Annotated in this window: 57 protein-coding genes and 1 riboswitch (1 of these 58 running past the window's edge); of the genes, 2 read left to right on the forward strand and 55 right to left on the reverse strand. The window is 50.4% G+C overall.

Features of this window, described 5'->3' with window-relative positions:
- Positions 1–414 precede the first annotated feature (414 nt).
- The 37 genes from ACQKPA_RS31910 to pth form a co-directional block, all read right to left on the reverse strand.
- The gene (locus ACQKPA_RS31910) at positions 415–951 is read right to left on the reverse strand and encodes a hypothetical protein (protein ID WP_427496316.1); all 537 of its coding nucleotides are present in this window, start codon (positions 949–951) and stop codon (positions 415–417) included.
- 161 nt (positions 952–1,112) lie between these two features.
- The gene (lysS, locus tag ACQKPA_RS31915; RefSeq protein WP_427496317.1) at positions 1,113–2,624 is read right to left on the reverse strand and encodes a lysine--tRNA ligase; all 1,512 of its coding nucleotides are present in this window, start codon (positions 2,622–2,624) and stop codon (positions 1,113–1,115) included.
- Between the two features lie 222 nt (positions 2,625–2,846).
- The gene (gene greA / locus ACQKPA_RS31920; RefSeq protein ID WP_009591919.1) at positions 2,847–3,323 is read right to left on the reverse strand and encodes a transcription elongation factor GreA; all 477 of its coding nucleotides are present in this window, start codon (positions 3,321–3,323) and stop codon (positions 2,847–2,849) included.
- 209 nt (positions 3,324–3,532) lie between these two features.
- A complete protein-coding gene (dusB, locus tag ACQKPA_RS31925) occupies positions 3,533–4,564 on the reverse strand; it encodes a tRNA dihydrouridine synthase DusB (protein ID WP_427496318.1) in 1,032 nt (343 codons plus the stop codon).
- A gap of 225 nt (positions 4,565–4,789) precedes the next feature.
- Positions 4,790–4,996 (reverse strand): helix-turn-helix domain-containing protein, encoded by a 207-nt coding sequence (locus ACQKPA_RS31930; protein ID WP_071221056.1) that lies wholly within the window; start codon positions 4,994–4,996, stop codon positions 4,790–4,792.
- On the reverse strand, positions 4,948–5,496 hold the full coding sequence (gene folK / locus ACQKPA_RS31935) for a 2-amino-4-hydroxy-6-hydroxymethyldihydropteridine diphosphokinase (RefSeq protein ID WP_194540317.1): 549 nt from the start codon (positions 5,494–5,496) through the stop codon (positions 4,948–4,950). Before folK ends, ACQKPA_RS31930 begins: the two co-directional genes overlap by 49 nt.
- 7 nt (positions 5,497–5,503) lie before the next feature.
- Positions 5,504–5,866: a dihydroneopterin aldolase gene (gene folB / locus ACQKPA_RS31940; RefSeq protein WP_006207454.1), complete on the reverse strand. Its 363-nt coding sequence runs from the start codon at positions 5,864–5,866 to the stop codon at positions 5,504–5,506.
- 38 nt (positions 5,867–5,904) lie between these two features.
- Positions 5,905–6,765: a dihydropteroate synthase gene (folP, locus tag ACQKPA_RS31945; RefSeq protein ID WP_427496319.1), complete on the reverse strand. Its 861-nt coding sequence runs from the start codon at positions 6,763–6,765 to the stop codon at positions 5,905–5,907.
- Positions 6,762–7,649 (reverse strand): aminotransferase class IV, encoded by an 888-nt coding sequence (locus tag ACQKPA_RS31950; RefSeq protein ID WP_427496320.1) that lies wholly within the window; start codon positions 7,647–7,649, stop codon positions 6,762–6,764. The genes folP and ACQKPA_RS31950 overlap by 4 nt, the downstream gene beginning before the upstream one ends.
- Positions 7,646–8,227 (reverse strand): aminodeoxychorismate/anthranilate synthase component II, encoded by a 582-nt coding sequence (gene pabA / locus ACQKPA_RS31955; protein WP_427496321.1) that lies wholly within the window; start codon positions 8,225–8,227, stop codon positions 7,646–7,648. The genes ACQKPA_RS31950 and pabA overlap by 4 nt, the downstream gene beginning before the upstream one ends.
- A 1-nt stretch (position 8,228) precedes the next feature.
- A complete protein-coding gene (locus ACQKPA_RS31960; RefSeq protein WP_427496322.1) occupies positions 8,229–9,893 on the reverse strand; it encodes an anthranilate synthase component I family protein in 1,665 nt (554 codons plus the stop codon).
- A gap of 263 nt (positions 9,894–10,156) precedes the next feature.
- Positions 10,157–11,092, reverse strand: a complete 936-nt coding sequence (cysK, locus tag ACQKPA_RS31965) for a cysteine synthase A (protein ID WP_427496323.1) — start codon at positions 11,090–11,092, stop codon at positions 10,157–10,159.
- A 425-nt stretch (positions 11,093–11,517) separates the two neighbouring features.
- The gene (locus ACQKPA_RS31970; protein WP_427496350.1) at positions 11,518–12,453 is read right to left on the reverse strand and encodes a peptidyl-prolyl cis-trans isomerase; all 936 of its coding nucleotides are present in this window, start codon (positions 12,451–12,453) and stop codon (positions 11,518–11,520) included.
- Between the two features lie 20 nt (positions 12,454–12,473).
- Entirely contained in the window at positions 12,474–13,358 is an 885-nt protein-coding gene (gene hslO / locus ACQKPA_RS31975; RefSeq protein WP_427496324.1) for an Hsp33 family molecular chaperone HslO, read from the reverse strand.
- A 57-nt stretch (positions 13,359–13,415) separates the two neighbouring features.
- Complete coding sequence (locus ACQKPA_RS31980) at positions 13,416–14,180, reverse strand: type III pantothenate kinase (RefSeq protein ID WP_009591942.1); 765 nt, start codon at positions 14,178–14,180, stop codon at positions 13,416–13,418.
- Positions 14,177–15,052, reverse strand: coding sequence for a carboxylating nicotinate-nucleotide diphosphorylase (gene nadC / locus ACQKPA_RS31985; protein ID WP_427496325.1), 876 nt, complete (start codon positions 15,050–15,052; stop codon positions 14,177–14,179). Before nadC ends, ACQKPA_RS31980 begins: the two co-directional genes overlap by 4 nt.
- Positions 15,042–16,658, reverse strand: coding sequence for an L-aspartate oxidase (nadB, locus tag ACQKPA_RS31990; RefSeq protein WP_427496326.1), 1,617 nt, complete (start codon positions 16,656–16,658; stop codon positions 15,042–15,044). Before nadB ends, nadC begins: the two co-directional genes overlap by 11 nt.
- Before the next feature lie 38 nt (positions 16,659–16,696).
- Positions 16,697–17,635, reverse strand: coding sequence for a quinolinate synthase NadA (nadA, locus tag ACQKPA_RS31995; RefSeq protein ID WP_098741232.1), 939 nt, complete (start codon positions 17,633–17,635; stop codon positions 16,697–16,699).
- Positions 17,636–17,864: 229 nt separating this feature from the next.
- Positions 17,865–19,940: an ATP-dependent zinc metalloprotease FtsH gene (ftsH, locus tag ACQKPA_RS32000; protein WP_427496327.1), complete on the reverse strand. Its 2,076-nt coding sequence runs from the start codon at positions 19,938–19,940 to the stop codon at positions 17,865–17,867.
- Positions 19,941–20,039: 99 nt separating this feature from the next.
- The gene (gene hpt, locus ACQKPA_RS32005; RefSeq protein ID WP_071221070.1) at positions 20,040–20,579 is read right to left on the reverse strand and encodes a hypoxanthine phosphoribosyltransferase; all 540 of its coding nucleotides are present in this window, start codon (positions 20,577–20,579) and stop codon (positions 20,040–20,042) included.
- Between the two features lie 68 nt (positions 20,580–20,647).
- Positions 20,648–22,078: a tRNA lysidine(34) synthetase TilS gene (tilS, locus tag ACQKPA_RS32010; protein WP_427496328.1), complete on the reverse strand. Its 1,431-nt coding sequence runs from the start codon at positions 22,076–22,078 to the stop codon at positions 20,648–20,650.
- A gap of 227 nt (positions 22,079–22,305) precedes the next feature.
- Entirely contained in the window at positions 22,306–23,226 is a 921-nt protein-coding gene (locus tag ACQKPA_RS32015) for a serine/threonine protein kinase (RefSeq protein ID WP_427496329.1), read from the reverse strand.
- The gene (locus tag ACQKPA_RS32020; RefSeq protein WP_076326532.1) at positions 23,210–23,950 is read right to left on the reverse strand and encodes a vWA domain-containing protein; all 741 of its coding nucleotides are present in this window, start codon (positions 23,948–23,950) and stop codon (positions 23,210–23,212) included. The genes ACQKPA_RS32015 and ACQKPA_RS32020 overlap by 17 nt, the downstream gene beginning before the upstream one ends.
- Before the next feature lie 160 nt (positions 23,951–24,110).
- Complete coding sequence (gene spoIIE / locus ACQKPA_RS32025; RefSeq protein WP_427496330.1) at positions 24,111–26,621, reverse strand: stage II sporulation protein E; 2,511 nt, start codon at positions 26,619–26,621, stop codon at positions 24,111–24,113.
- 345 nt (positions 26,622–26,966) lie between these two features.
- The gene (locus ACQKPA_RS32030; protein ID WP_009591896.1) at positions 26,967–27,455 is read right to left on the reverse strand and encodes a S1 domain-containing RNA-binding protein; all 489 of its coding nucleotides are present in this window, start codon (positions 27,453–27,455) and stop codon (positions 26,967–26,969) included.
- 114 nt (positions 27,456–27,569) lie between these two features.
- Entirely contained in the window at positions 27,570–27,920 is a 351-nt protein-coding gene (locus ACQKPA_RS32035; RefSeq protein ID WP_260069298.1) for an FtsB family cell division protein, read from the reverse strand.
- A gap of 11 nt (positions 27,921–27,931) precedes the next feature.
- Positions 27,932–28,501: a spore cortex biosynthesis protein YabQ gene (gene yabQ / locus ACQKPA_RS32040; protein WP_427496331.1), complete on the reverse strand. Its 570-nt coding sequence runs from the start codon at positions 28,499–28,501 to the stop codon at positions 27,932–27,934.
- On the reverse strand, positions 28,498–28,779 hold the full coding sequence (yabP, locus tag ACQKPA_RS32045; protein WP_090914307.1) for a sporulation protein YabP: 282 nt from the start codon (positions 28,777–28,779) through the stop codon (positions 28,498–28,500). Before yabP ends, yabQ begins: the two co-directional genes overlap by 4 nt.
- Positions 28,780–28,997: 218 nt before the next feature.
- The gene (locus ACQKPA_RS32050) at positions 28,998–29,276 is read right to left on the reverse strand and encodes an RNA-binding S4 domain-containing protein (RefSeq protein ID WP_076326537.1); all 279 of its coding nucleotides are present in this window, start codon (positions 29,274–29,276) and stop codon (positions 28,998–29,000) included.
- Entirely contained in the window at positions 29,276–29,548 is a 273-nt protein-coding gene (locus ACQKPA_RS32055) for an HU family DNA-binding protein (protein ID WP_009591918.1), read from the reverse strand. The genes ACQKPA_RS32050 and ACQKPA_RS32055 overlap by 1 nt, the downstream gene beginning before the upstream one ends.
- Positions 29,549–29,714: 166 nt before the next feature.
- Entirely contained in the window at positions 29,715–31,229 is a 1,515-nt protein-coding gene (mazG, locus tag ACQKPA_RS32060) for a nucleoside triphosphate pyrophosphohydrolase (RefSeq protein ID WP_427496332.1), read from the reverse strand.
- A gap of 93 nt (positions 31,230–31,322) precedes the next feature.
- Positions 31,323–33,002 (reverse strand): putative polysaccharide biosynthesis protein, encoded by a 1,680-nt coding sequence (locus ACQKPA_RS32065; RefSeq protein ID WP_427496333.1) that lies wholly within the window; start codon positions 33,000–33,002, stop codon positions 31,323–31,325.
- 200 nt (positions 33,003–33,202) lie between these two features.
- A complete protein-coding gene (gene spoVT, locus ACQKPA_RS32070; RefSeq protein WP_071221080.1) occupies positions 33,203–33,745 on the reverse strand; it encodes a stage V sporulation protein T in 543 nt (180 codons plus the stop codon).
- Between the two features lie 326 nt (positions 33,746–34,071).
- Complete coding sequence (locus ACQKPA_RS32075) at positions 34,072–35,157, reverse strand: foldase protein PrsA (RefSeq protein WP_427496334.1); 1,086 nt, start codon at positions 35,155–35,157, stop codon at positions 34,072–34,074.
- Complete coding sequence (gene mfd / locus ACQKPA_RS32080; RefSeq protein ID WP_427496335.1) at positions 35,141–38,668, reverse strand: transcription-repair coupling factor; 3,528 nt, start codon at positions 38,666–38,668, stop codon at positions 35,141–35,143. The genes ACQKPA_RS32075 and mfd overlap by 17 nt, the downstream gene beginning before the upstream one ends.
- 185 nt (positions 38,669–38,853) lie before the next feature.
- Positions 38,854–39,084 carry an anti-sigma-F factor Fin gene (locus tag ACQKPA_RS32085; protein WP_427496336.1) on the reverse strand — a complete coding sequence of 77 codons (231 nt, stop codon included), beginning with the start codon at positions 39,082–39,084 and terminating at the stop codon, positions 38,854–38,856.
- Positions 39,085–39,212: 128 nt separating this feature from the next.
- Positions 39,213–39,776, reverse strand: a complete 564-nt coding sequence (pth, locus tag ACQKPA_RS32090; protein ID WP_076326543.1) for an aminoacyl-tRNA hydrolase — start codon at positions 39,774–39,776, stop codon at positions 39,213–39,215.
- A gap of 107 nt (positions 39,777–39,883) precedes the next feature.
- Here pth and ACQKPA_RS32095 point away from each other — a divergent pair, with 107 nt between their 5' ends.
- Positions 39,884–40,084, forward strand: a complete 201-nt coding sequence (locus tag ACQKPA_RS32095) for a hypothetical protein (RefSeq protein WP_071221084.1) — start codon at positions 39,884–39,886, stop codon at positions 40,082–40,084.
- Between the two features lie 157 nt (positions 40,085–40,241).
- On the opposite strand, the gene ACQKPA_RS32100 is transcribed toward ACQKPA_RS32095, so the two are convergent.
- The 13 genes from ACQKPA_RS32100 to ACQKPA_RS32160 all read right to left on the reverse strand — a co-directional run bounded on the left by ACQKPA_RS32100 (position 40,242) and on the right by ACQKPA_RS32160 (position 52,867).
- Positions 40,242–41,195, reverse strand: a complete 954-nt coding sequence (locus ACQKPA_RS32100) for a ribose-phosphate diphosphokinase (protein WP_006207421.1) — start codon at positions 41,193–41,195, stop codon at positions 40,242–40,244.
- Between the two features lie 81 nt (positions 41,196–41,276).
- Positions 41,277–42,671, reverse strand: coding sequence for a bifunctional UDP-N-acetylglucosamine diphosphorylase/glucosamine-1-phosphate N-acetyltransferase GlmU (glmU, locus tag ACQKPA_RS32105; protein ID WP_427496337.1), 1,395 nt, complete (start codon positions 42,669–42,671; stop codon positions 41,277–41,279).
- A 110-nt stretch (positions 42,672–42,781) separates the two neighbouring features.
- Positions 42,782–43,066, reverse strand: coding sequence for a septation regulator SpoVG (spoVG, locus tag ACQKPA_RS32110; RefSeq protein WP_006207419.1), 285 nt, complete (start codon positions 43,064–43,066; stop codon positions 42,782–42,784).
- A gap of 183 nt (positions 43,067–43,249) precedes the next feature.
- Complete coding sequence (purR, locus tag ACQKPA_RS32115) at positions 43,250–44,077, reverse strand: pur operon repressor (protein WP_071221086.1); 828 nt, start codon at positions 44,075–44,077, stop codon at positions 43,250–43,252.
- A 109-nt stretch (positions 44,078–44,186) separates the two neighbouring features.
- On the reverse strand, positions 44,187–45,041 hold the full coding sequence (ispE, locus tag ACQKPA_RS32120; protein ID WP_427496338.1) for a 4-(cytidine 5'-diphospho)-2-C-methyl-D-erythritol kinase: 855 nt from the start codon (positions 45,039–45,041) through the stop codon (positions 44,187–44,189).
- A gap of 178 nt (positions 45,042–45,219) precedes the next feature.
- Positions 45,220–45,402: a small, acid-soluble spore protein, alpha/beta type gene (locus ACQKPA_RS32125; protein WP_009591920.1), complete on the reverse strand. Its 183-nt coding sequence runs from the start codon at positions 45,400–45,402 to the stop codon at positions 45,220–45,222.
- A 235-nt stretch (positions 45,403–45,637) separates the two neighbouring features.
- Positions 45,638–45,913: a biofilm formation stimulator Veg gene (gene veg, locus ACQKPA_RS32130; protein ID WP_006207415.1), complete on the reverse strand. Its 276-nt coding sequence runs from the start codon at positions 45,911–45,913 to the stop codon at positions 45,638–45,640.
- A gap of 289 nt (positions 45,914–46,202) precedes the next feature.
- A complete protein-coding gene (gene yabG, locus ACQKPA_RS32135) occupies positions 46,203–47,105 on the reverse strand; it encodes a sporulation peptidase YabG (protein WP_071221088.1) in 903 nt (300 codons plus the stop codon).
- A gap of 112 nt (positions 47,106–47,217) precedes the next feature.
- Positions 47,218–48,102, reverse strand: coding sequence for a 16S rRNA (adenine(1518)-N(6)/adenine(1519)-N(6))-dimethyltransferase RsmA (gene rsmA, locus ACQKPA_RS32140; protein ID WP_427496339.1), 885 nt, complete (start codon positions 48,100–48,102; stop codon positions 47,218–47,220).
- A complete protein-coding gene (gene rnmV / locus ACQKPA_RS32145) occupies positions 48,099–48,650 on the reverse strand; it encodes a ribonuclease M5 (RefSeq protein ID WP_098741214.1) in 552 nt (183 codons plus the stop codon). The genes rsmA and rnmV overlap by 4 nt, the downstream gene beginning before the upstream one ends.
- Before the next feature lie 185 nt (positions 48,651–48,835).
- Positions 48,836–50,023 (reverse strand): G5 domain-containing protein, encoded by a 1,188-nt coding sequence (locus ACQKPA_RS32150; RefSeq protein ID WP_427496340.1) that lies wholly within the window; start codon positions 50,021–50,023, stop codon positions 48,836–48,838.
- A gap of 271 nt (positions 50,024–50,294) precedes the next feature.
- A riboswitch (cyclic di-AMP (ydaO/yuaA leader) is annotated at positions 50,295–50,509 on the reverse strand.
- Between the two features lie 205 nt (positions 50,510–50,714).
- The gene (locus ACQKPA_RS32155) at positions 50,715–51,479 is read right to left on the reverse strand and encodes a TatD family hydrolase (protein ID WP_427496351.1); all 765 of its coding nucleotides are present in this window, start codon (positions 51,477–51,479) and stop codon (positions 50,715–50,717) included.
- 98 nt (positions 51,480–51,577) lie between these two features.
- Positions 51,578–52,867, reverse strand: coding sequence for an HD domain-containing protein (locus ACQKPA_RS32160; protein WP_427496341.1), 1,290 nt, complete (start codon positions 52,865–52,867; stop codon positions 51,578–51,580).
- Positions 52,868–53,189: 322 nt separating this feature from the next.
- On the opposite strand from ACQKPA_RS32160, the gene ACQKPA_RS32165 reads away from it, so the two are divergent.
- Positions 53,190–53,444, forward strand: a complete 255-nt coding sequence (locus ACQKPA_RS32165) for an AbrB/MazE/SpoVT family DNA-binding domain-containing protein (RefSeq protein ID WP_006207408.1) — start codon at positions 53,190–53,192, stop codon at positions 53,442–53,444.
- 194 nt (positions 53,445–53,638) lie between these two features.
- Here the strand turns inward: ACQKPA_RS32165 and rsmI are convergent, their stop codons facing one another.
- The 5 genes from rsmI to holB all read right to left on the reverse strand — a co-directional run.
- A complete protein-coding gene (gene rsmI / locus ACQKPA_RS32170; protein WP_427496342.1) occupies positions 53,639–54,532 on the reverse strand; it encodes a 16S rRNA (cytidine(1402)-2'-O)-methyltransferase in 894 nt (297 codons plus the stop codon).
- On the reverse strand, positions 54,529–55,296 hold the full coding sequence (locus tag ACQKPA_RS32175; protein WP_194540289.1) for a tRNA1(Val) (adenine(37)-N6)-methyltransferase: 768 nt from the start codon (positions 55,294–55,296) through the stop codon (positions 54,529–54,531). The genes rsmI and ACQKPA_RS32175 overlap by 4 nt, the downstream gene beginning before the upstream one ends.
- A gap of 205 nt (positions 55,297–55,501) precedes the next feature.
- Positions 55,502–55,870 (reverse strand): DNA replication initiation control protein YabA, encoded by a 369-nt coding sequence (gene yabA / locus ACQKPA_RS32180; RefSeq protein ID WP_009591928.1) that lies wholly within the window; start codon positions 55,868–55,870, stop codon positions 55,502–55,504.
- 32 nt (positions 55,871–55,902) lie between these two features.
- Positions 55,903–56,703: a PSP1 domain-containing protein gene (locus ACQKPA_RS32185; protein WP_427496343.1), complete on the reverse strand. Its 801-nt coding sequence runs from the start codon at positions 56,701–56,703 to the stop codon at positions 55,903–55,905.
- 56 nt (positions 56,704–56,759) lie between these two features.
- Positions 56,760–57,671 carry the 3' portion of a DNA polymerase III subunit delta' gene (gene holB / locus ACQKPA_RS32190; protein WP_427496344.1) on the reverse strand. 75 nt of this gene lie beyond the right edge of the window, so the window shows 912 of its 987 coding nt (coding positions 76–987); the start codon falls outside the window, past its right edge; it ends in the stop codon at positions 56,760–56,762.

A 57,671-nucleotide genomic window follows, 5' to 3' on the forward strand; every position in this document is an offset into this window, starting at 1 on the left:
GCGTTCGTCCTGAGCCAGGATCAAACTCTCCAATAAAGTGTTTGACTTGCTCATTTCTTAACTGACGAGAATTTGTTCAATTCTCTATTTCAACGCCCCACCGAAGTGGTTCGTTTTACTCACTCGTTGTTCAGTTTTCAAAGATCAACTTCTTTGTTTGTCGCCAACAGTTTATCTCGTTAGCAACTCTTATATCTTATCACATTCGCTCGTTCATTGCAAGCTTTTTTTGAATTTAGTTTTTCAAATTCATTTTGGCTTGTTGACCCAAGCGTTTGTGTCGACCGTATTTCTTGGCCGGAAATATAATATACCATGGCATTCGCTGATATGCAACCCTTTTGAGTAAATTAATATTAAGGTAAAATAATACATTCATTTACTTACTATATACTAGAGATTCCTTATCTCAACTTACCCCGCCTGCTTCTTAGGCCAGAAGGTATAACTGAAGCTATATATGAAGTCAATTCCCAAGATCACCGCCCATTGCAAGGCCATAGCCTTTAACTGCTCTGTTCGCGCTGGCTCCCCAACCACAAGAATCATAATGCCAAGCAGTATAACTCCTATCACCCACGCCAACATATGGCGATACCAACCCTGACGCTCACGCTTCGCGCGAGCCGATCCATATTTCGGGGCAGGCTCCGGTTTCTTACCACCTGCAAATCGGTGAGCAAACCGGGCGTCCGCCCATTGGATCATCCGATGTCCAAAAGCAATCGTCACCCCGATATATACAGCCGCCAGCCCATGCATAAATCCGGCTTCCGCCCCGCCACGCAGATCTATAATGGTTACGGCTATCAATAATAAGTCGATGACCGGCGTACACAGCAGCAGTATTCCGCCCGTTCTTTTCATCCCAAGCAGATATCTTGCGCTTAATCCGGCTAGAACAAATACCCAGAATAAAATCTCACATCCAATTATAAAAGCCCCAATCATTCCGCCAACCCCCCTTTTTTTAATACAATTGTACTAAATAAATTTAATATAGCTTTCTTCTCCAAACAAGAGACAATCGAGAAGTCCACAACAAAAAAGGCAGCCGACTATAGAAATCTATAGTCAACTGCCTCTTCAACCATCGATGAATGGAGCAAATTCTATTCCTTATTACGCATATGCGGGAACAGCAAGACATCACGAATGGACGGGGAATTCGTAAGAAGCATGATCAAACGATCGATCCCGATACCTAGTCCGCCTGTTGGCGGCATACCGTACTCCAGTGCACGCAAGAAATCCTCATCCATCTCGTGCGCTTCGTCATTGCCCTGTTCTTTTTCCTTCATCTGCCCTTCAAAACGCTGACGCTGGTCGATCGGGTCATTGAGCTCCGAGAAGGCGTTCGCGTGCTCACGCGCCACGATAAACAGCTCAAAGCGATCCGTGAACCGCGGATCCACGTCGTTCTTCTTCGCAAGCGGCGAGATCTCAACCGGATGACCGGTTACGAACGTCGGCTGAATCAGCGTCTCTTCAACGAACTGCTCAAAGAACGCGTTCAAGATGTGGCCGAATGTCATATGCGGCTCTACCGGAACTTTATGTTCTTTTGCAAGGCGATGCGCTTCCTCGTTGGACATTTCCACACTGAAGTCTACACCTACAACTTCTTTTACAGCATCCACCATGGATACACGACGCCATTGTGGGGTCAGGTCAACCTCGTGCCCTTGATAGGAAATCACTTGTGTACCCAGCACTTCTTGGGCAATATGTGCAATCATATTCTCGGTCAATGCCATAATATCTTTATAGTCCGCATAAGCTTCATAGAGCTCAATCATCGTGAACTCCGGATTATGACGGGTAGAGATCCCTTCATTCCGGTACACGCGGCCAATCTCGTACACTTTTTCCAGGCCGCCCACGATCAGACGCTTCAGGTGAAGCTCAATCGCGATTCGCATATACAGCTCCATATCCAGCGCATTATGATGCGTAATGAACGGACGTGCCGCCGCACCACCAGCGATCGAATGCAAAGTCGGGGTCTCCACTTCAAGATAGCCTTGTGAATCCAGGTAACGGCGCATCGATTGGATAATACGGGAACGGGCAATGAAGGTCTTCTGCACATCTGGGTTGATAATCAGGTCGACATAACGCTGACGGTAACGGAGTTCCACATCCTTCAAACCATGGAATTTCTCAGGGAGCGGATACAACGACTTCGAAAGAACCTCCAACTCCTTTACCTTAATGGTGGTTTCACCGGTTTTGGTCTTGAACAAGACCCCTTTCACCCCGATGATGTCACCCAGATCAAGGATGCTGAATGCTTCATATTGCGCTTCTGCAATTGAATCCTGGCGAACATAGATCTGAATTCGGCCGCTCAAATCCTGAATATGAGCAAAAGAAGCCTTGCCCATGCCACGCTTAGCCATAATCCGGCCGGCCAGGTTCACTTCCACCTGCTTCTCTTCCAGTTCTTCCTTGGAGAGCTCGTCATACTGCTTCAGAATATCACCTGCGTGATGTTCTCTTTCATATTTTCCGCCAAACGGATCGATGCCCAGCTTCCGAAGCTCGTCCAATTTGTTGCGGCGGATTTGCAAAAGCTCACTTAACTCCTGTTCTTGTTCCTGGTTATTCATTTCTTCCGTCATCGTCATTCATCTCCTTCATTTCACTTCCATCGTATTCCCCAACAGCACAAACGCCGCCACCATTACAACATCCGGACAGCCCTTGAACAACTTGTACACATTCGGCTAGGACTTAACGGTAGGGCAGCCATTTCAAGACATGCCACTAACCCATTAAGCCCTCAACACAGCTTGCCTATTTAAAAAAGCCCCCCGAAGGAAGCTTTCTATACACATTCCGACTTACTTCTTAATGTCTACAATTTTATATTGAATAACGCCCGCAGGAACGTTAACATCTACAACCGAACCTTTTTGCTTGCCAATAATCGCTTTGCCGACAGGACTCTCGTTAGAGATCTTGTTGTTAAGCGGATCCGATTCAGCCGTACCGACAATGGTATATTCCATTGTGTCGCCGAATTCCAAATCCTCTACGATCACCGTGTTGCCCACGCCGACTACATCAGTATTGATATCATCGTTGTTGATGATGCGCGCATTGCGGAGCATTTTCTCCAGCGTTATAATCCGGCCTTCGATAAAGGCTTGCTCGTTCTTGGCGTCTTCATATTCGGAGTTTTCACTAATATCACCATAACCGATGGCAACTTTAATCCGCTCAGCCACTTCACGGCGTTTTACAGACTTCAGATTCTCAAGTTCGTCCTCCAGTTTCTTCAGACCGTCCTGGGTAAGAATGACTTCTTTATCGCTCATTAACCGATTCTCCTGTCATGTAAATAATTTAAACCACGGTATCAACATACTATATGCGAATTCTTGGGGATCAGAACTTCCCTCTGATGCTGCTCAATTTCTTGAATTTATACTGAAAGATTATATGGGAACCATTTCAAAAAGTCAATGCGCGCAAAGGCTGTCACGAATGTCGCATACACGCACCCATTAACAGCCTGCACCCCTAATTATCCCATCGCCGCAACGACTTGAGGATATACACTTTTTGTCGATTCTTCTTGGTCCTCCAGATTGTTCACAAAGTTGTTCAGAAGGTTCACCATTTCGTCCCGCTTCGTTTCTTCCATAATGATATCTTTAATCCGGGCGGAGTCCTTCAGACCTTTCAAATACCAGGAAAGATGCTTGCGCATTTCCCGTACCGCTACCGCTTCGCCGCGCAGAGCAATCAGGCGGTCCATATGCAGAATCGCAATCCGGATTTTCTCCTGCGGGGCTGGATCCGACAGCAGCTGGCCTGTCTTCAGATATTCCACGGTACGATACAGCATCCATGGGTTCCCTAGCGCTCCGCGGCCGATCATGACGCCATCGCAGCCTGTAATATCCAGCATACGGCGAGCATCCTCCGGCGTCACCACATCGCCGTTACCAATAACCGGAATGGAGACGGCTTCTTTCACTTGGCGGATGATGTCCCAATCCGCGTGGCCGGTGTAGAGCTGCTCGCGCGTACGTCCGTGAACGCTGACCGCCTGACCGCCAGCGCGTTCGACAGCTTGTGCATTTTCGACAGCATAGATGTGATCACTATCCCAGCCTGTACGCATCTTCACCGTGACCGGTTTGTTCACGGCATCGACAACCGCCGCCACCATCTCATAGATTTTGTTTGAATCCAGAAGCCAGCGTGCACCCGCATCCATCTTGGTTACCTTCGGTGCAGGGCAGCCCATGTTAATGTCGATGATGTCGGCATTGGTTTGCTGATCGACGACTTTGGCCGCTTCCACCAGGGATGTCCGGTCCCCACCAAAAATCTGCAGGCTCAGCGGTTTCTCCCGCTCGTCAACGAACAACATCTCCTGGGTGCGCTTGTTCCCGTGAACAATGGCCTTGCCGCTGACCATTTCGGCGCAAACCAATCCGGTACCGAATTCCTTAGCAATCAATCGGAACGCCGGGTTGCATACGCCAGCCATCGGCGCCAGAACCACTTGATTCTTCATCTCGATGTTTCCGATTTTCAACTTATCCATTTTATGTGTCACCCCTTTGTGTTCAGATATTTATAGTCGAAAGATCCCGGTTATCGTGCAAGGGATCCCTGAGTTTCAAACCAAACCATCATACTCGTTCATCGCGTTATCGTCCAGTCCGCAAAAATTACATGTTCTTGTGGATCGCATCCAGAAGCATCATCCTATATGAATGGCAGAGTTTGATGAAAAATAAACCTGCACCAGCTTCCCTATTTAGATGACCTAGCTCCGTTCCTTAAGCTCCTGCAATGAAATCTCCAGCACATCCGCAATCTGAGCCAGCATCTGCTCCTCGGCACGGCGGTTCCCCCGCTCAATCGCACCAAGGACGGCTAGTGAAATACCGGTTCGCTCAGCGAGCTCTTGCTGGGTCAAACCCTTCAATTTTCGGAAAGCGCGGATACGCTGCGCCAGCTGCTTGTTTTCCAAAGCTGTATTCCTTCCTTTCCTTCCAGGTTCTCAAGTGCTGTCTTCACCACAGGGTACAGACCCGAAGGTTCGAACTCATATACGATATCGGCCAGCGGTCTAAGCACAAAAGCCCGCTCCTGCATGCGGGGGTGAGGCAGTACAAGGTCCGGCGTATCCAGACGGCGCCCTTCCATCCACAGCAGGTCCAAGTCCACCGTCCGCGGCCCCCAATGAATATGACGGACCCGGCCGAGCTGCTTTTCAATTCGCTGCATTTCGGCAAGCAGCTCGTGAGGACTCAGCGATGTCGACACGGCTGCTGCCATATTGAGGAACATCGGTTGGTCCACGTATCCGACCGGTTCGGTCTCATACAAGTTGGATACGCGCTCTACCGTAATGCCCGGTACTTCATCCAACCGTTCCAAAGCCTCCATCAGGTTACCCTCGCGGTCACCCAAATTGGCCCCTAAAGCAATATAAGCCTCTGAACACTCAGAGGTGGCGTGTGAATTCATGATTGTCTCACTTCCTGGTCCGGTGCAGCTCAATGGTCACACCTTCAAAATGAATGTCAAAAGGCGGGTGCGGCTTCGTCAATCGGACCGTTAAAGCATCGATAATAGTATAAGTGTCCAATACCTTAGATGCAATATGCTCCGCTAAAGCTTCAATCAGGCGGAACGACTCCGTCCGCATAATATCCAGCAAGAGATCATGAATCTCGGCATAATTTACCGTGAGCGTCAGATCGTCCGTCTTGGCGGCTTTGCTCAGATCCATCTCCAGCTCCAGATCCACATAGAATCGTTGTCCCAGCTTCCGCTCTTCCTCAAACACACCATGGTAGCCGTAGTATTCCATGCGGCTCAGTATCATTTTATCCATCTCGTACTCCGCCCTTCCATCCTTTGTCTAAGGAAAAATTATATGCGTCTAAGCTCCGCCGAGGCATAGGTCATGGCATCACACATCTTCGCTGTCCGTTTCATATGCAGCACATCATGCACACGAACGATCTGGCAGCCCTGGGCAATCCCGTAAGCCACCGTGGCGGCCGTTCCTTCCAGCACATCATGTGCGGGAGCGCCAAGCGCGGTCTGGATAAACCTTTTGCGGGAGGTAGCCAGCAGCACCGGAAAACCAAGCTCCACGAGCTGATCGAGGGATGCCATCACTTTCATGTTTTCATCATAGTCCTTGGCAAACCCGATACCCGGATCGAGCAAAATATGACGATCCTGCACGCCTGCAGCCCGCGCAATCTCGACACTTTCCAGCAAATCACGCTTTACGTCCTCGATGAGATTGGTGTAGTTCCGATCGCGGCGATTGTGCATCAAAATTACGGGGCATCCGAGCTCTGCCGCTGTCTTGGGCATATCCGCGTCGTCTTTAAAGCCCCAAATATCATTAATGATATGGGCGCCCGCTCCAATAGCCTGACGCGCAACTTCCGCTTTATATGTGTCAATCGACAATGGAATATGCGGCGCATCCCGGTGAATGGCTTCTATAACCGGGATTACCCGGGCAAGCTCCTCTGCGGCTCCAACCGGCTCGTGGCCCGGACGCGTCGATTCTCCGCCGATATCGATGATGTCGGCTCCCTCTTCCACCAGCTGAAGCGCGTGCTCGACCGCCCGCTCCGTATCGTTGTATCTACCTCCGTCCGAGAACGAATCCGGGGTCACATTCAATATACCCATAATGAGCGTGGATTGACCGAGCTTTAACACAGCATCCTTGCTCAGACGATATTCACGTTCGTAAATCGTAGTTTTCATGCCTTTTGCCCTGCTTTCCTTCTATATGCGCTCAGTAACGTACGGGTTATCGGACCGGCCAATCCTTGTCCAATGACTAGAGTCTCGTCCTCAGCTCCAATCAATGTCGTGACCGGAACAATTTCCTGCACAGAGCCTGTCGTAAATATTTCATCCGCTCCGGTAAAGAACTCCCAGCTGTAACGGCCTTCTTCGGCTTCAATACCAAGATCGGCAGCCAATTCCAGCACCACGGCTCGGGTAATCCCCGGCAAAATGCCCGTTCCAACGCCAGGCGTATATAATCGACCCGCCTTGACAAAAAAGACATTGCTGACAATGCCCTCTGCCACTTCCCCGGCCGCCGTTAGCATCAGCCCCTCTATTGAACCATCCGAGTGGCCGGAGTATCCGGCCAATTCCCGCTTTGCGAGTATATTGTTCATATAATGCAGAGATTTCAGCCGAACCGATGATTCCGGTGTGTTACGCGGAAGGGACAGCCGCCGCAGGGCTCTGCCTTTCTCGTAGAGCATTTCGTTTGCAGCCGGCAGCTCTTTGGCGAATAATATCTCGGAAGGCTTCAAATAATCGCCAGCAGGCAAACCGAGCAATCCCTCTCCTGCCGTTACAGTATATCGGATATAAGCATCCTGGAGATCATTGGCCTCCTTCAGTTCCGATATCCAGCGGCTGATCCTCTCCGCATCCGCCTTGTGGGCGATCCCGAGCTCCCGGCAGCTGTCCATCAGCCGGTTCAAATGTCGCTCAAGCAAAAAGGGCTTCCCTTGATACGTGCGGAAGGTCTCGAATAGACCCATTCCGTACAAAAGCCCATGATCCATCACAGGTATGACCGCGTCGGCAGCTTCAACGATGCCGCCGTTCATGCCTATATATTTCATGCCTTGGCGCCAGCCGTGCGCTTCAGGAAATTGCGTAGCATCTGATGGCCATGATCCGTAATGATGGATTCCGGGTGGAACTGCACCCCTTCTACGGGGTATTGTTTATGCCGAAGCCCCATGATTTCGCCCTCTTCGGTCCAGGCGGTAATCTCCAGCTGATCCGGCAAGGTTTCCTTCTCAACGATCAGCGAGTGATAGCGCGTTGCGGTGAACGGAACCGGCAAGCCTTCGAAGACCGAGCCGCCCGTATGATGGATCGCGGATGTTTTCCCATGCATGAGGCGCTCCGCACGAATCACGTTGCCGCCAAAGGCTTGCCCGATCGCCTGATGGCCGAGGCAGACGCCGAATATCGGAATGGCACCCTTGAAATGCGAAATCACATCCAGACTGATGCCGGCTTCATTCGGCGTGCACGGTCCCGGCGATATCAGGATATGGTCCGGGGCCAACGCTTCGATGCCGGCGATGTCGATCTCATCATTCCGGTAAACCTTCACTTCCTCGCCGAGCTCACCCAAATATTGAACCAGGTTATACGTAAACGAATCATAATTGTCGATGACAAGTATCATGTTATTTCCCCCCTATATTCGCAGCCACCGCTGCCGCTTCTTCTTCACTGCACATCAGTGCCGCTATCAAAGCTTTTGCCTTGTTATGGCACTCCCTGTATTCCCGGTACGGATCGGAATCAATGACAATCCCCGCGCCTGTCTGAATATAGCCAATGCCATCCTTCACTGCGAGGGTCCGAATAATTATGTTAAGCTCCATATCACCATTATAATCGATCCAGCCCATGGAGCCGGTATAAGGCCCCCGTGTCACGGGCTCCAGCTCTTCGATGATCTCCATGGTCCGGATTTTGGGCGCGCCTGTAATGGTGCCGCCGGGGAACGCTGCCGCAATGACATCATACGCATGGTTCCCTTCTGCAATCCGCCCTTCCACTTGCGACACCAGATGCATCACGTGAGAGTACCTCTCAACGGTCATCAGCTCCGGAACATGCACGGTCCCGTATGCGGCAATGCGGCCAATGTCATTACGCTCCAAATCAACCAGCATGATATGCTCCGCCCGTTCTTTCTCGCTGCCAAGCAGCTCCGCTTCCATTGCCGCGTCCTCTTCCGGATTGCTTCCACGGCGACGGGTTCCCGCGATCGGCCGTGCAGACACGACATCGCCATCCAGCTTCACCAGCAATTCCGGCGAGCCACTGGCTAAGCTGAAGCCCGGTGAAGTTATATAACCCATATATGGCGACGGATTCAGGATACGCAGCCACTCATAAATATCGTCAGGGTCCGCATGCAGCTGCAAGTGCCGGCGAAGTGACAAATTGACCTGAAATACGTCACCCTGCCGAATATATTCTTGAATCGAGAGCACCGCCTGCTCGAACGCTTCCTGCGTAAAATCAATCTCCAGCCGCTCCCAGATTTCAACATTCGGCCCTGACAGCTCCTGCGCTTTCTTCCATCGTTCCTGGCGCACCCGCTCATCTTCGGAACTCGAGTCGTTCCCTGAGTCTATTCCGAACATTTGATTCCATTGGGACAGCATCGATTCAGCCCTTACGACAGTCCGATCATATAACTCCTGCAATAGCTTCTCTTGGTCGCTTGAAAGCATCGAACCATTGGATTCATCACCAGAAGCACCGGGCGCTTTCTTTTCTTTCGAAGCTTCCCCGGCCCCGAATCCCCAAGGCAGAGGGACATGCACCGAGCAGTAGATGCTGTCATCTGTATGATCATAAATCCAGATCTCTTCCATGCGCATCCACATATAATCCAGGAACCCCGGCTCATCCTTGGCCATCGTGGGCAATTTCTCAATCGATCGAATTACATCATAACTCAGGAATCCGGCACAGCCTCCGCGGAAGTCCGGCCACCCAGGTACACGGGGAGACCGCCATTCTTTCATCCACTGCTCTAACAGATGCAGCGGCTCTCCCGTCACCAGTGTACGTAAATCGCCGGACAGCTCGATGATCTCGCCATGGCTTCCCTTCCCCTGCAGAATGGATACCGGCCGCAATCCAAGATACGTATGGCGTCCGCCCTTACCGCTCTCCAGCACAAAGGCATATGGCGATGCCGCGTTCCATGCATGTCTCCATGACAGGGGTAAACCTCTTGTTGCTCCTTTATATTGAACCAGATAGGGAACGACGGACCAGCCCTCTTCAGCCCATGTCTGCCACTGGGCCAGTTCCACTCTTCTCTCCATGCCGATCCTCCCTTAGTCATCAAAAGCCTTACTGTTGCCTGTCAGTATACTGTATCCCGCTTCTCTTGAAAACCCTAAATAGAAGCTCGTCCAACAATAATTTTTGGAGCGGTCATCAAACGGATTCTAATAAAGCGTTATCTTAGGGAGTAGTATACGCAAAAAGCCCTCAATGCTATAAAAACACATTGAGAGCTCCTTCCTTGCCACCTGTTACCTCAATCAGATGAGGTAAGTAGATAGGTGCGTATTACGAATTCATCTTACTCGAAGTTGTAAAGCGGCGTGCTCAGGTAACGTTCTCCGTTACTTGGGATCACGGCTACTACCCGCTTGCCTTTACCAAGCTCTTTGGCAATCTTCAATGCAGCATATACAGCCGCACCGGAGGAAATACCGCCAAGAACGCCTTCTTCCTTCGCCACGCGGCGGGAAGTTTCAAAAGCATCGTCATTCTCAACATGAACGATTTCATCGTAGACTTCTTGATTTAAAATTTCAGGAATGAAGTTTGCTCCGATGCCCTGGATTTTGTGAGGGCCTGGTTTGCCTCCGGCAAGGATTGGCGATGCAGCAGGCTCAACCGCGATAACCTTGATGTTAGGGAATTGCTCTTTCAACACTTCGCCCGCACCTGTAATCGTTCCGCCTGTTCCGATACCAGCAACGAATGCATCCAGTGAACCACCGATGGATTCGATCGCTTCAACGATTTCCGGACCTGTCGTTTCACGGTGGATCTTCACGTTGGCTTGGTTCTTGAATTGCTCGGCCATAAAGAATCCGGCATTTTCCTGCAGAATTTCTTCTGCCTTCTTAACCGCGCCGTTCATTCCTTCCGATCCCGGTGTCAGTACCAGTTCCGCGCCATAGGCACGCAGCAGGTTGCGGCGCTCCAAGCTCATGGTTTCAGGCATAACGATAACCGCTTTATAGCCTTTGGCAGCTGCCACCATAGCTAAACCAATACCGGTATTACCGCTGGTTGCTTCAATAATGGTATCGCCCGGCTTCAAACGTCCGTCCTTCTCCGCTTCTTCCACAATGCTGATCGCAATCCGGTCTTTAACGCTTGCGCCCGGGTTCTGGTATTCCAGCTTCAGATAGATCTCTGCGCTATCCTCCGGTACGATCCGGTTCAAACGGACGAGTGGAGTTCCACCGATTAATTCTGTCACATTATTTACGACTTTTGCCATGAATGAAGCCCTCCTCTAAATATGAATCTGGATAAACTAGTTAGTCCATAATGGTGTTATACATTCAATGTTCAATCATTAAATTTGTAGTGTCTGGATGTTGAAAGAAAAGCAGAGCCAGCTTATAGACTCAAACTCTTGATTATTGAGGTCTCTGATATCCGAGTAAAAAGGTAGGTTTTTATACCTTCATCTTAACAACGTTACGAGTCATTGTCAATATCCAACACCTCGAAAATCAACATTTCTAGGTGGATTTTCCTGCGCCTCCCGAACGAGAAAACGCGAACTTCGTCTCCTACTCAAGCATGCTGAAAAGCCATTATCCTCCAGCGAACGTAACCTTTTGCATCCTTTAACGCAAAAAAAGCTCCTGCAGCCACATCTTACTCCGCCACAGCGAGCTTTCCCTGTTCTTCCTCTTTTTACAACGTGACCGTTCCAGCACTAATCCGTGCCTCGTATTTCTCACGAAGCTGACGTTCCAGTTCGGTTAAGGACACCGCCTGCTCCAGAGCCAGCTGCTTGCGAACTGCCTCGCGGACACTTTCCTCACTAGGGGCCTGAGGCTCGATAATGTCCTTCACATAAACAATGGCATAGGTGTCTGTAAGCGAGATCGGCCCCGCAATATCCCCGGGCTCAAGCGTTGAAGCTGCATCCAGCAGTGCCGGCGGCAAGAAGGGATCATCCTCCTCGACCAGGCCGATCTGCCCGCCGTCTTCGCGAGTATACTCATCGAGAGATACCTGGGCTGCGAGATCCGCAAAAGCTTCTCCATTCTCCAGCCGATCCATGACTTGTTCCGCCTCATCTTCCGAAGCGACTTCGATCATGGATAAATTCAGCTGCTTCTTGGGGCGAAATTGGTCAGGATACTGTTCCAGATACGAATCGATCTGCTGCTCTTCGATGTGTACGTCAGAAGTCGCAATTTTCTCAAGCAGCAGCCGATACGTCGTCTCTGTCTTTAATTCACTCTCCGTAATGCCTAGCTGATTTTCCATTTCCGATAAGAAACGTTCCTTAGAACCGTAGCTGCGGCTCATGACTTCGATTTCTGCTTCGACTTCCGCCGCCGTAACATCAATATCCTTTGCTTTGGCCTCCAGAGCCACGGCGTGCCGATTCAGCATGGTCATCAGCATTTCGCGGCCATAACGCTTTTTTAGCTCGTCAACCCACTCGTCTTCGGTAATCGCCCTGTCCTGGATGGATGCAACTGGTTGGGAGCCCTCTTTCCACGGTGGTGCAGCCTCTTGCGAAAAATTCCCGGAAAACAGCATCCAGCCGCCCATACCCAATACGCATGCTGTCAAGACAATGACGGTCGCCCACAATCCCTTCTCTTGTCTCGTCATCACGGTCGCTCATCCCAACGTTAAGATTTGGCCCGCTCTAGCACGGATTTCAGCTGTTCTTTATCAAACGTATATTTTTCATTGCAAAAATGACAGGAAACTTCGGCTTTGCCATCCTCTTCGATCATCTGCTCAAGCTCTTCCTGACCCAAGCTGATCAAAGCGCGCTCTACCCGCTCATGCGAGCAGTCACAGTTGAAGTACACTTCCATTTCTTCCAAAATGGTCACATCCGGAACTACTCGTTTCAAGATGTCTTCTAGTTCCAGTCCTTCTTCCAGCATCTCGGTGATCGGAGGAATCTTGCTTAGCGCAAGCTCAAGTTCCGTAATCTCATCCTCAGTAACGCCGGGGAGAAGCTGGATGATGAAGCCGCCGGCATTCGCCACCGAATAATCCGGGGAAACCAGCACACCCAGACTTACCGCCGAGTTGGTCTGTTCGGATACGGCAAAATAGTATGTGAAGTCTTCAGCGAGCTCGCCCGAAATAATCGGTACGCTGCCACGGTATGGCTCCTTCAGCCCGAAATCCTTGATCACATCAATATGGCCGGTGGTTCCTACAGCAGCGGCTACGTCCATCTTGCCCGGACGGATATTCGTCAGCTCCACATGCGGATTTTTGACATATCCGCGTACCTCGCCGTTGGCATTACTCTCCGCCGCAATCAAACCGATCGGTCCGTCGCCGCGCACTTGAATGCTAAGACGCTCGTCTCCTTTCAGCATAGCTCCCATCATCGCTGCTGCTGACACGGTGCGGCCCAAAGCGGCTGTGACGACAGGAAACGTATCATGTCTTTGGCGAAGCTCTTCGACCAAATCGGTTGTCCGAACGGCAAATGTCCGTACTTTCCCGTTTAATGCAGTTCCCCGCAGCAAACGGTCTTTTTGATTACCCATCTTGAGGCCTCCTTGTCTTTCTAGTTGTTTGTAATATCTAACGGTTTTATATCGGCTCTAGTTACGCTCATAAATAATACGCAAGCCTTCCAATGTCAGAAGGGGCGAAATCTCTTCAATGGACTCCGTTTCGCCGGCAATCAGCTCCGCCATTCCCCCCGTAGCGATAACCTTAACATTGTCCGTACCCATCTCGGCTTTTATACGCTTGACCAGGCCGTCCACCTGTCCCGCATAACCAAAAACGATACCGGCCTGCATGGCATGTACGGTGTTGCGCCCGATCACCTTTTTCGGCTTTTCGAGCTCTACGCGAGGAAGCTTGGAAGCACGCTGTACAAGAGCCTCCGTGGCAATGCCAATACCAGGCACAATCACTCCGCCAAGATAATTGCCTGCCTCATCAATGCAATCAAACGTCGTCGCCGTACCGAAATCCACCACAATCAGCGGCCCCCCGTACTGCTCGACGGCTGCTACTGCATTCACGATCCGATCAGCGCCAACCTCGCGCGGATTCTCATACCGCAGATTAAGACCCGTTTTGATCCCCGGTCCTACGATCAGGGGCGCCTTGCCAATATATTTATTGCACATCTCCTCGACTACACGCACAAGAGGAGGAACTACGGAAGAAACAATAACGCCTTCTATTTGGCTTACCAATATATTGGACATTTGAAACAAATTGTGAATCAATACACCGTATTCATCCACGGTGGACTGACGCGATGTACTGATTCGGAAATCATGCAGCAGCTTCTTTCCCTGATACACACCCAGTACAATATTGGTATTCCCTACATCCACAACCAGTATCAACCCTCTGTCCCTCCTTTCTTCGCATTCAGATCCAAACTGATATCGAGACTATGGAAAGAATAAGTCAGCCGTCCAACGGATATGACGTCGACCCCGGTTTCGGCAATCCCGCGTACGGTCTCCAGCGTCACGTTACCCGATGCTTCGACGCGAACATGAGGGGCCTTGACCTTGATTCTTCGAACAGACTCCGCCATCATGTCATGACTCATGTTATCCAGCATAATAATATCTGCGCCTGCAGCCAGTGCTTCCTCCACCTGCGCCAAGCTCTCAGTTTCAACTTCGATCGTCATGGTATGTGGAATATGGGCTCTTGCGCGGCTGACCGCTTGCGCGATTCCGCCTGCACCCTTAATATGATTATCCTTAATCATGACGGCATCGTACAGACCGAAACGATGGTTCGCGCCGCCGCCAACCCGAACGGCATATTTCTCGAGCATTCGGTGGCCTGGTGTCGTTTTGCGGGTATCCACCAATCTTGTCGGCAATCCCTCTAGAACATCAACGAAAGAACGTGTTCTTGTTGCAATACCTGACAGACGCTGAAGCAAATTCAAAGCGAGACGCTCGCCTGTCAAAATACGGTGAGTGCTTCCTTCCACTTCGGCGAGAACCGTTCCTTTTTCAACCTCGTCCCCATCTCGAACCAATGCCGTAAACGTCAGCGACGGATCAACCGTTTCGAATACCAGCTCTGCTACCGGCATGCCTGCCACGATTCCTGCCTCCTTGGCATGAATAACACCCTTGGATTCATGACCCGGCTCAATGGTGGTGAGGGTCGTAATGTCCCCCGACCCGATATCCTCCTGCAGCCAAGTCCGTATACTCTGGAGAAGGCCATCGTTGTATCCGTTAAACATCATCGCTTAATTCCTCCGTCATTTCTTGATCCCGTGTATGGACAATGTGTTTCTGCCATACGCTGTCATTCCGCTCCGGGAAATCCTCACGATAGTGGGCTCCCCGGCTTTCTTCACGACCCAGTGCACCCTGAACCACGAGTAGGGATGCTGTGAGCATGTTGGCAAACTCGTATTCCTCACGCTTGGAGAGCACGGATTGGAACAATGGCAGCTGACGGCCGAGCTCTTCCGCTGCTCTTAATAGAGTGTCCCGATTTCTCCGAAGTCCTGCATAACGTACCATCACCTTCTGCAGCTTCAAGCGTTTTTCCACCATCGCTTGGGACGGAGCGTCCTTGCGACCGAGGTGGAATGATACATGAAGCGGATCTCCTGAAGGTTCCGGCAGGCTCTTAATGCGCTCGACAATACGGCTACCGTACACAATCGCCTCCGACAGCGAATTGCTGGCCAGACGGTTCGCACCGTGGACACCGGTAGACGATACCTCCCCGCAAGCAAATAAACGTTTCACGCTGCTCTCGCCGTACAGATTGGTTTTGATGCCCCCCATCATATAATGCGCAGCCGGGGAGACCGGAATCCAATCTGACGATAAATCGAGTCCGTACTGCATGCAGGTTTCATAAATCGTTGGGAATCGATGTCTGACCATTTCCGGCGACTCATGGGTAATATCCAAATAAACAAAGGTAGACCCCGTTGCTTCCATCTCACTGACAATCGCCCGTGCTACAATATCCCGCGGTGCCAGCTCCAGTAAATCATGGTATTTGGGCATGAACCGTTCACCTCGTATATTCCGAAGAACAGCGCCTTCACCTCGAACCGCCTCTGATATTAGGAATCGGGGCGCCCCCGGATAGCTAAGCGCCGTCGGGTGGAATTGTATAAACTCCATATCCCGAATTTCTGCGCCTGCCCGATAAGCCATGGCAACGCCATCGGCTGTGGCAACCTCCGGATTGGTCGTATACCGGTACAATTGACCGGCGCCGCCGGAACACATAACCGTCGCCCGTCCACGAACGAATACCCGTTTTCCATCAGGCATTTGTACCAAAGCGCCATGACATTCTCCCTGCTCGGTAATCAGGTCAATGACAAAATGATCGTCCCACACCTCTATATTGTGAAGCATTTCAACCTGAATGGAAAGGGCACGCACAATTTCATATCCGGTAGCATCTCCGTTGGCATGAAGGATCCGGCGGTGACTGTGCGCGCCTTCTTGGGTCAGCGCGAGCTCTCCATTCTCCACATCAAACATCGTACCGAGCCGAATCAACTCTTGAACGCCAACCGGGCCCTCGTTTACAAGGACATCCACCGCGGCAGACGAACATAGGCCAGCCCCTGCCAAGAGGGTATCCTGCCGATGATAGGCCGGAGAATCATCCTCAGCTGTTACGGCTGCAATTCCTCCCTGCGCATAACGCGTGTTGCTTTCGAGCAGCGATTTCTTCGTAATCAGCAGCACATTCTGAGTCGAACTTGCCATGATCGCCGTATATAAACCCGCAATGCCTGAACCGATCACGATGACGTCCGTCTCAACTACCGGAAGATCGTTCAGCTCAAAATCAATTAAATACTGCGGTATCACGATGCCTCACCTGTCTTTTCACGAAAGAGTAGCGCATGCTACTTAACTTGTAACATGCGCTCTAATGAAGTTCTGGCTTTCTCTGCAACGACCGGCGGCACATAAATTTGCGGCTTCATCGTTTCCAACGCTTTAACCAGCTTTTTGAGGTTATTCACTTTCATATTCGGACACACCAGGAATTTCGTAGCGAAGTGGAACGATTTATCCGGGCTATCCAGTCGAAGCTGATAACCGGTCCCGTCCTCCGTGCCCACGATAAACTCCTTGGCCGATGAATTTTTGCAATACTCCAGAATGGCGGTGGTACTCCCTACAAAATCCCCCATCGCAACAACCTCCGGACGGCATTCCGGATGCACCACAAATTCAGCATGAGGATATTTGGCCTTCATCTCGACGACATCCTTCACCGTCAGCATATCATGCGTGTTGCAGTACCCTTCCCAGATAATGAGCTTCTTGTCGGTATGCTGCTGAACATAATGCCCCAGGTTTTTGTCAGGCACCCATATAATTTCATCCGAATCCACCGACTGAATCACTTTCACGGCATTGGATGAAGTACAGCAGATATCCGTCTCAGCTTTGATCTCGGCCGATGAATTGATGTACGTGACCACTTTGGCATTCGGATGCTGCGCTTTCAGCTTCCGCAGTCCGTCAACGTTGACCATGTCCGCCATAGGACAGCCGGCCCGCTCATCCGGTATAAGAACCGTCTTGCCCGGTGCCAGAATTTTAGCGCTTTCGCCCATAAAATGCACACCGCAAAATACGATAACCTCGGCATCCGTTTGTGCTGCCTTCTGCGCGAGCAGGAAGGAATCCCCCCGGAAATCAGCGACCTCTTGTATTTCATCCCGTTGATAATAATGTGCCAAAATGATTGCGTTACGTTCCTTCTTCAATTGCATTAACCGCTCACGCAGTTCACGGTTCTGTTCTGCCTTACGCTCCAGTGCCAAAGCTTCCATGATCGACCCTCTCCCTTTGTATAGTCCGGCGGTTCGCCGCTGATGACCATGTGACTTTCAGGATGGTTTCCACCTTTGTGAAAGGATGCGCATCCTTATTTAACAACTAATGTACACGTTCATTCTGCCCCCTGTCAATGTGATAGAAAGCACAAAAAGAACCGGAAAACGAATTATCGTTCTCCGGTTCTTCAATTTTATTCGGTATTCGAGCTTTTATCAGCGAATATTACGTTAAGCTGCTGTTACCGTTGTCCGATCCGCCTGGAGGATCCTTGCGCTCGGAATCTTTGCGCTCTGGCCCTGGATCATTCGAATCCATCGGGTTGTTCGGAATTTCTTCCGTGGAAGTCGGCTGCTCGCCGTCTTCTTTCCCTTGGATGCGAACTTTCACGTCGCCAATGTTGTCGATGATCGGTTCACCATTCTCGGAAGAACCTTCTCCTTCACCGTCGCCACTGCCGTTGCCTTCAGCTGATCCGGTCTCAATGAGATTCTTGATTTGCTCAAGCTCCAGCGTTTCCATCTCGAGGAGCGTGTTCGCAATCAGGTGAACCTCTTTAGCATGCTTATTCAGGATCTCTTTACATTTCTCATAGCAATCATTAATGAATCGCTGCATTTCCTGATCGATCTCATAAGCGATTGCATCACTATAGTTCTGCTCGTGTCCGATGTCACGACCCAGGAACACTTGTCCTTGGGATGTGCCGAACTGCATCGGGCCGAGCTTCTCACTCATACCGTATTCCACAATCATGCTGCGGATAATGCCTGTCGCTTGCTGGAAGTCACTGTAGGCTCCGGTCCCGATTTCACCGATGAACAGCTCCTCGGCGACGCGGCCACCAAGCAAACCGGTTACGCGATCGAGCAATTCCTGCTTCGTCACGAGCATCCGATCTTCCTTCGGCATCATAATGACATATCCACCGGCACGACCACGAGGAATAATCGTTACCTTATGCACCGTATCCGCATGTTCGAGGAAGTAACCCACAATGGTGTGACCTGCTTCATGGTAAGCCACGATGCGTTTCTCGCGGTCACTGATCACGCGGCTGCGTTTCTCCGTACCAACGATAACGCGGTCAATCGCCTCATCCACTTCTCGCATGGAAATATCTTTACGGTTGCGGCGAGCCGCAAGCAAGGCAGCCTCATTCAGGAGATTCTCCAGATCGGCGCCTGTAAAACCGGTTGTACGTTTGGCGATGATGTCGAGTTTAACATCCTTCGTCAATGGTTTGTTGCGTGCATGAACCTTCAGTACAGCTTCACGGCCCTTTACATCCGGGCGATCTACGGTAATCTGACGGTCAAAACGTCCCGGACGAAGAAGCGCCGGGTCCAAAATATCCGGGCGGTTGGTCGCAGCCACGATGATAATGCCTTCGTTCGCTCCAAAACCGTCCATTTCAACCAGCAACTGGTTGAGTGTCTGTTCACGCTCGTCATGGCCGCCGCCAAGACCGGCGCCACGCTGACGACCTACAGCATCAATTTCATCGATGAAAATGATACATGGTGCATTCTTCTTCGCGTTCTCGAACAAGTCACGTACACGAGAAGCACCGACACCGACAAACATCTCAACGAAGTCGGAACCGGAAATACTGAAGAACGGCACTCCTGCTTCACCAGCAACGGCACGAGCCAGGAGTGTCTTACCGGTTCCCGGAGGACCGACAAGCAGAACGCCCTTCGGAATGCGAGCGCCAACCGTGTTAAACTTGCGCGGATCCTTCAAGAAGTCAACAACCTCAACAAGCTCCTGCTTCTCTTCATCTGCTCCGGCTACATCTTCAAATGTAATCCGTTTCTTCTCTTCATTATATAAGCGGGCTTTGCTCTTACCAAAGTTCATCACTTTGCCGCCGCCGCCCTGGGCCTGATTAAACAGGAAGAAGAACAGAACAAACATAATGATGAGCGGAATAAAGGATGAAAGCAATGTCAGCCAAATGCTTTGGCCTTCCATTGGCACCACGGACAGTTTGACATTGTTGCTCTCACTGGCTGCAGTCAGCTCTTGCATCGCTGCATCCGTGGCAGGAATATAGGTGGAGAAATTCTCCGATTTTTTCTCTTCGGAAATCTCCCTATACTTACCGGTCACCAGATAAGCGTAACCGTCAAATTGTACCGTCATTTCCTCTATGTTGTTAGCTTTGACTTCCTGCCGCAGTTGATTATAACTAGGGGCATCGGCTTGCTCGCCGCCATTAGTGACGAATTGTACTATGCCCACCACGACTAAAAATAGAATCAAATAAAAACCAGAATTCCGGATGAACCGACTCATCCCCTACCTCCTCTCAAGACACATAAGATATTTTACCACAGCCTGTCTGGCCATCTCAACAAAGGGCCCTGAACTGTGATAGCAGCCCATTGGCGCGGTTTAACTGCTGTAGATTTCCGGCTTCAAAATCCCGATGTAGGGGAGGTTCCGGTAATGCTCGGCATAATCAAGTCCGTATCCGACAACAAAAGCATCCGGCAGCACGAATCCGGTATAATCGGCCTGCAAATCCACCGTACGGCGTGCCGGCTTGTCAAACAAGGTGACAACGCACACCGAGTTTGCCTTGCGGCTCTTCAGAAGCTCAATCAAATGACTCAGCGTAAGACCGCTGTCGATAATATCCTCCACAATCAGCACATCCCTTCCTTCAACGGATGCGTCCAGATCTTTAATGATCTTCACCACGCCGGAGGATTTGGTTGATGCCCCATAGCTGGATACAGCCATGAAATCCAACTCAAGAGGTACTGTTATGGATTTAACCAAGTCAGCCATAAAAATAAACGCACCTTTAAGAACGCAAATAACGAGTGGATTGCGTCCCACATATTCGGCGCTGAGTTTGGAACCAAGTTCCTTAATCTTTGCGTGAATCTCTTCTTCACTGATGAGTATTTCCTGAATGTCATTCTGCAACTTAAGTGGACCTCCTACGTTTATACTATGAAAGCGTGAAACGGGCCATTCTTCGTTTTACACTTGCCTTAAGCATCCGATAGCTCTATCCGGAGAACTCGTGATGTGTGCCGCCCGCAAGCGGCGTGAACGGAACGTCGTACCCCTGGAATCCACACGATGCTGCCGGAACCGTCACAAAGAATAGGAATCCGGGCACGGACAGACGGTGGGATTTTCTCATCAATGAGAATATCTTTCACCTTTTTGCTTCCGTTTAATCCCATGATCTTCATCTTGTCCCCCGGCTGTCTGTTACGCAAGGTTAAAGGAAACCTAAGCTCATCCGCATCAAAATCCGCCACAAAGGCCGATGGTCTGGAGCCGCTCCGGCTTTCGCTTCCTGTCTTTAACGACAATTTCAGCATTTTTCCGATTTCCTTAACATACTGCTGCGAAACATCAGGAGAATCAAGAATGTATATGTACTGTCCCTGTTCTTCCGGAGGCTTAGGCCAAAACTGGATCACTCCGTACTCACGAACACAGGTAATGCCGTCACCCAAATCCAGACGCCAGTTGCTTCGCTGATCGTTAAGAATGCCATGGCGCACCGTTTCAATCTTGACAAAATCGGTGTTTTCCTGGTCTGAGGGCAGGTAATTTAATATTAGTTTAATCAAACGCCGTTGTAAAGCGACATGTAAGCCCAAAAAGGAAGGCGCGTCGAAAGCGAGCCTCCCATCGTTCTCCTGTACCATACTCCGAAATTGCTTCGCAGCTTCAAGCTCCACAAAATCATCCTCCTGCTGGACAATCTCGGCCAACTGATTGAGTGAGGAGGAGAACTGCCCATTGTATCGTTCCAGAAAAGGCAATACTTCCAGGCGAATCGCATTACGGCGGTACTTCGTCTGCAGATTGCTGTTATCCACCGCATACTGAAATCCGCATATGCGGCACAGCTCCACGATATCCGCCTTGTACATACGAAGGAACGGACGGATAAGTTCCACTTTTTTTTCCGTTCGCTTAAATTTTATTCCGGCAAGTCCGGACAGGCCGCTCCCGCGCAGAAGCCGCATGAGCACCGTCTCGGCTTGATCGTCAGCATGATGAGCCAGCGCTACGGAGCGAGCATTGTATTTATGGGCTGTTTGCAGCAGAAATTCATAACGCTTCTCTCTTGCAGCCTCCTGCCCACCCTTACCGCTCTCTTCCATATAAGCAGGAATATCGATAAACGCCGTTTCTAATGGAAGTCCGAGCCGCTCCGCCAGTTCACGCACCATCTCTGCCTCTTGGTCTGATTCTTTCCGAAAACCATGATGCACATGGGCGCAGATCAATCGGAGCGGCGTCCGGTGCATAGAAATTTCATGCAATACGTGCAGGAGCGCAACGGAATCAGGCCCGCCGGAAACGGCGACCACGATGCTATCGCCTTCTGACCACAAATCAAACTCTGCGGCTGTACGCTCGACATGGTTGACGAATGTCCGTAAATAATCCTGTTTCACTTCCAGGTCCCCTTTAGAGGTTGTTCAAAAAGCCCGCTTTTGATCACGAAGTGAATCAGGAAGCCACTCGGCATCGAATCTTGAATTCAGCCGGGCCTTCCGGTGCTCACGTACCAAAAACGTACGCTCCTCTCCTCAGTCCCTAGCTTCATCCAACCTTCTCGGTGCTGAAAACCGACCTTTTTGAACTCGCACCTTTATGAACTCCCAGTAACAAGGTAACAACTTCATGAGCGGAAGAAAAAATAAACAGTAAGGGCCATGATGACTAACGACAAACCAAACGCGTTCTTCAGCCAACGAGGAGTTCGTCCCGGTTTAGGACGCACGCTCCGGCCCGAACCTTCATATATTCGTTTTCTCCACTCGTTCAACGCTTCCCGTGAATCCGCGAAATCCCCCGACAAAGCCTTGTTCAGCCAAACAGCGTATGGCTTGAACACGAGGTTTCTTCGCAGCACCAGCTGCAGATCGGCAACACTACGGGTCTGGGGAAGCTGACAAGACGCCTCCCGTAATGATTTCTCATCCAGCAGGCCGATACACATCACGGCAAACGAGAACAAATCATAGGATATGTCGCCAGTTCGGCTTCCGGCATTCCAGTATCCCCGATCATACCATTCCGTAAACTGCTTGACGCTGCGTCCGAAAGGGCTGACGCCTCCATAATCGATCAGTTCCACTCTTCCGTATGCCGAGACCATCACATTATCCGGCTTCAAATCACCGAATGCATAACCGGATGCATGCAGAACGGACAGCTTCTCGAGCAGCTTCAGTCCGATCAATCCGATCCAATCGGCACCTCGTTTGCGAATAAAATGATGCAGCGGACTCCCTTCAATGTAACGCATGACATAGAAGGACACTTCGCCGCTGCCGTCATGATGATCGTCCGCCTCCACGAGATAAGGATCCGGCATCTGTTCTTTCAACGCATTCAGCACATTAATTTCGGATTGGAGATCCAGAGCATCATACCCAACTTTTAGAGCATAACGCTCGCGTACTCCTGCCCGATGGACCAGATACACCTTGCCGTTAGCCCCTTTGCCGAGCATACGCTCCACGATGTACCGGCTGTTCCGCCACTTGCCCTTAATTACGGTTCCTGGCGGATAACCCGGGTTAGACAACGTAGTCACCGAGCATCCCTTCCTCTTGGCTGGAATGACCCTGCCATGATTGATTACCCTCTAGTGTACCATATCGGTAAAATTCAATCACCTTTAACAAGGCAGGTCCCGTCGGCGTCGCCCCTCTCATCTGCAGGCGGCTGAACATTCCCCGGGCGCCGTCCAGATCCGAGGTCCAATTCACGTCCATCACGATATCCTCGCCGCTGTGTTTTCCAGGAAAATGGAATACGGACAATTCGCTTGAGCCTGCGCGCGCTTTCAAACTCAGCATTAAATCACGTATCGCTTCCTCAACGGCAGCCAGCTTGGGTTTCATACTGGCACTTGCATCGATTAATAGCGCGACCTGGAGAGATGACGTCTCAGCCAGCTCATCCACAACTTCAACGACCTGTGATCGCTTGTCCGGCGGAAGCTCCTCCAGTGACCCGCCCCCCAAAATATGCTGTATCTCCTTATTTACCGCTTGTTGGATCGTCTGAACCACCGTTTTCCGAGTCATCATCTGTATCGTCTGCGCCAGCTGCGGTGTACCTACGATCCGGTGTATGCCCCCTCCCGCTTTGGCTATCTCCTGAATTTCCAATCCCCCAAGCTCACCGATCGTCCCGTAATCAAGGACCCCCACTACATTCACGACAATACCATCCTGGAGCGCATGGGCTGCGGCCAGAACCGGACTGGCCCCCACGTTCGAGCAGCCGTCCGTAATCAGTAGAATTTGCTTCATAATAAATGATCGCCTCCGTCTCATCCTATCGATTTGACTTCTGTCTCTATCATTTCCACATTCAAGAGAGTTCAAACGATATATAGAAGAATCGACGGAAAAGATTTACCATCTCCGGGGTCCTCCATTTCCCGGGTAATCACTTGGTTTATCTATCGCATCAGCTAACCGTTCGCGGCCGCTCCATACGGGCGAAGCCCGGAACATGCACATTCGACCATTCCGGATGGAAGTGATCCACACGTCCGACCACCACCGTCATATCATCATGGATTTGATTCTGTTGATAACGAATCACCTTCTCCAGCAAACAATCGGCTATTTCCTGCGGATCCTCGCTGTTCACCTCCTGAATCATTCGTTTCATCCATAGCTCCTTGTTCACCGCATAACCCGGCGCATCATATATGCCATCCGTCATCATGATGAGAACATCACCGGCCTGCAGCTGTAATGACACCAGATCCACTTCGATATCCTGAATAATCCCAATCGGGAGATTGCTGGCCGAGACCGGTATGACATCATTCCCCCGCTTGATAAAGCTTGGCGTCGAACCGATTTTCATAAAGGTGGTTTGAGCCGTATATTGATCGATTAGGGCCATATCTACCGTAGCATAGATTTCATCCGGCGAACGCAGCATAAGAATTGAGTTCACCGATTTGATCGCCAGCTTCTCATCCATCCCGGATTGAAGCAGCTGTTCTAATATATTCAGAGCCGAGCTGCTCTCAAGCCGAGCCCTTTCCCCGTTCCCCATACCATCACTAAGCGCTACCGCAAACGTCCCGTTCCCCAACTCGACCGTACTGAAGCTGTCACCTGATAAAATATCTCCTCCCTTAGCCGCTGCGGCTACGCCTGTCATAATTTCATATGTTTTCGCTGAGCCGAATCGCACGGTGGCCAATCCATCCCTTGGATGGGTCAAGGTCTCTTCCATTACGGCGATATGCTCCCCGAGAATGTCAGACAGCAGCGGACCGATAATCTTCCTGCATTCGTCATAACCCCGGGTATACGCATGAACGATCTCAATCTCGACCTGTCCGGAGTCCAAACTGATGATATCGATGCCTTGAATCGATAAACCCAGCTGCTGAAGCGCTTCCCGAATCTGTTCTTCCTGAATGTGCATCGTCTGGCTTTCCCGCTTAATCTCTCGTGCCAAGTCCTCCATAACCTGCGAAACCCCGGATAATTGTTCCGCTACCAGATGTCGGCTATCGTATATTTGGCGTTTCCACTGCATATCATGTTGGTAAAGATGATACTGCTGCTTGAGGATGCCAAGCACCTCCTCCTTCTTGGCACAGATCCGGCTCCATTCCGGCGGCAGATCGTCTGCTTCCATCTCAGGATTCTCCTCGATGGAGGTCATCATATCAGACATGTATTTATAAGTCTGGTAAAATTTCATGTCCCAGCACTGATTCCGTTTAAAGCATGTGGCACAGCTGCCCTCCGCCACGGCATTCATGAAATGGTTCATCTCCTCCGTTTGTTTGCCCGGTGGCTGTATAACCCCGGACGTTTGTCCGAAGCTTTGCGAGAGCTGCCGGAACACCCGGGAAAATTGGGTCACACGATCCGCTGTAAGATCCCGAACCCGCTTGGCGTATTCATGCTGTGAACGGGTATGATCCTGCGTGCCCGGCACATATTTCCCTATAGCCTGCATCACGCTCTTGGGCGTAATGAGGAATAACACGATAGCCGCGCAGGTTTCCCAAGTGGAGATCATCACTTGTCCCGGATTGCTGAAATAGATGGAGAGAATGGTAGCCCCGAGCAGCATTCCCAGCGAAACGCCGCCTTTCTTCCCTTCCTTCAGCATACCGGCGAGCATCCCGGAGAAGGCGAGCAGACTCATCTGGGAGAATGCCGAAATGTTGGCAAGACTGAGGATGAGGCCTGTTACTACACCAACCGAGGCGCCTAATGGAGCTCCCCCGACTAGAGCAAACAACAGAATTAAGTATCGGGATAGGACATGCTCTACCGACAGGGATTGGATCGTCCAGCCAACGGCTCCTGTCATGACCGACGCCAGCAAAATGATGATACATAGAATTTCTTCATTTCGAAGAGCATGTGTTTTTTTACGAAGTGTCAGCACCGGGATCGCCTGGATAAAGACCAGTGTCAGTACAAAGCTGAGTACGGCGTTCAGAGTAAGCATCATCATGGAATACCAGGTAATGCTAGGTCCGATGAGAACACTGAACAGATTCACGAAGAAGGTGGACACAAATACCATCAGCGGCGCATACGACAATTCTGCCCGATCATAGGTCTCCAATCCCCGCATCATAAAGTAAAAGATCAAGATTTCTGCCGGTACCATCCATGCCACCGGAAAGGACGCAAATAAACTACCTGCAACGATCGCTGCGCCTACCGGCAGCAAAACATCACGACGCATAAAGGCAATGACTGCAAAATAAGCGACTGCAAATGGAGACAGCTCCCCCAGAATCATAGCTCGTCCGAGCAGAAAACCCATGAAGGTTAGCAGAATCATCCACTTCTTAGCGGCCAGGAAGTGGATGGGACGCTGCAGGAAAGGCAGCTGCCCTAACCGTTCTGTTACACGGGCACGAATGGAACCCGCTCCCCCTTTAACCGCCTCAGTACCCGGAAACATCACCAGATTTCTTTTATCCATTACGCTGGCACCCCATTCTTCACGAATTTGTTGGTCCCATTATAAAACCCCTGTTCAGGAAAGTTTGTCAGAACACCGGACAAGCCCCAAAGAAATTTCCGACAAAATCAACGTGCCTTGCGAACGTTCGGGAAAAGAGCGTTCATCCCCCGCGCCCAGCGGTGTTTCCACGGGTCAAGCCTGCAGCGTTTTTGCGGATCATTTCCCGAATTGAGGCGGACATCCCGTACTCGTTCCATACGACAACGCCGTAAATTGCGTAGGAACCTGTCGTACCCTTGGATGCAACGACAAAAAAACCGCAGAAGGCGATTTCCCTCTGCGGTCAGTTTATATTTTATCGAATTACATACGTTTGGCTCCGCGTCCACCGCGTTTGCCTTCCGTATTCTTCTTAAGCGAAGAGATCCGTTCTTCACTGTCTTTTAGGAAGCGTGACATTTTATCCTCAAATGAAGGCTTGTTGGCCGCAGGCTTAAACGGGCGTCCGCCGCGTTCACGGTTGAATCCTCCACCACCGCCACCTCCGAATCGTTCTCCGCCGCCTCCACTGCGTTCCGGTCTCGGTGCGCGGGGTGGACGACTTTCGGAAGCCGGCTTGTCGACAGCCTGCTTGATCGAAAGACCGATCTTGCCGTCCTTGTCGACATTAATCACCTTCACGGTAACGACGTCGTTGATTTTTAAATGATCGTTGACATCCTTAACGTAATTGTCGGCGATCTCCGAGATGTGAACGAGACCCGTGACACCTCCTGACAGATCCACAAATGCTCCAAAATGCGTTATGCCTGTCACCTTGCCCTCTAACTTGGTGCCCACTTCAATTGCCATAGAATAAAATGATCCTCCCTTAAAAATATACAGTCCGATTTAGAAATCGCGCTGCGGTGATTTGATTATACGATAATGACCTAAACAAGGTCAACAGACGTCTGTCATGCCTAATTACGGCTTTTCGCCCGAATTTTGGGGCTGAATGATCGGCGTCTCATTTGGCAGATACAGTCCAAACTTCTTGCGGGCAATCTGCCCGATATATTCAGGGTCCTTCAATCGCTCCACTTCATGAGTAATCTGGATTAGCGACTGTTCAACGGACTTATAATCCTCTTGCTTCTGAGCTAGCGCTTCGTTCTGATTACGGATGCGGTCATTCTGGGACCAGAGCGTTGAACCTGCCCAGATCAAAAACAGCGCCATCATCGCCACAAACATTCTTTTACGCCGGCGTGCGCCCTTGTTCTTTGTCTTGGTTTGTTGGGGAGCCTGCTTCGACGGATCAGCAAATCTTCCCATGACCATACCTCCTAAAACCAGCGCTTCCACGCCTTAATAACCTTGTCCGCGAATTGCTTGGTCCATGCCGGCAGCCTGACTCTGGATGTGATTGGTCTCAGCATCCATTTCAAGAGTCGCCAAAAAGGCATGAGGCATTTAAGGACTAAACGCAACAGCGACAGGAGAAACTTCCATAGAAACCTTAACAATCCCAAGATGAGCATCAGGATTCCTTTGATGGGGTTCCACAATAACATACGGAACAGCTTGTACAAAAAGGACAATAAGCCTTTTGTCACTTGAATTAACATTACCACAAAACGCTGGGTTATGACACTCCATAATAAAAAATAGATCCAAACCCCTATAAACAGGCCTACAAACACATAAAAACGCAGTTGACCGTCATTGGTCACGTACAACATGCGAAAAATGAAGAAGGCTGCCGCAATCCAGTAAAGGAAGTCCAGGGTATGCTTGGACCATTGCGGGAAACGGAGCTGCCCTGCCAGCACCCGGTAGCTGTCGAAGGCGACTCCCATCGCTGCTCCGGAGAAGAGCATCCAGAGCAGCGTGATCCATTGTACGCTGGGGTTCATTTAAACAGCTTGCCCAGCAGACTCTTGTTCTTGGTCTGCGAACCGGGATTCAAATACATCAGTGAATGCACCTGACCTTCAATCGACAAAAGCCCCTCTTCCAGGCTGAGATTTTTAATATGTAAATTTTGCCCCCGAATGGTGAGATGCCCAAGCTCGGTTTGAAGCAGAAATTCTTCACTGTCAAAGCTCTCCACATTTTGGACACCCGTAATGTCCAGCAGCTTCCGGTTCTGCATCCGCAGGTCATGAAACTTGCCCTTCCCTTGGTCGATCATGGCATGTACCCCTCCTTTTAACAATAGCTTATGGGAAGGTGCCTGTCTTTAGAACCGGAAGAAGAACAACCGCTTCAGGAATGATCGTGGCGCTGCGACGAAGGCCAGGCGAAAGAAAGAGAGCAGGAGCTCCAATGGTTTATACATCCATGATGAACATAAAAACGCCCCCCACACCATATGGTGAGAGGGACGTTTGATGGAACGGCTCGGGCTGCTTACCAGTCCAATCCGCGATCTTTAACGATCGGTTCTTCCTTGACCAAGGTGTAGAGGCTGGTCGCCTCATCTTTACGGGTTGTCTCGGTAAGACGCTCGACCCGGACGGTCACCAGCTTCTGGCCAAACTGGACGGTGATCTCATCGCCCAATTTAACCGTGCTGCTCGGCTTGGCCTCGCGGCCATTGATCAGCACCCGGCCTTGATCCGATACATCTTTCGCTACGGTACGCCGCTTGATTAACCTCGATACTTTCAGGAATTTATCGACGCGCATTATTTTACGGCTTCTTTAAGCTTGTTACCTGCCTTGAACGCAGGAACGTTGGATTCTGGAATTTCGATCGTGTTACCTGTTTGCGGGTTGCGGCCAGTACGTCCAGCGCGCTTGCGAGTTTCGAATGTACCAAAGCCGATCAATTGAACTTTATCGCCATTAGCCAAAGCTTCAGTGATTTCGCCAAGGAAGCCGTTCAGGACGTTCTCTACGTCTTTTTTTGTCAAACCACTTTTACCGGAAATGTTGTTGATCAGATCTGTTTTGTTCATGAATTAAATCCTCCCAATTATCAGAAAAATATAAGATTTTACGGTTATTCGGTTAAACCGCCTTGCAATCTGCAAGATTTCACCATTAATGATTATTCTGGATGCCTTGCGGAATTCCTGCCGCAAATCCCTATTTTTTTATTTTTTACGTGAAAAGTTGCCCTTTTCACACGTCGATACCGCCGTTTTGTGCCGATCCCGATTTAGCTGCCTGCCATAGGGCTTCCATCTCGTCCAGGGTACTTTCCTGCAGGGTTTTCCCCTGGGCGGCAAGCTGCTCCTCTATGTAGCTGAAGCGAGTGACAAACTTCCGGTTCGTTCTCGAAAGCGCCTCTTCCGGATCCGCACCGATAAATCTTGCCGCATTGGAGACCGCGAACAGCAAATCGCCGAGCTCTAGTGCTGTATCCTCATCAGACTGGCCCTCGGTCACCGCCTGCCTCAGTTCACCGAGTTCCTCTTCAATCTTCTGGAACACGCCTTCGATATTATCCCAATCAAAACCAACCTTGGATGCCTTCTTCTGGAGCTTGTACGCCTTCATCAAGGCGGGAAGGTCCCGCGGGATGCCATCCAGCGCCGAGGCTTTCTCTGGTGAGAGTCCCTTCCGACGCTTCTCTTCCGCTTTCATCTGCTCCCAGTTCTGCAGAGCAGATTCCGCGTCTTTGGCGCTGCTCTCGCCAAAGACATGCGGGTGGCGGAAGATCAGCTTGTCATTCAGCGCTTGAATGACATCATACACCGTAAAGGTGCCGAGCTCCTCTTCCATCTGGGAATGCAGCATAATCTGCAGCAGCAGATCCCCAAGTTCTTCCTGCATATGCTCAGGATCATCCTCGTCAATCGTCTCCAATACCTCATAGGTTTCTTCGATCAAATTTTTGCGGATGGATTCGTGGGTCTGCTCGCGGTCCCACGGACAGCCTTCAGGACTGCGGAGAATGCCAACGATCTCATGGAGCCGGGCAAACGTTCGCTGCCTTAGCTTGCTGTCATCGCTTCGGGGTACGTAGATCAGCGACAAATTCCCGTAGCCGTCGATGCGATCGAGCTCAAAGAGCGGCACTTGCTGTATCGCTTCCTCGCCCTCAACGCCCAGCGCATGGCCGACAATGACTGGATAATCGTCCGGATACAGTTCCATCAGCGCCAGTTTTACTTCCGAAGCCGTAAACATGTCATACACCTGGCCGATCAGGGTATGCAGCTGCGGCTGGATGACGCTTGCCCGAAGCTCAGCCGCATCGAGAAGCTGGAAGCCCTCAATGGGATCAAAACCAAGGCGAACGAAGGCCTCGTCCAGAAAGCTCTCACCACCGAGCACCGTAAGCGTCACATGCTCTCCCGGGCAGCGTTCCCGTAATAACCGAACCGTTGCCTCCGCTACCATGGGATGCCCGGGCACCGCGTAGACAATCTCGCGATCCTCCTCAGCAGCTTTGGCCAAGTTGATTAGCGCGGAAGCAATGGATTCGTACACCTCGGGAAAGGTGTCATGCGCTTCGTACACATGGTCAAACGATTCCGGTTCAATCTGGAATTCATTCAACGCAGCAATGACGGGATGAGATAATGTACGCACATACACCTTCGATGCCCGCTGCATGGTTTTTATGATACCTATCGTCAATCGATCCGGATTGCCAGAACCCAAGCCGACCACCGTTATGGATGCACTCATAAGCTACTTCCTTTCGTCTTCGTCCGCCTTGTCGACGTCATTATCGTACACTACTATATCACAGAAGATCAAACATCTCACAATCGGCCCGGTTCAGCGCAGCACACGCAAGGCCCGCAAGAAGGCTGCCAGCGGTCTTCCGACCTTCGGCAGCATCCGAAGCTCCTCCTCGGTGAGGAGCTTCGTGAGCGCGGCGCCGATAAGGAAGGCGCCGCATCCGGCCGCGACGCCGCTCAGGCTCGCGACCGCGTGAGTCAGGCGGCCTGGTGCGAAGCCGGCTGCCCCCAGAAGGCCGCCGGATGCAGCACCTGCGCCCCAGGCGGCCAGCGCCACCGCGGCGAGGACCGGCAGCGTCCTCGCAAGCATGCCGCCGGCGTCAAGGCGGGCGCCGGCGCTTCGCGAGAGCAGCGCGAGGTTGAGCGCGGCGGCGGTCAGATGCGCAGCTACGCCGGCGATGGCTGCGCCTGTAATGCCAAGCTGCGGCACCAGCAGCAGGTTGAGCAGCAGCTTGAGCCCTGCCGCAGCCAGCAGGTGCACCGCCGGGGCCTTTACAATGCCGATGCCTTGAAGCAGCGCGGCTGTAATCGTGCTCAGCGTCCCCCCGGCGGCTGTAAAGGCAATCACCTGCATCGTCACCGTTCCTGCGGCATCCTCGTACAGCATGACGTTAATCGGCTCAGCCAGCACTGCCAAGCCTACGGAGGCTGTCATCCCAATCAGCCAAAACCAGCGGAGGGCCATGCGCGTTTGGCTTGCAACCCGGCTGGTCTCTCCCTTGAACTTGGCCTCTGCCAGGGCAGGGATAAACAGAACCGACAATGAAGTAGCCAGCATCGTAACCAGCTGGACAAGCGGCAGTCCGCGGTTATAGACCCCGAACTCTGCCATAGCCGTTGCTTCCCCCAGTCCGCCGGATGTCAATAACCGGGGCACCGTGAAGGTATCCACCAGTCCAATCAGCGGAACAGCGAGCAGACTAAGACAGACCGGAATTCCATAAGCAAGCAGGCGGCCAAGTAGAACACCCGCTCCCTCTCTAGATACATCGGCACGCATCCTCGTTTCGTTCATACCCGCTGCTCTGATTCCGTGGCCAACTTTTCCTTGTACTTTACTCCGAGTTGCCCGGAGATGCTTGCGCCAGTAGAGTCCCATCACCACCAGACCGGCAGCACCACCGGCAGCAGATCCGAGCAGTGCCCCGGCGGCAATCACGTCGGAATCGGCGCCGGCCCGTATCATGTAAAGGAGCAGCACAATCATAACCCCGACACGGACAACCTGCTCCGTAATCTGGGAGATCGCCGTCGGCACCATATTGTGCAGCCCTTGAAAATAACCGCGGAGGACCGACATCCAAGGCACGAATGCCAGCGCCAAAGCGCCTGCGCGGAGGGCGGGTACAACCTGACTGCTTCCGATCCACATCCCGATCCACGGAGCGCAGACATACATCAGCAAGCCGAGAATCAGACCGAACAGCACCAACGAGCCGGAAGACAGGCGGAGCAGGCGATGACCGTCCTCGGTGCGCCCTTCAGCCTCATATTCTGCCACATATTTGGAGACCGCTGCGGGGAAACCGACCGCCGCTATCGTAATGATCATCATATAGAACGGATAAACCGTATTGTAGATGCCAAAGACGGCATCCCCGCCCATATTTTGCAGCGGTATTTTTTGCAGTGTGCCAATCAATTTGGACAAAAGCGCGGCCGCACTGAGAATAAACGCTCCCTGTAGAAGCCTTGCCCCGGTTTGATCTGATTTCATATCCTCTTCCAATCCCCTAGTTTCTTTTTCCGTAACATAGACCCATCGTCATTCAGATGCTGCCATATGTACATCCATTATAACCAAGGGTGTGAGAGTGGTACAAAAAAAGAAACCGGACAACAAAAACTCCCGGCTGCCGATTGACCCTGTGATCAACGTTCAGCGGGAGTCTCCATCCAAGGATTCATGTCCTCGTCTTACTGTTCCATTTGCTTGCCGAGGAAGCCGGCAGCAGTTTCAGACATCTTCACTTCCATCTCACCCATATTCACGGATTCGTCCTTGTTCAGCAGCACAACACTGCCAATCGGGTCTCCACCAGCAATGATAGGCGCAGCGACAAAAGCGGACAGAGTTTCCGGATTGTCTTTGCTGATCTCATACGTACCGCTGTTGCTTTCCAGCACCGTCTTGCGATTCTCCATGCAGTTTTCCAGAAGGTTGCCGATCGGCTTGTCCAAATACTCCTTCTTGGAGCCGCCTGCTACGGCGATAAATGTATCACGGTCCGATATGATCGTGATGTGACCTGTGCTCTCATAAAGGGACTCTGCATATTCCTTCGCAAAATCACCCAATTCACCGATCGGTGAATATTTCTTCAGAATGACTTCTCCATCCCGGTCAACGAAAATTTCCAGCGGGTCGCCTTCGCGAATCCGCAGTGTGCGTCTAATTTCTTTTGGAATGACCACGCGCCCGAGGTCATCAATACGGCGGACGATACCAGTAGCTTTCATGTCACTTGTTGCCCCACTTTCATAAGAAGATTTTTCAACTACTGTTCCATTCGGGAAGAGGATGTCCCCAGGTATATAAGAGTTAATGTCTGACCATAGTATTCATCCATTCCCAATTCCTTATACATCATCTACCCTCTGTTGGTTGCGAAATCCAAAAATAAATATCATTCGAAAGAAATTGACGCCAGGGGAGAAAAAATCCATAACGTGCGAAATCGCGCGTTATGGATTCGAAGATCCCACCATTCTTCCGTGCGCTGGCCATACATCCGGAATTACCCCAGCGCATCACAATATCATTGCCCGACCGCTTGTCTGCGGGCTTATTTACCTGTGTCGTTCTTGCCTGCATCCGGTGTTTGATCACCTTCCGCCGGTTTGTCGGTTGTACCGTCTGTCTTCTGGTCTCCCGTGCCCTCGGCAGGCTTGTCCGCATTCTCGCTTTTCGGAAGATTCATGCTCTCAATCAGGTCGTTAAGCTCATTCTGCATGAAGTTGTCAATCTTTGCAGAAGCCAGCTCATTTCGAATGCCTTCCTTCTGATCGGCAGGCAGCTTGTCGTAAGACACTTCCTCGCGCTTCTCCACTTTCATGACATGGTAGCCGTAATCGGTTTCTACCGGATCGCTGATTTTGTTTAGTTCCAGCGTTAAGGCCTTTTCCTTGAATTGAGGCACCCAGCTGCCTGCTGGTTTGTTCTCGTACAGACCCCCGCTGTCCTTGGAGCCCGGGTCCTGGGAGTATTCCTTCGCCAAAGCAGCAAAATCCTCCCCTTTATTCAGCTTGGACTGTACTTCCTTGGCAATTTTGAGCGCCTCGCCCTCCGGTCTCTCCTTGCCTTCGGTATCTTGAAAACCAATCAGAACATGACGAACGCTAATGTTGGTATAATCCTTTTTGTTCGCATCGAATTCCTTCTTGATATCCTCTTCGGTTACCTGATTCTTCTCATGCTCCATGACGGTCATGACGCGAAGCATATAATTTTTGAGGTCGTCTTCCGTCAATTTCTGCGATTCCAGAGCAGCTTTAAACTGCTCCTCGCCCATTCCGCTCTTCTGCTGCTTTAGCAAATCATCCGCTTGCTTCCCGGCAGCTTCCTTCGCTTTATCGTCAGCTTTGGCGTACAGGTATTCATAGGCTACCCCCTGTTTCGCCAAATACTCTTTAAATTCATCCATTTGTAAAAATTGGGCGTATTCCGGGGACATGAACTGAATCATGCGCTGTTCCAGATCAAATTCCTTCTCGGTAATTTCTCCACCCTTATATTTGACGATAACTTTGCTATTATCATCTTCGGTTCCCTTAGTCTTGTCGTTTCCGCACGCAGCGATCATCGACATGGATAGTACTGCTGTAATGGATACAATAAATGTCTTCCATGCCTTGTTATTTCTTGACGGCATTTTGTAGTTCTCCCTTCAGGTTGAATGGCCCTTTTGCGGCCTCCAGGAATTGCTCCAGCAATTCTAACAGTTGTTGATCGGAAAGTCCCTTGCCTTTGATTCGGATGGCCATAGTCGGCCCTTGTTCAAATTGTACACGTCTTTCGAACATATTTCCAATTTGCGCAAGCCCTGTTGTATCAACCGCTTTATCCTGCCCTTCATAAAACTGCAGCAGCACATCATCCCCGCGCTGGATAATGGAGTCGATCCCGTACGTACGACCATATACCTTCAAACGGGATACAGCAAGCAGGTTACTTACCGCAAGCGGCAGCTCGCCAAAGCGGTCAAGCAGCTCGTCCTCAAGCTCAGCCGATTCGTCGATAGACGAAACGACAGCCACTTTTTTATAAATTTCGATCTTCTGGATGCTGTCATAAATGTAATCAGACGGCAAGTAAGCGTCAATCCCCAGATCAATGGAGGTGTTCCAGTCCTTCGATGGCAATGGCGGCTCACCCAACATGCTGACTTTGCGTTTCTGAATCTCCTCCGCCAGCATCTGTGAATACAAATCGAATCCGACGGAAGCAATAAAGCCATGCTGCTCCGCTCCGAGCAGGTTGCCCGCTCCGCGAATCGACAGGTCCCGCATCGCAATCTTGAATCCGGAGCCAAGCTCCGTAAATTCTTTAATGGACTGCAGCCGCTTCTCGGCCACTTCGGTCAACACCTTATCCCGTTGGTACGTGAAATAAGCATATGCGATTCGGTTGGAACGTCCGACGCGTCCGCGCAGCTGATACAGCTGGGAGAGGCCCATTTTGTCCGCATCATGCACGATAAGCGTATTGACATTCGGGATATCCACGCCCGTCTCAATAATGCTCGTGCTCACCAATACGTCGTATTCGCCGTCCAGGAAATCGAGAATGGTCTTCTCCAGTTCCGTTTCCGACATTTGGCCGTGTCCCACGCCCACTCGGGCCTCTGGTACCAGCATGGATATCTGGGCTGCCATCTCCTGAATGCCCTGAACCCGGTTGTAAAGATAGTAAACTTGACCGCCCCGGGCCAGCTCCCGCTCGATCGCTTCCCGCACCAGGGTCTGGCTATGCTCTACGACATAAGTCTGCACTGGAAAACGATTCTCCGGCGGTGTCTCGATCACGGACAAATCCCGAACGCCGAGCATCGACATATGCAGCGTGCGCGGAATCGGCGTTGCCGTCAGCGTCAGCACGTCGACATTGGTCTTCAGCTTCTTCAATTTTTCCTTATGCGTAACGCCAAACCGCTGCTCCTCATCCACGATCAGCAGTCCCAGATCCTTGAACACAATATCCTGCGACAGCAGTCGATGCGTTCCGATCAGAATATCGACGGAGCCCTGCTTTACTTTCTTGATCGTCTCATTCTGCTCCTTACGGCTCCGGAAACGGCTCAGCACCTGAATGTTGATCGGATAATTGGCGAAGCGCTCCCGGAACGTCTCGTAATGCTGCTGGGCCAAAATCGTCGTCGGTACCAGCACCGCAACCTGCTTCCCTTCGATCGCCGCTTTAAAGGCAGCTCGAACGGCCACTTCCGTTTTCCCGTAACCGACATCACCGCACAGGAGCCGGTCCATCGGTCGGTTCTGCTCCATGTCCTTTTTGATTTCGGTAATGGCTCGAAGCTGATCGGGTGTTTCATCATATGGGAACATGTCCTCGAATTCCTGCTGCTCCGACGTATCCTTCTCAAAACCGTACCCAGGCGCAGACTGACGCTCGGCATACAGCTTAATCAGATCGTCGGCGATATCCTGAACGGAAGAACGAACCTTGTTCTTAACCCGTGTCCATTCATTTCCACCCAGCTTGTAAACCTTCGGCTCCTTATCTTCGGAACCGACGTATTTCTGAATGAGATCGATCTGCTCAATCGGAACGGACAGCTTATCGCCCCCGGCATACAAAATATGCATGTAATCCTTATGGATTCCATTGATTTCGAGCGTCCCGATCCCCATATATTTCCCGATACCGTGGTTTTGATGCACCACATAGTCGCCGACTTTGAGCTCCGTATAACTCTTGATGCGCTCGGCGTTGTCCATATTCTTCGTGGTTTTGCGTGTTTTACGCTGCTTCGAGGAGAACATCTCACTCTCTGTAATAATAGCAGCATGAACCGATGGCATCTCGAAGCCATTTTGCAAATGCCCTTCATACATCACCGGTTCTTCGATGCCATAGTCCAGCAACACCCGCCGCATGCGGTCCATCCGCTCTGCATCGCCTGCCAGCATCATGACCTGAACGCCCGACTTCTTCCAGCGTTCCATCTCGGCCTTGAGCACGTTCATCTGTCCATGGAAATCCTGCATGCCGCGCGTAATCATATTGACGATATTTTGCGGCTGCATTCTTGGCACCTGACGCAGGAAAATGGAGATCAACAGACTCTGATAGGGATGCTGGTAGATCAGTTCTTCCGTATCCAGCGACAGCGGCAGATCCGGCAGCGATTTGCCATTCTGCATCAGATGCAAATTCCATTCCGCTTCATCCCGCTCCAGCTGCTTGGCCGTTTCTAACAGGCGAGCAGGCTCATCCATAATCAGAATCGTATCCTTCGGCAAGTAATCATATAAAGTGGTCTTCTCCGGATACAACAGGGAGATATATTTATAGATTTCAGGGAAATACATTCGCTCGCGCAGCATCTCAACTTCCCGGTGTATTTCGTCCCGCAAACGGAGCTTGGCCTGACGATCACTCATGCGTTCGAGCTGCGTCTCCAGCAGACGGGCCACCGTATCCGCTGTGCGACTAAGCCGCTCCGAATCGGCAATAATTTCCTTGCATGGTGTAATAGTGACTTCCCGAACCTTGTCAATCGAGCGCTGATCCGCCGGGTCGAAGGTACGAATCGAGTCGATATCTTCATCAAACAGCTCTACGCGGTACGCCATTGTCGTTGTCATCGGATAAAAATCGATGATACCGCCGCGGACACTCATCTCGCCGCGGCTCTCGACGCGCTCCACCCGTTCATATCCCATCTCGATCATCTGGTTCAGAAAAGATTCCAGCACGAGTGTCCCGCCGTCTTGGAGCACGATTCGGGCATCGGACATCACTTCGGGAGCGGGAAGCAGGCGGCGCACGCCGGAAAATGGCGCAACGACAATACCCCGGAAGCCTCTTGCACAACGGACGAGTACATCAATCCGCTGCGCCAGGGTCTCGGGGCTTGAAACGGCCGACTCGGCCGCTACCAGCTCATTCGCCGGGTATAACAACACTTGATCCGGTGAGAGCGCTTCCTGTAAATCATCCGCAATTTTCTGGGCTGAAAACATATTATGAGTGACCACGAGCAGCGGGCGCTGCTGGTCCTGGTGCAATGCGGCCATTAAGATCTGTCTGGACGACCCGGAAAGACCGGAAATCAATTGCTCCCTCATGCCGGCTTGAACACCAGCGGTTATGGATTTGAAGTCCGAATCCTTCGAAAATACATCAATAAGTGCTTGTAACAAAAGGGGCACCTCTCTTATGCAAAAGAAATGAATTTCCTAGACTCTATTTCTCATGGAATTTTAGACGATTGCCAAAAAATTATAACCGAAAAGAAGCCTTGAGCAAAACTGCCAAGGCTAGAGCAGCGGCAAGGCCTGCCGCTGTATGTCTTCTACCAAAAAACGTCGTGTACCCCATTATACTCTCATTGCAGGGGATTTGCCAAAAGGCTAAGTTCCGGATGGGCTTCGAGGGCTTCTCTGCAATGATCGCAGGTTACCCGGACCATCACTTCTCCGTTAAAATCATAGGCTATTATATCCTTGCGTTCCTCAGGGGTCAAGGAATCAAATCCGAGACGGGCTTCGGATACTTCATTGGAATCGATGCGGCCCTGAAACGCCCGACAGTGTCTGCAAACATAGGTTATCGCCATCATATGCCTCCTGAAGGTCGTATATACCTTCAGTATGCCCGGAATTCCCCCGTTTAAGACTTCGATCTTCCGGCTGCCTTATGCCTTTGGAATCTTCTCTCGGATACTTCGATCCTATGATGCTATTTCTAGGACTTGTTAAACTTCGCCATCGTCTGTTCAAAAGTATGGTCCAGACTGAATTCCAGCGCGTCACAGGTCTCCTCCACCATGCTCTGCAGCTGTTCGCGTTCCTTCTTCGGAAACGTACCCAGCACATAATCCACAATGGCATAACCAGGCTCAGGCCTCGATATGCCCATTCGGACGCGGTTGAAGCTCTGCGTCCCGGTATGCTGAATAATGGATTTAATGCCATTATGTCCTCCGGCACTACCCTGATATCGCAGGCGGATCTTACCGACGACGGTATCCAAATCATCATAGACCACAATCATGTCCTCAAGACTCACTTTATAATAATCCATATAAGCACGAACGGCCTCGCCTGAAAGATTCATGAACGTCATCGGTTTGATCAGGACGGTTTTGGTGCCGCCAATCATCCCTTCCGCGATGACCGATTTGCATTTATTCTGATTAAACTTCATGCCGTGTCGCTCGGCCAGAGCATCCAGCGCCATGAACCCAACATTATGGCGTGTCTTCTCATAATTTGAACCGGGGTTGCCCAGTCCGACAATCCATTTCATCACAGGTTGATTCCTTTCACGATTTATACTTTCTTCTTTGCGCATTTCTGAGTACAATATGAACAAAACCTATCGGCGTTATGCCCTCATAAGAAGGTGAATCGGCATTGAAAGCTTTCGAACAGAAATTAACGCACCACAGTCATTTTCAATACCATATGAAGCATGGCATCCCTGTTCAAGTCTATGAACTGGGTTGTCACATCGATGTGGGTCTGATCACTGCAGTCGACGCCTACTTTGTCGAGCTTGAGGGGACGCTGTATAACCGGAATACGTTCACTTTCATATCCAGGCCCGGATACTGACATGCGTGCGCCGCCCGCATTATCAGGCCGAAATTATGAAAACGTTTTCTTGATGACTGTTCACCTGCTCTTGCTAAACCCAAGCCGCAAAGTCGCCATAGCCGACAAGGGTTACATCTCCCCATGAGGAGATGTAACCCTGCCTTTACACGGTTTATTATTCTATTTCAAACAATTTACTAATCGACAATTCCTCATGAACCCGGATGATGGCTTCACCCATCAACGGAGCAACCGACAATACCGTCAGCTTGCTGCTCGGGTTCGGATTGGTGATCGGAATGGTGTCTGTTACAACAACTTCCTTCAGCGGGGAGTTTTCCAGGCGCTCATGGGCAGGGCCCGAGAGAACCGGATGTGTACAACACGCGTAGACTTCCTTAACGCCGCCTTCCATCAACGCATTGGCACCCAGCACAATCGTACCGGCGGTATCGATAATGTCATCAATCAGAATGGCGGTCTTGCCTTCAATATTCCCGATAATGTTCATGACTTCACTGACATTCGGCTCAGGGCGGCGTTTATCGATAATCGCCAGCGGCGCATTCAGGAAATCAGCAAGCTTTCTTGCGCGGACCACACCGCCGTGATCCGGAGATACAACGACAGGGTTCTCGATCTGCTTTGAACGGAAATATTGGGCAAGAATCGGCACCCCGAGCAGATGATCCACCGGAATATCGAAAAATCCCTGAATCTGCATCGCATGCAGGTCCATCGTAATGACGCGATGAGCTCCTGCTTTTTCGATCAGATTCGCAACCAGCTTAGCGGTGATCGGATCGCGCGAACGCGCTTTGCGGTCTTGACGGGCATATCCGTAATACGGAATAACCACGTTGATGCTCTTCGCGGATGCCCGCTTGAGCGCATCCACCATAACCAGCAGTTCCATCAGGTTATCATTCACCGGCAAGCAGGTGGACTGCACAATATAAACATGGCAGCCCCGCACGCTCTCGGAGAGCTTTACTTGAATCTCGCCGTCGCTAAAGCTGGTTGTATGCGATTCCCCCATCGGAATGCCAATATAATCGGCGATTTGATGGGCAAGTTTAGGATTGGAATTACACGTGAATATTTTTAATTTAGAATCAAGATAAGTCATAGAATAAAAACCCTCCGTGCTGGTTCGTTGAATTAGGTATCCGATCACCGCTTCATATCTTGGTAAAGGAAGCAGGGATAATTACGATTTCTTGTTCTTCTTGGCGATGGCGCGTGCCCGGATCTTCTCTGCGTACCCTGGCTTGTTCTCCTGACGCTGTCTGGCGATGGCCAGATCATTATCCGAAACGGAATGCGTAATGGTAGAGCCTGCAACAACGAATGCGCCCTTGCCCACCTTCACCGGTGCAATCAAATTCACATTACTGCCGATAAATGCATCATCTTCAATTTCGGTAATGGACTTATTATAACCATCATAGTTGACTGTAATCGCACCACAGCCGATATTAACGTTTTTGCCGACTTTGGCATCACCCACATAACTGAGATGGGATACTTTAGAGCCGTTATCAATCGTGGCGTTCTTCACTTCGACGAAGTCGCCCACCTTTACATCATCCCCCAGCTTGGCGCCTGGACGAAGATAAGCATACGGTCCTACGGAGGTTCGAGAGCCAACTTCAGCACTGCTGAGCACCGAATGTTTGACGCTGGCACCATCCGCAATAACGGAATCCTCGATATCGGTATCCGGTCCGATCACGCAATCTTCACCGATCACCGTATTCCCTTTCAGGACGGTACCGGGATAGAGCACGGTATCTGAACCAATCTTAACATCAGCTCCGATATAGGTTGAAGACGGGTCAATGATCGTAACACCGTTCAACATGTGCGTGCGGTTGATGCGTTCTCTCATGAAGCCTTCGGCCTCCGACAGCGCCAGACGGTCGTTGACGCCAATCGACTCCGCGTAATCATCCGTCTGATAAGCAAGCACGGTCTCGCCGGCTTGTTTCAGAATGCCAATGCAATCGGTCAGGTAATATTCCTGCTGCGCATTCTGGTTGGTTACATTGTCCAGTGCAGCAAATAGCTTTTTATTATCAAAACAATAGGTACCGGTATTAATTTCAGTGACGGCGTCCTCTTCAGGAGTGCAATCTTTCTGCTCAACAATCCGAAGTGCGCTGCCATCCTCGCCTCGAATGACCCGGCCGTAGCCTTTCGGGTTATCCATATGCGCGGTAAGCACCGTAGCGGCCGCATTGTTGCTCTCATGCAGCTTCAAAAGATTCTCCAGTGTTTCGGACGTCACCAGAGGAGTATCCCCGCAAATGACAATCGTGGATCCTTCTTCGCCGCCAAGTAACTCCTTGGCTTGCTTCACAGCGTGACCCGTTCCGAGCTGCTGCTCCTGCAGTACATACTCGGCTGCGTCTTGCAGATAGGTGCGAACCGCTTCCGCGCCGTGGCCTACGACCACAACACTGCGTTCACAGTTTACCTGTTGTACGGTTTGCAATACATGTCCGACCATCGGCTTGCCACAAACAGGATGCAGCACTTTATATAGTTTGGATTTCATACGTTTGCCCTGCCCAGCGGCGAGCACAATAGCAAATCTTTTCAAGGGCCATGCCTCCTCCTCTTGAACTCACTACTGAATATATATCATTCTACAAAAAAAGAAAAGAGAGCCACAGGTATGGCTCTCTTTTCCTTGAACCCCAATTGTAAATCTTAAGCGCCTTCTTCAATCACTTCTTCTTCAGTAGCCGCTCGCTCATACTCGGCCAATACAGCCGATTGAATTTTCTCGCGAGTACCGGAAGAAATGGGATGGGCAATGTCGCGGAATTCTCCATCAGGAGTGCGTTTGCTCGGCATTGCAACAAACATTCCATTGTTTCCGTCGATGACGCGAATGTCGTGAACGACAAATTCATTATCGATGGTAATGGATGCGATTGCCTTCATTCTCCCCTCAGAGTTAACACGGCGGAGTCTGACATCCGTAATTTGCATATGTGTTCACCACCTTTTTCCATCAGAGACTTGGTGTATAATTCCACACAGCAAACCAGAAATCCTTCTTTTTTCTAATACAAAATGTCCTAAAAACAGGAATTTTTTTTAGAATGTGATATTTTCGACAGACTTCGGGCTAATTCGAATGAAAACGCTATTATCTCGACAAATATCGCAACTCTATTTTTCGAAATAATTACCAGGGTTGACGGTAATTCTCTTCGTTTTGGAGTCCACATCGCTTAAGATGGCCAGTGAAATATAGTCCTCCAGAAGTCTTTCCTCGGTTTCCACCGCTCCCGACTCTACCAGCACACCGACACCTGCGACTTCAGCATTAAATTCACCCAGCAGATCAACCATGCCCTGAATGGTCCCGCCTGCCTTCATAAAATCATCCACGATCAGTACGCGGGAGCGTTCCTTGAGCGCCCGGCGGGATAATGACATGGTATGGATGCTCTTGTGCGATCCCGATACATAATTGATGCTTACGGCCGACCCTTCCGTCACTTGATGGTCCCGGCGAACTAGTACGACCGGCAGGTTCAATTGGGCCGCTGTCGCATAGGCCAGCGGAATCCCTTTGGTTTCCACGGTCATGACTACATCGATATCCCGGTCGGCGAACGCCGTGGCAATGATCTTGCCCGCCTCGTTCATCAGCGAAGGTTGTCCGAGCAGATCTGACATGTACAAATATCCGCCCGGCAAAATCCGATCCGATTGCTGAAGCTGCTGGCACAGCTCCTCCGCAAACCGCAAGGCATGATCTTTGCGCAGCTTCGGAATGTATCTGACACCTCCCGCTGCGCCGGCCAGGGTCTGAAGCTCTCCGAGTCCCTCGCTCTCGAACACGTCCTTAATAATCGCCAAATCCTCACTAATGGATGACTTGGCTGCTCCATATCGCTCGGCGAACGTCGTCAGCGGAATCAGCGTATGCGGTTTAGATAGTAAATATTGGGTCATATCGACCAATCGTTCGCTTCGTTTTAATTTTTTCACCTAGGGTTCCTCGCTAAATCCGAATATTATATGTTAAATATAACACCTTTGTACGTATTTATACAACTTTGTTTGAAATTCGACCCCGAATTGTCAAACATAACCGTTTCTAAGTCAGCAGGCGAACGGCATACACTTCCTTGCAGAATCCCCGCAGGCCATTGTAAATCCGGGCTACCTTGGATTCCTTGGAGACCAGGCCGAAGACCGTAGGACCGCTTCCGGACATGAGCGCGCCGTCAGCTCCCAATTTCAGCATTCCTTCCTTCAGCTGCTGAACTTCCGGGTGCATCTTCAAGGTAACCTCCTCCAGCACGTTACCCAGCGATTGGCACATTTGCTGGAAGCTGCCTTGCGTAAGCGCCTCTACCATGCGCTCTGCCGATGGATGGCGCTGAATCTGCTCGCTGCGCAAACGGCCGTACACTTCCGCCGTCGACACATTGATCGGCGGCTTCGCCACGATCACCCAGCACTGCGGCGGATTCGGGATCGGCGTGAGTACCTCGCCGCGCCCCGTAGCCAGTGCGGTGCCGCCCGTTACGCAGAACGGCACATCCGAGCCGAGCTCTGCGCCCAGCGCGAGCAGCTCCTCCTGGGGGATACCCAGTCCCCAGAGGCGGTTCAAGCCTCGCAGTGTTGCCGCTGCATCACTGCTGCCTCCTGCGAGTCCCGCCGCAACGGGGATTTTTTTGTCCAAGTGAATATGTACACCCTGTCTCACGTCGTAGCGCTCTTTAATTAGTCTTGCTGCCTGAAAGGCCAAATTCTTCTCGTCCAGCGGTATGTACCCTGCCTGCGAGGTGATGATGATGGTGTCCCGCTTCTGTTCGGACATTTCGAGCCGATCGGCGAGGTCGATCATCGTCATGACCATCTCTACCTCATGAAAGCCGTCAGGACGTTTATGAAGTACATCCAGCATCAAGTTGATTTTGGCCGGTGCTTTTTCGTATATTTTCAAGAACGTTCACCTATCCTTAGCTTTTCCCATATGCTTGAACTTAACATATTCGAGGAAAAACATCTAATGCCTCTATATTAACAAACTCAGGCTTTGAAGTCATGGGACCGTTTGATGTAGGTAAACAAACAGGGGCTTCCGCTTAACCGGAAGCCCCTGCCGCGTTATGGTCTTTCTCTTACAGATCGGATTTGCGGGCTGCCCGCTCCGCGAGCTCAATCGCCCGTTTTACCATGTTGCCGGCATCCTTGGCCTTAATGCCTCCCCAGCCTTCTTTTTCCACGGTATCGTAGAATCCCAATTCCTTAGCCAATTCGGTCTTCAATTGATCGGACATAATGCTTCGTCTTCTCCTGCTCATCAATCCCGCCTCCTTGGAAAATGTATTGAGTATGGCATGAACAGCATCCGGCGCGATGCAGTGGCCTTTTACGCCCCCCCTGCAAACTTAACCTCCATCACCGCATATGGAACGGATAAAGAAGGCCTCGCGCAGCCTTAGTATGTGTTCAACTTCCGCTTGTCATTCTCCCCGGTTCGATGGCAACAAAAAACAGCCTCCCTGTAAGTGGAGACTGCTCTCTCATGACATATCGTTATGACTTGATATAGGTGATTCGCATCTCGTTGTCATCACCGGTTACCATGATTTCCACGGTTTCGGTCAGAATATCGGCATAACTGTAGGACACACGTTTAAAAGTTTGCTGGTCTTGATCCAGCTTCACAATGAAAACAGAAGGGTACGTTTCTTCCAAAACACCAGTACGCTCGACGGTCTTCCGACGGCCACCGTTAGCCCGAAGCGTAATTTTTTGCCCTAAATGGGCATCGAGACTGCGTTTGATTTCCAACAGCGCGTTTTTAGCCATTGTCGACGACCACCTCTTTCCTTGTCCATTATACAAAAGATTCAGTCATTTGTCAATTCAAAAACATTAATTATATCAGCATCAAAAATATATTGTCAACGTATTTTTTTTGACCCTGTATTTCTCGTGTGCATTTGCTTTAATATGTGCTAAATTGACAAGCTTTATGTATTTTTTTTGACAACTTTCTTAAAGAATTGAAACAAAAAATAAAGAACCCCAGCTTGTGGGGTTCTGCTCGGGTCTTTCTTCAACGGCCGATAAGCCTCTTTCAGAACACAGAATGTGCCTAACTCACCGAAGGCGTAACCTTCAATGTGGACAAATCCTGCAGCTTGGGCAGACCGATCCGGTAGCTGCCTCTCGTCTCGATTCCGCCCACGCCCTGGCTGCCGCTGATCGTATGATGTACAACATCATGAATGTTCACGGTATCCCTGACCGACGTATAGGCTGCCTTGGCGGCGACGTAGACGGGATCCAGCGCATGAATGAGGATTCGCCCCGGCGAGCTGGCAAAATTGGCTCCCGCCTGCAGCAGCGCTTCAAAATGCGATTGGCACGCCCCGGCCACAATGACTAGGGAATCCAGATTCCGCTCATATTGACGTGCCACCTGAATGGCCGTGACAAAGTTGTGTGAATTCTTATAGCTGTCCAGGCTATATAAATCGTATGGCTGTCGTCTCTTCAGAACTCCATCATGACCCGTAATTACCACGATATCAGGTCTTACCCGCGGAAGAAGACGATATAATGAATCGGCCATCCCCGACTCATTGATATAATGGCCTTCCGCTGGGACCCGAAGCTGATTGTACAAGGTCAAACTCTTCTTCAGGTATTGGGGATCCCCATCCAAATGCAGCACTTTGCCCGGCACGTCAAAATATCCTTTATCCGCAAGCTGGCCGCCTTCGATATTGCGCAGGCTGGCCAGTTGACGCTCGCTCTGCTCCTGTCTGTGCTTCTGCAGGCGGTCCAGCGACTCATTGGCTTTGATCTGTGCCTGCTTTGTTCGTTCGCTTAAGGTGGGATGCGGGACCGTGACCAGATCATCAACGGGAGCATCGGCCAGTAACCGGAATTCCGTCCCTTTGATGACGATATTGTTATTTTGCCGCATGCCTTCTACCCGGAACGTTACATCGCCGCCGTAGGATTTACGAACGACCAAGTCTCCCAAGTTCATCACAACATCACCCCTACCCTATGGTATGGGCCACTGTGACTATTGGTTCTTGGAAACATCAATTTATCGGGTCGAGACCTTCCGCGGGTCTATGGACGCTCTAATGGCCGTATTAACGAATATCCGCGTTGTACAATATGTTGCTAAGCCGGGCATACTCCTCAATACTAAGGGTCTCACCGCGCCGTGAAGGCTCGATGCCCGCCTCCTGCAGCAGCTGCTCCAGCCGTTCACGGCCTTCTCCCGGAAAGAACCGGCTCTTCAGATTATTGGCAATCGTCTTCCTCCGCTGGGCGAAAGAGGCCTGGACCACCTCGAAGAAGAAGCCTTCGTTTTCTACGCTGACAGGAGGCTGTTCCCGGACCGCCAAGCGAATAACTGCCGAAGCGACATTCGGCTGCGGGATAAACACCGTATGCGGCACAATACAGACCAGCTTAGGCTCACTGTAATATTGAACGGCAATGCTAAGGCTGCCGTAATCCTTGCTTCCCGGTGCCGCCGCCATCCGCTCTGCCACTTCTTTCTGAATCATCACCACGATATTCTCCAGCGGCAGCTTCTCCTCCAGCAGCTTCATGAGAATCGGCGTCGTCACATAATACGGCAGATTCGCAACCACACTTACCTTCGATACGCCCGCAAAATCCTGACGGAACAGTTCGTGAAGATCCACCTTCAGGACATCCCCATGATGCACCTTCACATTCTCATAGGGCTCCAGGACCTCCCGCAGGATGGGAATCAGGCGCTGATCAATTTCGACCGCGGTGACAGTTCCTGCCGTCTGTGCCAGCTTCTCGGTTAACGCACCGATCCCAGGCCCGATCTCAAGCGCTCCCTTATCTTCATCCAGTCCTGCAGCCTCCACGATTTTATACAATATATTCTGATCGATGAGAAAGTTTTGACCCAGACTCTTCTTGAAGGAGAATCCATGCCGTGAGATGATCTCCTTCGTCCGTCTTGGTGTTGATATATCCTCGATCCGATTCATTGGCTTACGCCCCCTTCTTCCAGCTGTGCAAGCGCGGCCAGAAATTCTTCCCGCGATATTTGAAACATGGCCAATCGTTTATGGAATTGCTTGCTGTTGCAATATCCGATCCCGAGCAGGTTTCCCATCGTCATACGCCTTGCAGCCGCCTCCGGGTGGGCTGATAATCCAGCCTCCAGCATGTCCTCCAGACTGATTAGGCTCTCTCCACCCTCAAAGGAGGTATGGACCCGCTCCAGCGCACGCCGTATCGCTTCTGGCGAGGCATTCTCCACGCCGATATCCCCTTTGCGGGTAGCATCCGCTTCCGGAATAAAGGCATGCTTGCAGCCAGGGACACCCTGATCCACAATTTTGCGGATCCGCTCCCCTGCATGGTCAGGATCCGTTAATATAATAACGCCTCTGCGCTCCTGAGCAAGCGCTATGCGTTTCAGGATTTGTTTATTGATCGCTGAGCCGCCCGTTTCGATCGTATCCGCTTCTACGGCCCGTTTAATGGCAACGGTATCGTCTCTGCCTTCCACTACAATCACTTCTTTAATCATGCGTTTGTTCTCTTCCTTCCCAAGAAAACAGGCTTGTACAACCTCTAGGTTCCACCATCTTAGCCCTATATACTCCGTTCTTAACAAAACAAAAGAAGAGGAAATATTCCCTCTTCTTCATCATTATATATTATAAGCTAAATAGTATAGCATTAGAATGGTATTGTAAATTGGAATTCATGCGTCTAGTTCAATTCAGGTTTAACCGGACCGATCACGTAAACGGTGCGGCCGCTCTTCCGGCCGAAATTTATGGCCGATTTCAGTGAATCATAATAAACATCGATTTTGTTGCCTTTGATGGCACCGCCCGTATCTTCTGCACGACGGAAGCCAATGCCTTCGATATAGACCCACCAGCCGATCGGGATGATGTTAGGATCAACGGCGATGGTGCGCCCTTCTGTAACGCGTGTGCCGGATGCAGTGCGTGTACCGATACCCTGCTGCTCAGCGGAATACGCCGTCATCGACACGTTGTTCAATACCTTGCTGTATTTAAAATCAACGCCTGCCCGAGAAACCACGTTGTTCTCGACAGCCTTGGCGGTCGTTACTTTTTTCGTACCGGACAATTTAGCCGGTGTAGCCTTTACATCGGTGGCTGCCGCCTGAACGATGACAGGCTTCTCCACTTTTTTCGTGCCAACGGCAATGATTTTATCCTTCGTTCTGCGTTCAATTTCTTGGGAGACCTTCGTCTTGGAAACCAGCTTGCCATTGTGGTAGACCTTCTCATAATGGTTCACCATGAGACCAGGCTCGCCCCGCTGAATAACGCGGTTATCGCCTCTCTCAAGCGATGGGTCGGCTGTTTTGATCACACGGAAATCCCGATCTTCCGTCTCCTTAACTTTTTGCTTCGTGACGCGAACGACATCGATATTCATATTGCTGGTCAGCTTCGTGTTCTGTGCCGGTTGTACTATATCTTCACCCTGGATCGTAATACCAGCCTCTTTAAGTACATGATCAACCGTATCCTGGGATGTAAATATGGTTTTGGTTGTGCTGCCTACTGTAACTTTGACTGGAATTGCCCGGTCAATGATGATCCGGTCTCCATCCTGGATCGCGCCGTTTAAAGGCATCGAAATCTGATCCTGAGGACTCAACGTGATCGCTTGCTCATCCAGCAATTCCTGCAGCAATGATCCACGTGTTTCAACTGTGGTGACACGACCATCGACGACAAGCTGAACCTCCTTGCCTGCCTGATCATGTACGACCAACGATATGAGAAGTGATACCGTAACGGCACCCATGGCACCGAGCAACATCAGTTGACGCAAATTGTCATGCTTCCATCTCAATGCGTAAGACATGCTGGATGATTGTGATTCATGGGTTTCTTCAGGTTGAAAAATGCCCACTATTCCATCCTCCTTCATAGTCCCGCCGTCTAGGTAAACGCATGAATGCATTTGACGTGACTATAGCAATTTTTCTCACAAGGCGCCCTGCTATCTATCTACACCCTGCGTCAATTCCCGTCTTTCCGTCCATGTACCACCACCCCTTGTTTACCAAGAGTATGATGATCCCCTCTCCATTATTCAAAAATAAAAGAAAGCCATTGAAAGAGTACTAGAGGCTCTAACGTGGCTTCCTGATGATTAGAATCATGGAAATGGTATGCACGAGAATTCCCCTCTTATTTCGCTTACGGAGTTAGCTGTCGGGTTCGGACGTAAGAGAGACGCCCTAGATCCGGATACCCGCTCATGGCGAGATCCTTCAAATTCACCCCAAAGACCCGAAAAAGAAATCAAATACAGCTGCGCGCATTCAGACCAGTATGCACGGCGGTATCGGTTCCCCCGTTCTCCAGAATTTCAGAGATTAAGCGAGACGGTTCATGAAATATTCGGCCGCGATCTGCACATCGCAGCTTCTTATCACTGAAAAGATGATATCCTGTTTGTATGCAGGTTGTAAAGCAACATTCAACCACATTTTCTCATGTAAAAGGTTAAAATATTGTAATATCAACGCCTTTTCTGATTAAAAAACTTTAATTAATCGAAAATGCTCCCTTTTTCATCGCTTTTGCTCTCGTTTTCGCTAAATACCAAATCGTTCCAGCGCATTTTGGGTGGTAATTTGGGCCAATTCCTCATAGGACAACCCTCTAATTTCGGCTGCCGCCTCCGCCACTAATTTTACATATGCGGTCTCATTTCGTTTCCCGCGGAAGGGATGAGGTGTCAGGTAAGGGGAGTCAGTTTCGATCAATAATCGATCAAGCGGAACCTGCGCCAAAACCTCTTTGGGCTGCTTTGCATTTTTGAAGGTAATCGGCCCGCCAAACGAAATATGGAATCCCATATCGAGACACATTTTGGCCGTTTCCCAGCTTCCGGAGAAAGAATGCATGACACCGCCCACCTCGGAGGCTTTTTCCTCGCGCAAAATTCTCACGATATCTTCATGCGCATCCCGATTATGAATGACAATCGGCATGTTCAATTCCCGGGCCAGTCCGATCTGACGCCGAAGCACTCGGTGCTGAACTTCTTTCGGAGACGTATCCCAATAATAGTCCAAACCGATCTCTCCTATAGCCACCACTTTCTCATGACTGCACAAAGAGGCGATCCAATCCAGGTCCTGATCCTCCATGCTAATGGCGTCTACAGGATGCCAGCCCACCGCTGCATATATAAAATTATAGGTTTCTGCCAGCTTCATCGTAGTCGGAATCGTCTCCCGGTTAAATCCAATATTAATCATCCGGGTCACGCCGGCTTCGAGCGCCCGCTGGATTGCCTCTTCCCGGTCTTCGTCGAATTGGGCAGCATCCATATGAGTGTGCGTGTCGAATAACATAAAATCCACACTCTCCTTCCTGTCGTTTCTGTGTCGTATATCTTCCATTAGCTGGGTAAATTTGCAGGTAAACCAAGCGTTTCTGTATTCCATCTAGGTTAATGTTGTTGTTTGAAAACACTGGCTATCTTCTCCGGCATTTGAGCCAGCAGCGGACTTACCTTCTCCTCCGGATAATAAAGATGGTACCGTCCTTTATGAATGCCGCTGATCGAGCGTACAATATCGGATACCTCCGAGATTTCCTTCAGCTCATCATGCCGATCCAGAAGCAGGATTTGCTTCTCGTTAAGCGGCATATCGGAATGAACCTTATCATAAGGAAGATCCGTTGGAAAATCAATCTCCAGGTCATATTCCGGATGCAGTCCCACGGCATTGAATGCGTGGCGTATCCCGTCGATGGTCTCCAGATCGATGTTGTCGATTTCTACATATTTGTAGAGCTTTCGGTGCATGAAACGGCCGCATAATTCGCTAAGAAGCGGATCTTCCTCTTCCGTCCATTGCAGAAAGGCCGTTTGGATCAGAGCTTCATCAAGGCGCAGATATTGATTCACCCCGATATCCCCCGAAAACAACGCAGGAAGCGGATCGATCATGAATCGGAAAGCATATCCACGGTCATGCAGTTCCTTGGCCCGGCGGAAGATTTGGCGCAGGATGATTTCGGAGCTTCGGGTGACGGGATGAAAGTACACCTGCCAGTACATCTGATACCTTGACATTAGGTAATCCTCTACGGCATGCATACCCGATTCCTTCACGACGACCCGATCCCGGTACGGCCGCAGCATCCGCAAGATCCGGTCAATATCAATCGTTCCGTAATTGACTCCCGTATAATACGCATCCCTTAACAAATAATCCATCCGGTCTGCATCCAGCGGACTAGTGACCAGGTTAATCACAATCGGCTTGTCGTAGGTTTTGTTAATAACCGAAGCCACTTTCTCGGGGAAATCCGCTCCGAGCTCCCGCAGTACCTGATTAACGCAAGTATCCCCAAGCAGGATCCGGCATGTCCAATCCTCGTGATTCATATGAAAAGCTTCTTCTATAGAATGAGAAAAAGGCCCATGCCCCAAATCATGCAGCAGGGCCGCGCAGAGGGCAACTTGCCTTTCCTCAGCAGGCCAATCGGAGTACCCCCTTCGTTCGAATTGAGAGATGATTCTTCTCGTAATTTCATAGACTCCCAGTGAATGAGAGAATCGGCTGTGTTCGGCCCCGTGAAAGGTCAGAAATGAAGTCCCAAGCTGTCTCACCCGGCGGAGCCGCTGGAATTCCGGGGTATCGATTAATCGCCATATGATATCGTCTTGCACATGAATATAATTGTGGACGGGATCCTTAAACACTTTTTCTTCCGAAATTGGTGAATGCATTCCATCTCAACTCCTTATCGTTTTGATTTGGGTTTTTGCCGATAAACACTTCTTTTGACATCTAATGTCGAACAATGTCGAATATGGTAAAATCACGCTTTCCAAATCGACAAATAGAAAATCGCAGCAAAAATTGGTTCGATTATGGTAGTTACGTTGCTATACAAGGGTTTTGTTCACTATACTTTCGTAAAAGGTTCCGATTTTTCAAAAATATAGGTTGACTGTTTTGGGAATCGTTGGTACTATAAATAACATAAAAACTAGAACTATGTCGAATTATGACTTTTTTAAATTATGGCGAGAGGGGCATTTATAAGTTATGATGAAATCAACAGGAATTGTAAGGAAAGTCGATGAGCTTGGACGGGTCGTCATTCCAATTGAGTTACGCCGTACGCTCGGAATTGGTGAGAAAGATGCATTGGAGATTTATGTAGACGGCGAGCGCATCATGCTTAAGAAATATGAGCCTGCCTGCATCTTCTGTGGTAACGCTGAGAATGTCACTTACTTCAAAGGTAAAATTGTTTGCCATGAATGTATCTCGGAAATCCCTACACCTGTGACAAATTAAGATTTTTAGTATATAATAGCATTATTACATTTTGTTAATTCTAACCTTTTTCATATCTCCTTGGTGCCTTCCTCGGCTATGAACCCGGCCGCAGGAGGGTCTTTTTTTGATATTAAAGAATTTATAAGTTTTCAGCGAAGCATGCCCCACTATGTGGGGCTGTTTTATTATCCTCTGCGCCAAGTTATGCAGGATCACGACTCCGTCAGGAGTGCGTTATATATATCCCGCTTCGATACACCGCGATCACTCGCGGTTTTTTTCATGGCATCCTTGCGGCTTAGTCCTTCCCGCTCATAATGTTCCACATGCTCCTCGAGCGAAAGCTCCTGCCACCAGGCATTTTTCTCTTTAAGCTCCTCTTCTGCACTGCCGGCTTCAACCACCAAACAATATTCTCCCAGCGGCGGATGCACCGTGAGCCAGTCCAGGCATTCGGAGATGCTTCCGCGCAAGAATTCCTCGTAGCGCTTGGTCAGTTCGCGAGCCAAGGCCACCTTCCGATTTCCCAGTACCTCCTGCAAGATCTCCAGGGTCTTTTTCACACGATGCGGAGATTCATAAAATAATAACGTTCCCTGCGCCGATTGCAAAGCTTGCAGCTGCTGGACGATATCTTTACGCTCCCGCGGCAAAAAGCCGATAAACGTAAACCGTTCGGTCGGCAAACCCGACACGATTAAGGCGGAAAGAGCGGCATTGGCCCCCGGGATCGGAATGACTGAAATCCCCGCTTCAATCGCAAGTGAAACCAGATCACTGCCAGGGTCGGAAATCGCCGGCAGACCGGCGTCGCTGACGAGTGCCACATTTTTTCCTTCTATTATATAACGTATGATTTCAGGCCCGCTGGCCGCCTTATTATGCTCGTGATAACTAAACAGCGGCTTAGCCGGAATTTCAAAATGGGTCAGCAGCTTGCGTGACTGCCTCGTATCCTCTGCCGCGATAATATCGCATTCCTGAAGGATGCGCACGGCGCGATAGGTCATATCCTCCAAATTACCGATCGGCGTTGCCACCAAATACAGAGAACCCGGGCTTCCCTCTCCCTGGTCGGCATAACTTTGCTGTACAAGATTTCTCATTCGTTCGTCTCATCCTTATGTGTTCCGTAGTAAATTTCCATAAAATCCGGTCCGTAGTTTCCTTGCTCATCATACACGATCAGCGGAGGCTTCAGCCGAACCTCAGGCTTCCCGTCCCGAATCCCCTCGATAAGCACCATGTTCGCTTCCATATTCACGCGCGGATGGACAAAGCGGATGACTTTGGGCTCAATCCGGTATTTGCTCATCAGCGTAATGATTTCTGCCAGCCGCAGGGGCTTGTGGACCATGCTCATCTTCCCGCCTTGGCGAAGCAGCCTTGCACAGGATTCAATTACTTCCTCAAGCGTACAGTGAATTTCATGCCTGGCAATCGCCTGGTGCTCATTCAGCTTCAAGTCACTGCCATTCATCGGCATATAAGGCGGGTTAACCGTAATCAGGTCGTACGCTCCATACCCTTTTTCCTTGTACAGTTCCCGCAGATCTCCCTCATGAATCGTGATCTGATCCTGGAGATCATTCATCTCAACGCTCCGTCTGGCCATGTCTGCAAGTCTGGGCTGAATCTCAATCCCCTCGATCGGCGCGCCTGTACGTGTTGACAGCAGGATCGGAACAACTCCGTTTCCCGTGCACATATCCAAAATACGGCCCCTGCGCGGAATGCTGGCAAACCTGGCGAGCAGGACGGCATCCATGGAAAAGCTGAATACCTCCTCACTCTGGATGATGCCAAGCTCATGGGTAAGCAGATCATCAATCCGCTCGGATGGTTGCAATAACACTTCTTTCAATTTCATAGTTTCAACCCTTTATCTCCATAATTCCAAACACGCTCTTCTGGTGTATCGGCTCTCTACATAGTACCTGATAAAATGAAATACATAAAAGGCTGCTCTTCACATTGCATGACAAGCAGCCGTATGGTATTTTTTCAATCGCGATCCTTACAGTATAACCTTTCCATTCTAGAAAAAAACCGTAGGCAGTTTCTCCTACGGCTTCTTATTTATTCAAAAAAGATAAGCAGAACAGGCAATCCCCTTCCGTCCGCAGATGTCCGTAATAGACATTGCAGATGTGGAAGCCTTCATGATACAGCCGAGCCAGGTTATCATATCCCTCGCCGACCACATCTTCATGTTCCTCATCCTTCACATGAGGCTGAGGTTGTAAAGCCACTGGGTTTTCCAATTCTGCCGGATTGACTTCCCGCTTTAAAATTTTCCGGAGCTGTTCATTTTCAAGACTGAGGCGATGGTTCTCTTCCAGCAGTTCCTTGATGACCAGCTTAAGTCCACCCAGTTCACTGTGTATATGTCCCATCTGTGTTTCCAACTCTTGAATGAGCACAAAAATGTTTTTCTTCTCCAAGTCTACACCCCGAAAATAAACATTCTATTGGACTATTTGATGACAACGTCATCCATTGGAAGTTCCTTCACCTTACCAATTTCAAACAGCTGAACATGAACCGTCCGCTTATCCGCATTCAGTCCGACTACTTTGCCTTCTCCAAGCGAAGTAACGACCATTTTCCCAGCGGATGGAAGCTCTTCTTTCACGCTTTCATAATTATCATGCTCAAACTTCAGGCAGCACATCAATCTTCCACATAGCCCGGAAATTTTAGTCGGATTGAGCGATAGGCTTTGATCCTTTGCCATCTTGATCGATACCGGCTCAAAATCGCCAAGCCATGAGGAACAGCACAGTACGCGTCCGCAAGGTCCAAGACCGCCGAGCATTTTCGCTTCATCGCGAACTCCAATCTGGCGAAGTTCGATTCTTGTACGGAATATACTGGCCAGATCCTTGACCAGCTCACGGAAATCCACACGGCCTTCCGCCGTGAAGTAGAAAATGATTTTGTTGCGGTCAAACGTAAATTCTACATCAACCAGCTTCATTTTCAGTTCGTGATCCCGAATTTTATTTAAACAGGTGGTGAATGCTTCCTTAGCCGCTTGTTTGTTTTCTTCAACCACACGGGCATCCGAATCACCAGCGATCCGAATGACCTTCTTGAGCGGAAGGACAACGTCTGATTCACCGACCTCCTTCTTTCCTATCACAACTTGACCATACTCAATGCCTCTCGCGGTTTCCACAATGACGGACTGTTCCTTCTCCACGGGCAGGTCGAGCGGATCAAAGTAATATATTTTGCCCGCCTTCTTAAAGCGGACACCTACTACACTGTACAAAAATAAACCCCCTTGTGCCTGTACATAATGGCCATTCTGCGGGCCTGGGGGTCTTCTCACGCCGGAGTGTTACCGCCCAAACCCATCAATAACTGCTCTAAACTGAGCTGTCCATTGACATTATAGCGTAACTTCTTCTGACACTCTGCGGCCAAATCCATGTATGACACCCACTGTGCTGTGCTGCGGGCTGATGCATGACCAGAGATATACTCTGCCTGATCTATGAAAACGAGAGACTCTTTCCTTCCATACTGGACATGGATCATGTCCTTAAACCATAAATGAAACATACTGAACAATAGGTCCAGATGATCTGAGAGTTCGGTTTTGAACACTTTTTGACTCGCTGTGATGATCGCTGAGCCGCTGCGGTTCAAAGACTCCTTCCCTAATTGTAACACTACGTTTCTAATTTCTGCAAACCAATTCTCACTCAATATTTTCCTGCACTCGTCAAGTCCTGATGAAAGGTGAACTGCGCAGCGTACAAGTGCGGCAGGATAACCTTCCCCCACAAGAACCTTCTCCATCATCTGCGAGTCTAAAGCCCGGAATGGAACCTGCTGGGATCTCGATTGAATGGTGGGCAAAAGGGCTTGTCCGTTCTCGGCAATCAGAATCGCTACAGCCGGCGCCTGGGGTTCCTCCAGAAATTTCAGCAGGCTGTTGGCTGCCTGCGTGGTCATCTTCTCCGCCCGGTCAATGATATAAACCTTAGGATTGCGATTCTCCGATCGATAGGAGAATATACGCTGAAGATCGCGAATCTGATCGATCTTAATGCTGGCTCCATCAGGCTCAACCAACGTAAGATCGGGATGGTTTCCATGATCTACCTTGCGGCATTCCAAACATTGACCGCAGGCATCGTCTTCAAGTTCCGTACAAAACAAAGCCTTGGCAAACATAAGCGCCGTCTGCATCTGTCCGGCACCATGAGGGCCGCTAAACAGATAGGCATGACT

Source organism: Paenibacillus sp. NPDC093718 (assembly GCF_050279985.1).
GTDB lineage: Bacteria > Bacillota > Bacilli > Paenibacillales > Paenibacillaceae > Paenibacillus_AQ.

Bases quoted from the DNA above. Each gene is read 5' to 3' on its own strand.
- ACQKPA_RS31910 (WP_427496316.1), bottom strand. From the start codon at position 951: ATGATTGGGGCTTTTATAATTGGATGTGAGATTTTATTCTGGGTATTT.
- lysS (WP_427496317.1), bottom strand. From the start codon at position 2,624: ATGACGGAAGAAATGAATAACCAGGAACAAGAACAGGAGTTAAGTGAG.
- greA (WP_009591919.1), bottom strand. From the start codon at position 3,323: ATGAGCGATAAAGAAGTCATTCTTACCCAGGACGGTCTGAAGAAACTG.
- dusB (WP_427496318.1), bottom strand. From the start codon at position 4,564: ATGGATAAGTTGAAAATCGGAAACATCGAGATGAAGAATCAAGTGGTT.
- folK (WP_194540317.1), bottom strand. From the start codon at position 5,496: ATGAATTCACACGCCACCTCTGAGTGTTCAGAGGCTTATATTGCTTTA.
- folB (WP_006207454.1), bottom strand. From the start codon at position 5,866: ATGGATAAAATGATACTGAGCCGCATGGAATACTACGGCTACCATGGT.
- folP (WP_427496319.1), bottom strand. From the start codon at position 6,765: ATGAAAACTACGATTTACGAACGTGAATATCGTCTGAGCAAGGATGCT.
- ACQKPA_RS31950 (WP_427496320.1), bottom strand. From the start codon at position 7,649: ATGAAATATATAGGCATGAACGGCGGCATCGTTGAAGCTGCCGACGCG.
- pabA (WP_427496321.1), bottom strand. From the start codon at position 8,227: ATGATACTTGTCATCGACAATTATGATTCGTTTACGTATAACCTGGTT.
- ACQKPA_RS31960 (WP_427496322.1), bottom strand. From the start codon at position 9,893: ATGGAGAGAAGAGTGGAACTGGCCCAGTGGCAGACATGGGCTGAAGAG.
- cysK (WP_427496323.1), bottom strand. From the start codon at position 11,092: ATGGCAAAAGTCGTAAATAATGTGACAGAATTAATCGGTGGAACTCCA.
- ACQKPA_RS31970 (WP_427496350.1), bottom strand. From the start codon at position 12,453: ATGACGAGACAAGAGAAGGGATTGTGGGCGACCGTCATTGTCTTGACA.
- hslO (WP_427496324.1), bottom strand. From the start codon at position 13,358: ATGGGTAATCAAAAAGACCGTTTGCTGCGGGGAACTGCATTAAACGGG.
- nadC (WP_427496325.1), bottom strand. From the start codon at position 15,052: ATGATGTTTAACGGATACAACGATGGCCTTCTCCAGAGTATACGGACT.
- nadA (WP_098741232.1), bottom strand. From the start codon at position 17,635: ATGGAAGCTTTGGCACTGGAGCGTAAGGCAGAACAGAACCGTGAACTG.
- ftsH (WP_427496327.1), bottom strand. From the start codon at position 19,940: ATGAGTCGGTTCATCCGGAATTCTGGTTTTTATTTGATTCTATTTTTA.
- ACQKPA_RS32020 (WP_076326532.1), bottom strand. From the start codon at position 23,950: ATGAAGCAAATTCTACTGATTACGGACGGCTGCTCGAACGTGGGGGCC.
- spoIIE (WP_427496330.1), bottom strand. From the start codon at position 26,621: ATGGATAAAAGAAATCTGGTGATGTTTCCGGGTACTGAGGCGGTTAAA.
- ACQKPA_RS32030 (WP_009591896.1), bottom strand. From the start codon at position 27,455: ATGGCAATTGAAGTGGGCACCAAGTTAGAGGGCAAGGTGACAGGCATA.
- ACQKPA_RS32035 (WP_260069298.1), bottom strand. From the start codon at position 27,920: ATGGGAAGATTTGCTGATCCGTCGAAGCAGGCTCCCCAACAAACCAAG.
- yabQ (WP_427496331.1), bottom strand. From the start codon at position 28,501: ATGAACCCCAGCGTACAATGGATCACGCTGCTCTGGATGCTCTTCTCC.
- yabP (WP_090914307.1), bottom strand. From the start codon at position 28,779: ATGATCGACCAAGGGAAGGGCAAGTTTCATGACCTGCGGATGCAGAAC.
- ACQKPA_RS32050 (WP_076326537.1), bottom strand. From the start codon at position 29,276: ATGCGCGTCGATAAATTCCTGAAAGTATCGAGGTTAATCAAGCGGCGT.
- ACQKPA_RS32055 (WP_009591918.1), bottom strand. From the start codon at position 29,548: ATGAACAAAACAGATCTGATCAACAACATTTCCGGTAAAAGTGGTTTG.
- mazG (WP_427496332.1), bottom strand. From the start codon at position 31,229: ATGAGTGCATCCATAACGGTGGTCGGCTTGGGTTCTGGCAATCCGGAT.
- ACQKPA_RS32065 (WP_427496333.1), bottom strand. From the start codon at position 33,002: ATGAAATCAGATCAAACCGGGGCAAGGCTTCTACAGGGAGCGTTTATT.
- spoVT (WP_071221080.1), bottom strand. From the start codon at position 33,745: ATGAAAGCTACTGGTATCGTCCGCCGTATTGATGACCTCGGGCGCGTG.
- ACQKPA_RS32075 (WP_427496334.1), bottom strand. From the start codon at position 35,157: ATGCCGTCAAGAAATAACAAGGCATGGAAGACATTTATTGTATCCATT.
- ACQKPA_RS32085 (WP_427496336.1), bottom strand. From the start codon at position 39,084: ATGGCGATAACCTATGTTTGCAGACACTGTCGGGCGTTTCAGGGCCGC.
- pth (WP_076326543.1), bottom strand. From the start codon at position 39,776: ATGAAATGGATTGTCGGACTGGGCAACCCCGGTTCAAATTATGAGAAG.
- ACQKPA_RS32100 (WP_006207421.1), bottom strand. From the start codon at position 41,195: ATGACTTATCTTGATTCTAAATTAAAAATATTCACGTGTAATTCCAAT.
- spoVG (WP_006207419.1), bottom strand. From the start codon at position 43,066: ATGCAAATTACGGATGTCAGACTCCGCCGTGTTAACTCTGAGGGGAGA.
- ACQKPA_RS32125 (WP_009591920.1), bottom strand. From the start codon at position 45,402: ATGAGCAGGAGAAGACGAAGCATTATGTCCGATCAATTGAAGACCGAA.
- veg (WP_006207415.1), bottom strand. From the start codon at position 45,913: ATGGCTAAAAACGCGCTGTTGGAAATCAAACGCAGTCTCGATGCCCAT.
- yabG (WP_071221088.1), bottom strand. From the start codon at position 47,105: ATGAACTTGGGAGACTTGGTCGTTCGTAAATCCTACGGCGGCGATGTA.
- rsmA (WP_427496339.1), bottom strand. From the start codon at position 48,102: ATGAATCGGATCGAGGATATATCAACACCAAGACGGACGAAGGAGATC.
- rnmV (WP_098741214.1), bottom strand. From the start codon at position 48,650: ATGATTAAAGAAGTGATTGTAGTGGAAGGCAGAGACGATACCGTTGCC.
- ACQKPA_RS32155 (WP_427496351.1), bottom strand. From the start codon at position 51,479: ATGTTATTCGACACGCACACTCATATGGATGCTGCCCAATTCGACGAA.
- ACQKPA_RS32160 (WP_427496341.1), bottom strand. From the start codon at position 52,867: ATGCATTCACCAATTTCGGAAGAAAAAGTGTTTAAGGATCCCGTCCAC.
- ACQKPA_RS32165 (WP_006207408.1), top strand. From the start codon at position 53,190: ATGATGAAATCAACAGGAATTGTAAGGAAAGTCGATGAGCTTGGACGG.
- rsmI (WP_427496342.1), bottom strand. From the start codon at position 54,532: ATGAGAAATCTTGTACAGCAAAGTTATGCCGACCAGGGAGAGGGAAGC.
- ACQKPA_RS32175 (WP_194540289.1), bottom strand. From the start codon at position 55,296: ATGAAATTGAAAGAAGTGTTATTGCAACCATCCGAGCGGATTGATGAT.